Origin of the sequence: Pleomorphomonas diazotrophica (assembly GCF_002844595.1) — a bacterium.
Taxonomy (GTDB): domain Bacteria; phylum Pseudomonadota; class Alphaproteobacteria; order Rhizobiales; family Pleomorphomonadaceae; genus Pleomorphomonas; species Pleomorphomonas diazotrophica.
On the sequence record NZ_PJNW01000024.1, the window covers coordinates 1 to 44,436 of the forward strand.

Genomic DNA, 44,436 nt, shown 5'->3' on the forward strand with positions numbered 1-44,436 from the left:
GTAGATCTCGCCGTCATAGGTCCCGTGGGGATAGACGCCGCTCAGCACCTTCATCAGCGTCGACTTGCCGGCGCCATTTTCACCGCAGAGCGCGTGGATTTCGCCTTCCTCTACCGAAAAGCTGACGTCGCTCAACGCCTTGACGCCTGGAAACGTCTTGGTGATGTTGCGCATCTCGAGGATCACGTTCGTGCTCACGCGAGGCTCCTTTGTCCGCCGATCTCCGATGGGCGACAGGCAGAATGGTCTTGTTGTTGGTATGTTGCCGCCAGGGCGCCTCAGGGCGCACCGATCCGCGCAGCGGGCAGACTTGAAGACCGCGCGGGAGAGACCCCCGCGCGGAGAGTTGGGATATCAGAACCCGATCAGAGGTCCGATTCCTTGTAGTAACCGGAGTCGATGACGATCTCCTTGTAGTTGTCCTTGGTGACCAGGACCGGCTTCAGCAGATAGGACGGAACGACCTTCACGCCGTTGTCATAGGTCTTGGTGTCGTTGACTTCGACTTCCTTGCCCTCGAGAGCCTGCGAGACCATCTTCACGGTCTGCTTGGCGAGCTCGCGGGTGTCCTTGAAGATCGTCGAATACTGCTCGCCGGCGATGATCGCCTTGACGGACGGCAGTTCGGCGTCCTGGCCGGACACATACGGCATCGGCGTGCCTTCGGTGCCGTAGCCGACGCCCTTCAGCGACGAGATGATGCCGATCGAGATGCCGTCATAGGGCGACAGCACGGCGTCGACATGCTTGTCGGTGTAGTTGGCCGACAGGATGTTGTCCATGCGGGCCTGGGCGGTGGCGCCATCCCAACGCATCGTGGCGACCTGGGCGAACTCCGTCTGGCCCGACTGGACGACGAGCTTGCCGCTGTCGATGTAGGGCTTCAGGACGCTCATGGCGCCATTGAAGAAGAAGGTGGCGTTGTTGTCGTCGGGCGAGCCGGCGAACAGTTCGATGTTGAACGGGCCCTTGCCGTCCTTGAGGCCGAGCGGGGTCTCGAGCGACGAGGCCTGGAGCACGCCGACCTGGAAGTTGTCGAAGGTCGAGTAGTAGTCGACGTTCGGCGAGTTGCGGATCAGGCGGTCGTAGGCGAACACCTTGACGCCGGCTTCATGGGCCTTGGCGAGGATGTCCGTCAGCGTCGTGCCGTCGATCGAGGCGACAACGAGGACGTTGACGCCCTTGGTCACCATGTTCTCGATCTGGTTCAACTGGTTCGGGATATCGTCTTCAGCGTACTGAAGGTCGGTCTCGAAGCCGGCAGCCTGGAACTGCTCGACCATGCTGTGACCGTCGGAAATCCAGCGCGACGAGGACTGCGTCGGCATGGCAATGCCAACCTTGCCCTTCTCGGCGGCGTAGGACGCGGTGGCCATGGCGGAGACGCCAATCACGAGCGTGGCAGCCAGAATCTTGGTAAGCTTCATTCTCTCCCCCTTCAATCCCGCAAGGGTTGGCGACCTGCCACGCCTCGTCGGGAATTCCGTGTGAGTTGGTGACCAATTTCGTCAGGCGCTTGTCGCCCCTGACGTCCTCATAAAGCAGGACAGTCCCGCCTTATTCCCTTTTGGGGTCCGGCGACGGGCCGCCACCGGATCCGTTCCTTCCATCCACGCCGGCTGATGTCGGAGCAGGGGAAGGGCCTCCTTGATGCGATGGATGATCGACCGACCACCACCGCGGCGCCGCCCGCGATGGGCGGCGAACTCTGTCGTCCGGAACGCGTCCGGAAATGCGCATGCCAAAACCGCCCGGCGGGCGGCGCATGCATCCTGCACTCCCAGCGGCAGTTTCACCGAAACCGCGCCGCTGTCCAGACCTCGCTCGTACCGACCATCGACTAACGCGATGGCGTGAACTCGAGGTCGGGCGCTGCCGGCTTGGCCGGCGCCGAGGACGGGAACGGTCTCGGGCGGGGAGGAGAATCCTCCCGCACTGACCTTCCTTGGGTCGCTGACGGTGACATCTTTGTCCGTGGACGAAATGCCTTGCCGGGAGAGACCTGAACCCACTTTGTCGGAGCAATGAGCCGCAAACGACCGGGCAGTATCGACCTCAGGCCGCGCACTGCCACAGGCATCACGCTCACAACTCCCTGTCATACCTGATTTTTCCCCCAAATCAGCCGGAATATCCGGTCCTCTTCCCAGGCGCCGGATCGACTTTATGTAATAGTTTAGCCAAGCGCCCTCAGCTTCGCAAGCCCCGCCTTTATCCGTGCAATCCCTTGCATTTTTGCCAGAGGGGAATACGGTGCTCGCCCAACATCTCGTAATTAAAAGAGAAAATTGGACTTTAGGAGAATTTTGAGCGGTTTTCAAAGAAGTTGCAATTATAAATTCGATTATCAAACAAAATTTTTATAGGTAAAGTACAAAAATTCAATTTTAACGGGATTGTGTCAGAATTTTCTCAATCTGAGGCGGTGTGCCATCTAACCGAACTTGGTCGTCAGTGCACTGCTACGTAGTCAGTTCTCCCGGAAGGTTGGCTTGGCTAAGGGCTTCATTCAGATGAAGCATGACAGAATCGTCCATGTTTTGATGAACGTTTCGGTCAGCCAAATGCCCCGAAAACGTTGGCGGACGATGGAAGGAGCTTGGCCTGGGCCACGAAGCGCGTGGATGGCGCTCGAAAACAGCATACGGCGCCTCACCCGCTGTCTCCTCACGGAGGCTGCGTCCAGCTTGGCGATCCTACCGAAAATTGTTTCCCAACCCGGCGATCGACAGCCGCAGCTGACTGAGTTGGGGCGCGATCCGGCATCGCAAATGGGGCAAAAGGGAATGAGTCCGCCCTCAGGGCGGAGTTGGCGACAGCCGTCGCGGTCGCCTCCGGCAGTTCGGGAAGAAAAAGTGGGCGCCGATCAGCCGCCCGACTTGGACGCTGCCTTCCTGGCGGCGAGAGCGGCCTTCTTGGCCGCCCCCATTCCCTCTTTCACCTCCTGGCGGGCACGCCCGAAAGCCATGGCATCACCGGGCACGTCGGCGGTGATCACCGATCCGGCAGCGGTCAGCGCGTTGTCGCCCACCGTTACCGGCGCCACCATGACGGTATTGGAGCCGACGAAGACGTCGGCCCCGATGACCGTCTTATGCTTGAAGAAGCCGTCATAGTTGCAGGTGATGGTTCCCGCGCCGACATTGGTGCGGGCACCGATCGAGGCGTCGCCGATATAGGTGAGGTGATTGACCTTGGCGCCCTGGTCGACGCGGGCGTTCTTGATCTCGACGAAGTTGCCGACATGGACATTCTCCGCAAGATCGGCGCCCGGCCGCAGCCGCGAATAGGGCCCGACGATCGCCCCGCCGCCGACCCTTGCGCCCTCGATGTGGCTGAAGGCGCGGATCGTCGCGCCCGACGCCACCGTGACGCCGGGTGCGAACACCACGTTGGGCTCCACGACCACGTCACGACCGAGCTTGGTGTCAAAGGAGAAGAACACCGTCTCCGGCGCCACAAGCGTCACGCCGGCGGCCATGGCCTCGGCGCGCATCCGCTGCTGGAAGATCGCTTCGGCGGCCGCAAGCTGGGCGCGGTCGTTGATGCCGACGAACTCATCTTCATCCTTGCCGATCACCGCCTCCGCCCTGAGGCCGCGCGCCGTCCCGACGGCAACGGCGTCGGTCAGATAATACTCGCCTTTGGCGTTCTCATTGCCGATCGCATCGAGCAGGTCCGGCAACAGGCCCGGCCGGAAGGCCATGATGCCCGAGTTGCAGAGACGGATCGACTTCGTCGCCGTGTCGGCATCCTTTTCCTCGACGATGGCAAGGAGTCGTCCTTCCTGGATGATCAGCCGGCCGTAGCCGGTCGGCGCATCCGTCGTGAAACCGAGCAGTGCGATGTCGGCACCGGCCGACAGCCGGTCGACGAGGCTGGCGATGGTGGCCGGTCGAACGAGCGGCGTGTCCCCGAACAGCACGAGCACCGGACCGTGATGGGTGGCAAGCGCCTCGCGCGCCGCCAGCGCGGCGTGCGCCGTACCGAGCCGTTCCCGTTGTTCGAAGACCTGCGCATCCGGGGCAACCTTGCCGAGATGGGCGCGCACCCTGTCGGCGCCGGCGCCGATCACCACTGCGACACGGCTCGCCCCACCAGCACGGGCGCTTTCCAGCACAGCGTCGATGAGCGGCCGTCCGCCCACCGCGTGCAGCACCTTCGGCAGGTCGGATTTCATGCGCGTGCCTTCTCCGGCCGCAAGGACGACGGCGAGACAGGACGGATCGATCATGGTGGGCTCCCAAACAACGGTTGCCGCATTTGGCCGAGGCGAGGGGCACCGGTCAAGCGCCGACCGCACCATCCTCACGGAACGGTGCTGAGGGGCCGACTGTTGCCCGCGCGCGACAGCGTCCGACGGCCGTTGGCGCTGGATCGGATCGATCGGCGTCGGACGCTGGCGGGCAGGTGAGCGGACGGCTATCAAGAACCGGATCGTTTGCGGCAGGGGAGATTGCAGAATGGCCGACCAGTTGACCGAAAGCCATTTGCCTCCCGTGGCGGTCAAGGAACGGCGCACCGTTTACGATGGCTGGTTGACCCTCGATGTCGCGGTGCTCGAAACCACGGTGCATGGCGAGCCCCGCCTGGTGCGGCGCGAGGTGCACGACCATGGCGACGGCGCTGCCGTTCTGATCTACGATTCGCTTCGCCGGACCGCCGTGCTGGTTCGGCAGGTTCGTGCCGCCGCGCTGCTGGCCGACGGCCGCGGCATCACGCTCGAGGCCATCGCCGGCATTGTCGACGACGGCGAGGACGGCGAAACCACCGTGCGTCGCGAAGCCTGGGAAGAGGCTGGATGCGTCATCGGCAAGCTGGAGTTTCTGGGCCGCCCCTACGCCTCGCCGGGTTCGCTCACCGAGCGGGTCTGGCTTTATCTTGGTGAGATCGACGCATCGGCGCCACGCGGCAAGGGCGGTGGCCTCGCGGAGGAAAACGAGGAGATCGAGGTGGTCGAGCTGCCGCTGTCCGTGCTGGCGGACCTCGCCGATGGCGGCGAGGCGCTCGACATGAAGACGCACCTGCTCGTCGAGGCGCTTCGCCGGCGTCGGCCGGACCTGTTCGTCTGATCCGCCGCTTGCCTCAAGGACAGTCGGCGATGCGACCGGCCGGCACGTCCCGGCAGAGACGGTCGGCATCGATCCAGCCGGCCGTCAAAGCCAGGTCCAGCGCATCGACGGTAATGGTGAAGGGCTGGAGATGCAGTTCGTAGGTCGTTCCCTGTCCATCGTCGAGCGGTCTTGCCACCCCGAGTTCGCGCGGGGAGTGGCCGTAGGCCAGTAGCAGCGCCACGTCGGCCGTCTTGCGCGCCAGCGCCTCATGGTCCTCCCAGATGGTGGCCGTCTGCTGTCCTCGGGCGATGCGGTTGAGCGTTTCCGGGTCGCCCCCCTGACCGACAACGGCGACCTTCTCGACGAGGCCCCGTTCCTCCAGCACCGAAATGGCCTCCCCAGCGCTGGCGTCGTCAGGGGTCAGCACCGCGTCGACGCTGTTGCGGGTGGCGTCGAGGATATTGCCGAAGGCGCGGCGGGCATTGAGCGACAGGCCCCCCGGCGTATAGGCCTCGCCGGCGATCCGGATCAGCCCGGCACTGATGGAATCCTTGAGGACGGCGATCTGCCCCGCGTAAAGACGCGCGGTCTGTGGGTCGTCGAAGTCTCCTTTCAACAGCACCCAGTCGCCGCGCGGTCGGGCCGCATAGAGAGCCAGCGCCTGCAGCCGCCCGACGTCGGCCTGGTTGAAGCCGATGGAGAACACGCCGTCGAGCCCGATGGGCCGGTCGTAGCCGATCACCGGAATGCCGGCGGCGACCGCCATCTGGATCGACGTTTCGAGGGCGCGCGGATCGACCGCCGCAACGACCAGCACATCGACGTGGGCGTCGATGAGGCTTTTGACGTCGAGGATCTGCTTGGCGGCCGACAGTCGGGCGTCAGTCTCGATCACCGCGCCTGAGGCGGCCGACACGGCGCTGCGGATCGTTTCCGAATCCACCTTCCACTGGCGCGCGGTATCTCCCGGCCAGCTCACGCCGATGACCGGCGAGGCAATCGCCGCTTGGCAGAGCAGCCCGAAGGCGATGGCCGAAAGCACTCCCCGCATGCCGAAGACGTTCCCCCCGAAAGCCGTTCTCATGGGCGCGCGGACAATACGCGTGAGGCCCCGCGTTGTGAAGCGTGACGGCGCGCCTACTCGACCCAATGATTATCTTTGAAGCTCAAAAAAAGCGTGGACCGGGGCAGGGGGTGGTGTCAATATCCGGTGCCGCTCTGAGCCGGCTGCTTTGGGGGGATGCAGGCTGGTACCGGCCAGCTGCGTCTTCGGATCGGCGGCATGGTGAGCGGCGGAGGAGCCTCGACAGGCAAGCTTCGGCTGAAGAGTGTTCCATCCGGCAGACAGGCCGGGGAAGGCTCCCAGTAGCAATTAAGAGGGGCGCCGGAGACAGGGAAGACCTGCCCGGCGGTGGGAGGACAGGCGTTATCATGACCGTGCGTGGAGATGGGTCGCGGCGCGTTTCCGTCGGCAAGGCCGACAGCGATCATGTCAGGCGGCAGAACAGGTCGTTGGTCTTGTCGGCCCTGCGTCGGCGCGAACCGATTGCCCGTGTCGATCTTGGCGCCGAAACGCATCTGTCGCCTGCAACCATCACCGCGATCACCGCCGACCTGATCGCCGAGGGGCTGGTCGAAGCGCGCGACGACGAGGTGGAGAGCGGCGAAGCCCAGGCGGAGCCGGCGCGGCGCGGCCGCCCGCGCGTCATGCTGCGCCTCGATCCGACGGCCGGCTATGTGCTGGCGGCCAAGATCTCACGCGACAGCATCGTTCTGCAGCTTGCCGATTTCGACGGGCGGATCATCGACCGGCAGGAAGCCATCGTGCCGACCTACGAGGAGACGCGCGACGGCTTCCCGGTCAAGCTCGCCGGCCTGCTCGGCCGCATCGTCGCCGACAATGGCATCGATTTCCGTCAGGTGGCGGAGATCGCCATCGGCGCGCAAGGCTTCGTCGACACCAACACGGGATCGGTGATGTGGTCGCCCGCCTTCAGCGTCCGCGACATGCGCCTCGTCGAGCCGCTGAAGGCGTTGACCGGCCGCAACTGCATCCTCTCCAACGACGCCAACATGATCGCCCAGGCGCTGCATGAGGCCAACCCGGATATCTACAGCGGCACCTTCGCGGTGATCTTCGTCGATCAGGGCGTTGGGGCCGGCCTGTTCGTCGGCGATCGCCTGCACCATGGCGCCGCTGGTTCGGCCGCCGAGTTCGGCCACATGAATCACTTGCCAAACGGCGCGCTCTGCCAATGCGGCCGGCGCGGCTGCCTCGAGGCCTATATCGCCGACTACGCCATCCACCGGCAGGCGCTCGGTCTGCCGGAGGACGCGCCGCCGCTCAGCGTCCGGCCGACGCAGGGCGAGCTGATCGCCCATGAGGCCGCCGCCTATGCCGGCGACGAGGCGATGCGGGCCATCTATGATCGGGCGGGCGAAGCTCTGGGCTACGGGCTGGCGCGGCTGATGGCCCTGATCAACCCGAGCCGCATCGTGCTGACCGGCGGTTCGGTTCGCGCCTACCCGCTGTTCGAGGCGGGGTTGAAAGCGGCGATCGAATCGGCGCTGGTCGAGGATCTCCGCCGGTCGACGGTGATCGAGACGTTGCCCTGGCAGACCGACATGATCATGACCGGCCTCGTCTCCTACATGCTGACGCGCCTTGATCGCGAGGTCTTCGCCAATCCCGCCGAGGCCCGGCGGTTCCGGGTCGGCTGATCTCTCTACTCCGCAGCGAGCTTGGGCTTGGTTGGTCCGGCCGGCTCGTCTTCGGTGAGACCGAGCGCTGCGGCGGCGGCGAGTTCGCCGGACAGCAGGCGCTCGACATGGCCGCGCGGCTTGGCGAAACGGGCCAGCATCAGATAGGCGACCGGCGTCAGGAACAGCGTGAACACCGTCGCGAAGCCGAGACCGCCCACCAGCACCCAACCGAGGGCGACGCGCGCCTCCGCGCCGGCGCCGAAGGCGAGAACCAGCGGCACAGCGCCGACGATGGTGGCGATCATGGTCATCACCACGGGCCTCAGGCGAATGCGGGCCGCCGTCTCGATCGCCTCGCGGACGCTGCGCCCTTCGTCGCGCAGTTGGTTGGCGAACTCGACGATCAGGATTCCGTTCTTGGCCATGATGCCGACCACCATGACGAGGCCGATCTGGCTGTAGATGTTGAGCGTGCCGCCAGTGAAGCGGATGGCGAACACGGCGGCGGCGAGGCCGAAAGGCACGGTGGCGATGATGATCAGCGCCGCCACGAAGCTCTCGAACTGGGCGGCGAGCACCAGGAGAACGACGATCAGCGCGAAGCCGAAGGTGGTGGCAAGGCCGGACGACGTCTGGGCAAGCGCCGCCGCTTCGCCGGTCTGCTTGATGCCGTAGCCGGCCGGCAGCACCGAGGATGCCACCTCGTCGGCCACCGCCATCGCCTGCCGCAGCGCCACGCCGGGCGCCGGATCGATGGAGATGGGTACCGCCCGCTGCTGGCCGTCGCGCGACAGGCCGGGCGCCGTCGATCCCTCGACCAGCGTGGCGATGGCGCTCATTGGCACCATCCGGCCGTCGCCGGTGCGCAGGAAGACGTTGCCGAGGTCGGTCGGATCGTCGATCGGCGTCGCCGACGACACCAGCTTGACCGGAATGATCCGGTCGCCCACCGAGACGTCGGCCACTTCGCGGCCGTCGAGCACCGACTGCAAGGCCTGCGCGAGGCCGGTGACGGGAATGCCGAGATCCTGCGCCCGGTCGCGGTCGATGCGAACGGACAGCTGCGGCTGCGTCGGCTGGTAGTCGAGGCTGGCGCTCCGCACCTCCGGCCGCGCCTCCAGCGACCTGATGAAGGCATCGCCCACCTTGGCAAGTCCCTCGAAATCGGGGCCGACCAGGGAGAGGCGCAGTCCCTGGCCGCCGCCGCGGATGCCGAGCGAGTTGGAACTCATCGCCCGCGCCTGGATCGACGGGATGGCGGCAAGCTTGCCGTTGATCTCGGCAGCGATCTCCGCCTGTCCGCGCGATCGCTCTTCCCAGGGGGCGAGCGTCACCATCATGAAGCCGGAGTTGGTGTCGCCGCGCCCGGCGATGGCAAAGCTGGCGGTGGCCTCGCCACTGTCGAGATAGGGCTGGACGACGGCCGCCACCTTGTCCATCTGCCGCCCCATGTTGTCGATGGAGATGCCGGGGGGTGCGGTGACACTCAGCATCACCGAGCCGCGATCCTCGCGCGGCGTCAGCTCGTTCGGCAGAGTCTGGAAGACGCCCCAGGCGACGGCGGCGAAGGCCAGGGATGTTACCACTACCACGATGGGGGCAGCGAGCGCCGCATCGAGCAGCCGGCCGTAGAGCGCGGCAAGCGGCCGGCCGATCGCTCCGAGCAAGCGCGGCATGATCGCCTGCCTCTGCTTTTCCTCAGCCGGCAGGATGGTGGCGGCGAGCATCGGCGCGAAGGTCAGTGCGGTGAAGCCGGAGATGGTCACCGAGATGGCCAGCACGAAGCCGAACTCGCGGAACAGGCTGCCGGCGGTCCCCGGCAGGAAGGAGATCGGCACGAAGACGGCGGCGAGCGTCGCCGTGGTCGCCAGCACGGCGAAGAACACCTCCTCGGTGCCGAGCACCGCCGCGGCACGCGGACGCATGCCCATGTGCCGGCGGCGGACGATGTTCTCCAACACGACGATGGCGTCGTCGACCACGAGGCCAGTGGCCAGCACTAGGGCCAGGAGCGTGACGATGTTGATCGAGAAGCCGATCAGCCACATCGCCGCCAGCGTGCCGATGAGCGACACCGGAATGGTGATGGCCGGAATCAGCGTCGCCCGCCAGTTGGCAAGAAACAGGTAGATGACGGCGACGACGATGACGACGCCGAGGCCGAGCGCCAGGATCACCTCGTGCAGGGCGCCGTTGATGAAGCGCGCCTCGTCGGAGGTGATGGCGAGGTCGACACCGTCCGGCAGCGTCGGCTTCAGGCTGGCGACCACGCGAGCGACGTCGTTGGAAATCTGGATCGAGTTGGACCGGGCGGCGCGGACGATGCCCATGCCGATGCCGGCCTTGCCGTTGATCTTGAGTTGCGATGTGCCGGTGTCGGGGGCGAGCGACACGGTCGCCACGTCGCCGAGGCGCGTGGTGCCGTTTATCATCAGGCGGGCCATGCCGGCGGCGTCGGTGACGCGCGCGTCGGCGCGCACAACCAGGCTGAGGTCACGGTTGGCAAGCGAGCCGGCGGGGCTGTCCATCGACACGGTGGACAGCGTCTGGGTGAGGTCGGCGACGGTAAGACCGCGAGCCGCCAGCGCCGTCTGGTCTATGTCGACGCGGAACACCGGCTCCTGGTCGCCGAACACCTGCACGTCGGCGACGCCGTCGACAGCAGCGAGCGCGTCGGCAATCCTGTCGTTGACGAGGCTGGTCAGCTCTTCCAGCGACACCCGATCCGAGGTGACGGCGATGCGGATGATGGCATCGCCGTCGGCATCGGCCTTGACGATCTGCGGCTCGTCGATGCCGTCCGGCAACTGGTTGCGGATGCGACTCACCACGTCGCGGGTATCGTTGGCGGCGACGTTGAGGTCGGTGTTCTCGGAAAACTCGATGGTGACGCGCGACCGGCCGAAGCTCGACCGTCCGGAAATCGACGTGACGCCGGCAACCCGCGACACCGCCGATTCGACACGGGCGGTGACGTCGGTATCGATGGTCTCCGGCGCGGCGCCGTCATAGCCGACGGTCACCGTCACCACGGGGCGGTCGACGTCCGGCAGCTCGCGCACCTCGACGTCGCGATAGGCGGCAAGACCCGCGACGACCACCAGCGCGTTGACCACCAGCGCCAGCACCGGCCGGCGGACGAACAGCGCGGTGAGGGCGTGGCTGCGGCCGCTCATGGTTTGGTCCCTTCGACCCTGTTGGCCAGTTTCTCGGGGTCGCCGGCAGTCCGCACGGGAGCGTCGGCCCGCACCGACTGGATGCCTTCCACCACCACCGGGTCGCCGGGCTTGAGATCGCCGCTCACCAGCACCGTGTCGGCGTTTCGTTCGATGATGGCAACGCCGCTTCGCTTCGCCTTGCCGTCATCGATCGTCCAGACATAGGAGCCGTCCCGGTCCCACTGCACGGAGGGCGCCGGCACGGCGGTCTTCTCAACGCCGGGGAAGCGAAGGGTCACCGCGAAGGACATGCCGGGGCGAAGGCGGTCGTCGGGATTGTCCACCGTCGCCTGGGTTACCAGGGTGCGGCTGTCGGCTTCGATGCGGCTGCCGACGGCGGTGACCTTGCCCTCGAACAGCGCGCCGGGCTGCGACGGCGTCGCCACCTCGATCGGCTGACCGATGGCGACGCGGGCGGCGAAGGCCTCGGGAACGCGGAACTCGACCTTGATGGCGGAGCGGTCGTCGAGCGTGACGATCTCGGTGGAGGTCGACACCATGTCGCCCACCTCGACCGAGGTCAGGCCGACGATGCCGGCGAAGGGTGCGGCGATGACGCGGCGGCTGAGGTTGAGCTCGGCCTCCTGCAGGGCGAGCCGCGCCTTGGAGAGCTCGAAGCGCGCTGTGTCCAGCTCGGCGGCGGAAATCGCCCGCGTTTCCGCAAGCCTCTCGTTTCGGGATGCTCGGGCATCGGCGTCTTGCAGGGCGGCCTTCGCCTGCTCCAGGGCGATCTTCTCGCTGTCGTCATCGAGGCGGACAAGCGCGGCGCCGGCCTCGACCTTTGCGCCGGGCGTGAAGCCAATCTCAGTCACCATGCCGGTGGCCCTCGGGAAGACGGCGACGGTGCGAGCCGCCTCGGCGGTGCCGATGGCGCTGACGCGATCGGCCGTTTCGCTCATGACGACGGGAGCGGTGACCACCAGCGCCACCCTGGCGCCGCCGGCGCCTCCGCCTGTTCCCCGGTTGCCGCCGGTTTCGCCGCGGCGAGCACCCTCCGCCTTCGGCGTCGCTGCGGCGGCGCTATCGGCGGGAGCGAGGAAGGCCCATTGTGGCAGCAGCACTTCCGGTACGCCGGCGGCCATTAGCCGGGGACGCGCGGCCGGGTCGAGGGCTCCCCAGCCGATAATCCCCGCCAGCCCCAGGATCAGGGCGAGCGCCAGTTGTTTCCAGAAGGCCATGGTCCGGCTCCATTTCGGCGATGCAGCCAAGGGATAATCCGGAAAACTTGAGATACGAAAGCGGCGAAAATGTACGCAAGTGTAACACTTGGGGCCGGCTTGGCTCCATCATGCCATCCAAAGGCGTGAAAATGGCGGTCAGGGCGCGCGGCGGCGGAGCCATGGCCGGGTGCCGGCCGGCGGCTCCGGCAAGGCGCCCGGCTGGTAGTGGAGGTTGGGCGAAGGGTCGCGTCCCTCGGAAAGATAGCGGCGGGTGGTGTCGTTCTTGACCTCGAAGGCCGAGATGCCGACACGCCGCATGAGAGGGATCTCGTCGATCAGAACGTCACCGACTGCGCGGATCTCGCCGCCAAAGCCGGCACGGATGAGTCGGGCGGCATGGCTGAAGCCGCGGCCGTCGGCATACTTCGGAAAATCGACGGCAATGACGGCGAGCTGGCCGAGAAGAGGCAACACCTCCTCGAAGCGATCGGCCGGCGAGAAGAGAAGGCCCAGCCGGCGATTGCTCACGCTGTTGCCCTCCAGCACCGCCCGCAGCCCGGCGAGCGGCAGGATCAGGCCGTCGCTGCCATTGTCCTCGCTGGCGATGGCGAAGTCGTTGGGCTCGAAGCGGCCGGCGCGATAGACGTCCGGCGTCGAACTGCTGGTGGCGGCGCCCTGCGGCACGATGGCGGTGGCAACCATGGTTCAGATCCCCGGAATGACCGCGCCCGAAGGCTGGCCGAGATGAATGCCGCATTCGGTCTTGGCCTTGCCGCGCCAGCGGCCGGCCCGTTCGTCCTCGCCCGGCCGCACCTTGTCGGTGCAGGGCAGGCAGCCGATCGACGGATAGCCCTCGGCGACCAGCGGATGCGGCGGCAGGCGGCGCGCCTCTCGATAAGCCTCAATGCGCGCCCGATCCCAGCCAAGCAGCGGGTTGACCTTGATCCGCCCATTCGACGCCTCGAACAGCGGCAGGTTCGCCCGCGTGTCCGCCTGATAGCGCTTGCGGCCGGAAATCCAGGCCGAATAGGGCGCGAGCGCAGCGGCAAGCGGCTTCACCTTGCGGATGTCGCAGCAGGCGTCGGTGTCGGCCATCCATAGCGCGCCGGCCGGATCGATCGTGGCGAGGTCGGCTGCCTCCGGTTGGCGGATGACGAGGCCGGTGAGGCCGAGCGCTTCAACCAGCCCGTCGCGATAGGCTATGGTTGCCGGGAAGAGCTTGCCGGTGTCGAGGAAGATCACGGGCAGCGAGCGGTCGATGTCGGCGACCATGGCGAGCAGCACGGCGCTGTCGGCGCCGAAGCTCGACACCAGCGCGATCTTGCCGGCGTAAAGATCGAGCGCGGCGGCGACGATCGCTTCCGCGTCTTCGCCTTCGTGACGGGCGGAGAGCAGGCGCGCCTCAGCGGCAAGCCCCTGGTCCGGATCGACGGCAAGGCCGAGTGCGTCAAGCACCATAGAGGGCCTCCTTGAACGGTGCCTCGCCGAGCCGGCGATAGGCGGCGAGGAAGGTTTCCTCCGGCGCGACGCGGAGCTTGATATAGGTGTCGACGATCGTTTCGACGGCGTCGACGATGCCATCGGCATAAAAGCCCGGCCCGATGATTTCGCCGATCGACGCGCTCTCGTCGGGATTGCCGCCGAGGCTGATCTGGTAGAATTCCTCACCCTTGCGGTCGACGCCGAGAATGCCGATGTGGCCGACGTGATGATGGCCGCAGGCGTTGATGCAGCCGGAAATCTTGATCGACAGCGGGCCGATCTCGTCCTGCCGCTCCGGCGCGCCGAAGCGCTCGGAGAGCTCCGAGGCGATGGGGATCGACCGGGCATTGGCGAGCGCGCAATAGTCGAGGCCCGGGCAGGCGATGATGTCGGTGATGGCGCCGGCGTTGGCCGTGGCGAGCCCGGCGGCGGCAAGCGCGGCATAGACCTCCGGCACGTCATCGAGCGCCAGATGCGGCAGGATGAGGTTCTGCTCGTGGCTGACGCGGATTTCCGAGAAAGCCCACTTTTCGGCGATGTCGGCAACGGCGTCCATCTGGTCGGCCGACGCGTCGCCGGGGATGCCGCCGATCGGCTTCAGCGAAATGGTGAGCGAGGTATAGCCCGGCGCCTTGTGCCGATGGAGGTTCTGGCGAACAAAGCGGTCGAGCGCCGGGTTGGCGGCGCGGGCGGCATCGAGCTTTGCAGAGACCGCAGGTCGCTCCTCAAAGGCCGGCGGCGCGAAATAGGCACGGATGCGCGCCACTTCTTCGGCCGGCAGACCGAGAACGCCGCCTCGGATCTCGGCGAACTCCTCCTCCACCATGCGCCTGATCTCGTCGATGCCGGTCTCATGAACCAGGATCTTGATGCGCGCCTTGAACTTGTTGTCGCGCCGACCGAACAGGTTGTAGACGCGCAGGATCGCGTCGACATAAGCCAGAATGTCGGCTTCCGGCACGAAGGGGTTGATCTCGCGCGCCAGCATCGGCGTACGGCCCTGGCCGCCGCCGACATAGACGGCAAAGCCGATGCCGCCGTCTTCATCGCGCTTCACCTCAAGGCCGATGTCGTGCAGGCGGATGGCTGCGCGATCGTGGGCAGCGCCGGTCACCGCGATCTTGAACTTGCGCGGAAGGAACGAGAACTCCGGATGCAGCGACGACCATTGCCTGAGGATCTCCGCATAGGGGCGGGGGTCGTCGGCCTCGTCGAAGGCGGCTCCGGCGAAATGGTCGGCGGTGACATTGCGGATGCAGTTGCCCGAGGTCTGGATGGCGTGCATCTCCACCTCAGCCAACTCCGACAGGATGGCCGGCACGTCCTTGAGCGCCGGCCAGTTGAACTGGATGTTCTGCCGGGTGGTGAAGTGGCCGTAGCCCTTGTCATAGACGCGGGCAATATGGGCGAGGCGGCGCATCTGGGTCGACGACAGCGTGCCGTAGGGAACGGCGATGCGCAGCATGTAGGCGTGGAGCTGCAGATAGACGCCGTTCATCAGCCGCAGCGGCTTGAACTCGTCTTCGGTGATCTCGCCCTTCAGCCGCCGCTCCACCTGATCGGCGAACTGGGCGACGCGCTGCTGCACGAAGGTGGCATCGAACTCGTCATAGCGATACATGGCGGCCTCCTTCCTCAGACGGCACCGGGGCGGTGGTCGGACTTGACGGTGGGGCCGAAGGCGCGGATGCGCTCGCGAAGCCGCTTCGGCACGATGCGACCATCCGTTACGTCCACCGGCACCGTGACGACGTCGAGCACCTTCGACGCCTTGACGTCGGCCTGCGCGGCGGCTTCGGCTGCGACGAGCTGCTCGGCGCCGTCGATCAGCTCGGCGGCACCGATGTCGGCGACCCAGTCACCGGTGGCGGTGCGATAGACGACGTCGCCGTCGAAAAGTCGGTTGGCGGTCAGAATCTCGGGCATTGGCATTCCGGTGTCCGCAAGGCTAGCAATCCTGACTGACACATAGTCGATCGTCCTGCCAAGGGCCTGCGTCATCATTTCAAAAAGCGTGGCGACTGCGGAAAAAACATCCCGCTGCCGCCCGATTATTGAAAGACTACAAAGGCTGTAGGGTATTTGTCGCGAAAAACCGGGTTCATTTGCCTCTAGATGTTGTCCAGCAGCTTGAACCAGGTCATCGCGGCCACCAATGTCGGCCAGCGCAACAGCGGCCCGCCGGGGAAGGGCGTCACCGGCACCTTGGCGAAGGTGTCGAAGCGGCCCATGGCGCCGCCTACCGTCTCGGCGATGACATGGCCGACGAAGGGCGCCAGCATCACGCCCTGTCCCGAATAGCCGGCGGCAATGAACACATTGGGCCTTGGCCGGCGGATGAACGGCATGCGGTTGAAGGTGATGCCGAGCGTGCCGCCCCAGGCGTGGCTGATCGGCACGTTGGCAAGCTTGGGATAGACGCGGGCGAGGTGAGGCCGCACGAAGGCTGCGATGTCCTCGGGGAAGGCGTGGCTATAGGTTTCGCCGCCGCCGAACACCAGCCGCCGGTCGGGCGTCTGGTGCCAGTAGTAGACGACGAAGCGGCTGTCGCTCACCGCCTCTTCGCCGGGGATCAACAGGTCGTCGAGCGGTTCGGTGGCGACCACGAAATTGTTGATCGGCAGCACGCGGGCATCGGTTTCGGCGTCGAGGCCGCCGAGATAGCCGTTGCCGGCCATGATCACCGTTTCGACCATCGCCTCGCCGTCGGCGGTGACGACGATCGGCCGCGCACCGTGCAGGATTCTCGTGACGCGGCTGTCCTCGTACAGCGTCGCGCCGGCGGCGACGGCCGCCCGGGCAAGGCCGAGGGCGAACTTCAGCGGGTGCAGCTTGCCGCCCTGCGGGTCGAAGCTGCCGGCGTGGTAGATGTCGGTGCTGATCCGCCGCGCCGTCTCGTCTCGGTCGAGAAACTCACGCTCGATGCCCCACTTTTTCCTGAGGTGATCGATATGGCGCTTCTCCGCCTCCACCCAGCCCGGCTTGTGAACGCTGTGGATGAGGCCGGGCCGGAAGTCGCAGTCGATGCCGTTCTCGGCGATCAGCCGGTCTAGGTGAGCGCGCGCCTCGTCGGCAAGCCGCAGAAGGTCGCGCGTCGGCCCTTCACCGATCCGGGCCGCCAGCCAGTCGGGATCCTGCCGCTGACCGGGATGGATCTGGCCGCCGTTGCGGCCCGAAGCCCCCCAGCCCATCTTGTTGGCCTCGAGCAGGACGACCTTGTACCCGGCCTTGGAGAGCGACAGCGCCGCCGACAGGCCGGTGTAGCCACCGCCGATGATGGCGACGTCGGCCCGGCAGTGACCCTTCAGGGACGGATAGGTCGGGATATCGCCGGCGGAGGCGGCATACCAGGAAGCAACGTGCGGGGCTCGCCCTTCGGCGGGCATGAAGGTGGGCGCGGAAAGCATGCGGGTCGGTCCAAACGTGATGTCGTCCGAAAGCCTTGGGCAGCTTCGGATGGTGTGGGATCGGCCAACCTGCGCCACAGGGCCGTCCTCCCGGTCGCCTCAGCGTCGTCCGCGTCGAACGCACCCTATCCGAAACCGTAGCCACTGCGGAATCCGAAAGTTGGGCAGGGGCGGCGGCTGCCGCCCAAGCCATTGGCAGATCACCCCATGAGGCCGTCGCGCTTCAGGTCGGCATGCGTCATGTCGAGCGTCAGGGTGGCGAGGCGGATCAGTTCGTCGGCTTCCTCGTGGCTGAGCACGAAGGGCGGCGCGATGACCATGGTGTCGTGGACATGGCGCATCACGAGGCCGTTTCGGAACGAATGCTCGCGGCAGCGCAGGCCGATGCTGCCGTCGCCGGCAAAACGCCGGTGCGAGGGCTTGGCGGGAACGAGTTCCAGCGCGCCCATCAAGCCGGTCATGCGCGCTTCGCCGACCAGCGGATGATCGGCGAGCTTCATCCAGCGTTCGCGCAGATAGGGCCCGATGTCGTCGCGGACGCGTTCCACCAGCTTCTCCTCGCGCAGGACCTTGAGGTTGGCGATCGCCGCCGCCGCGCAGACCGGGTGGGCCGAGTAGGTGAAGCCGTGGTTGAACTCGCCGGTGTCCTCGATCACCCCGGCCACCTTGTCCGATACCAGCACGCCGCCGATCGGCAGGTAACCCGAGGAGAGGCCCTTGGCGACGGGCATCAGGTCGGGCTTCATGCCGAAGTGCTCGGCGCCGAACCAGCTCCCCAACCGGCCGAAGCCGCAGATCACCTCGTCGGAGACGAACAGGATGTCGCGCTCGCGGCAGATGCGGGCGACCTCCGGCCAGTAGGTGTCCGGCGGGATGATGACGCCGCCTGCGCCCTGGATGGGCTCGGCGATGAAGGCGGCCACCTTGTCCTCGCCGATCTCGTCGATCGCCGCCTCGAGTTCGCGTGCCGCCTTCAGGCCGAACTCGGCCGGCGACAGGTCGCCGCCATGGTCGAACCAGTAGGGCTGGCCGATATGGCGGATGCCGGGAATGGGCAATCCGCCCTGCGCATGCATCGGCGCCATGCCGCCCAGAGAAGCGCCGGCCACCGTCGAGCCGTGATAGGCGTTGCGGCGAGCGATGATCACCTGCTTGCTGGGCTTGCCGAGCGTCGCCCAATAGGTGCGCGCCATCCTCAGTATGGTGTCGTTGGCTTCCGATCCCGAGCCGCAGAAGAACACCCGGTTGAAGCCTTCCGGCGTCACTTCGGCGATCAGCGCGGCGAGTTCGACGGCCGGCGGATGGGTCGTCTTGAAGAAGGTGTTGTAATAGGAAATCTCGGCCATCTGCTGCTGCACGGCCTCGGCGATTTCCCGCCGTCCATGGCCGATGTTGACGCACCAAAGGCCCGACATGCCGTCGAGGATGCGGTTGCCGTCGCTGTCCGTCAGCCAGACGCCTTCGCCCTTGACGATGACCCGGACGCCGCCGGCGTTGAGCGAGCGAGTGTCGGAGAAGGGGTGCAGATGATGGGCCGCGTCGAGCGCACGGTAATGTTCGGTGGGATACTTGTTATGAGTAAGCATGAAAGCCTCGGAATGAAGGCAGCCCCTCAGGCGGGCGGCAGGTCGGTAAAGGCGAGTCCGGCGTCCTTGTGCAGGATGCCGGTTCCGGCGCGTCGGGCGGCCGCGTAATGAAAACAGTCGCCGAGGTTGAGCGCCTTGTTCCGCTCGCTCTCCGGCAGGCGGTGGCGGCCGTAGCGATCGAAGGCGTCGAGCGCCGGCGAGAGATGGTCGAGCGTCAGCGGGATCACCTCGATCGATGCAGTTGCAAGAAAGCTGCGGATCTTGAGCTCAATGGCAGGTAGCGGCAGCTTGCTGAGGCGGTGAAGGCCGGCCACGGCTTCCCATACGGCAATAACCGACGTGATCCGCTCAGCCGGAGGAGCGGTCTGGAGCTGGCCCGCCAGCATCTCGCCGTCGGGCTCTTCCGCAATCATGGCAATCATCGCCGATGCGTCGACGAACATTTAGTAGTCACCATTGATTTCGTCGAAGAATGCCTTATCGGCCGGCAGTCCGGTCTTGGGCGCGGCGGCGACCGAAGCGCGGATCGGGGCTATCTTTTCCCACAGGGATTTCTCCTCTCCCTTGCGGGCAAGCTCGTTGGCGAGCGCCAGGCGCACCGCTTCGGTCTTGGTGATCTTTCGCTTCTCGGCAAGTTCGGTCGCGAGGCGGTTGACCTCCTCGCTGCGAATGTTCAGTCCCATCGCGCCCTCCTCGTGTGTAGACAGAAATATAGGCCTGTCTACACACGCCGGCAATGCTCACACCGCCAAGAGGAGGTGCTGTCGCTCCCAACTGGAGATGACGTTCATGAAGGTCTCGTATTCCTGCTGCTTGATCGCCCGGTAGGTGGCCATGAAGCGCGGTCCGAACACCTCGGCGAGGTCGCTGCTGTCCTCGAACAGCGCCAACGCCTCCAGGAGGCCGCGCGGCAGGCCGAAGGGCAGGTCGCGGGCCGAGCCGGCGATCGGTTCCTCCGGGACGAGCCGCTGCTGCATGCCGAGGAGACCGCAGGCGAGCGAGGCGGCAATGGCGAGATAGGGGTTGGCGTCCGACGACGGCACCCGGTTCTCGACGCGGCGCGACCCTGGCCCGGAGTTCGGCACCCGGATGCCGACGGTCCGGTTGTCATAGCCCCAGTGGACGTTGATAGGCGCTGCCGTGCCACGCGTCAGCCGCCGGAAGGAGTTGACGTAGGGGGCGAGGATGCACATCACCGCCGGCAGGTATTTCTGCAGGCCGGCGATGAACGAGAAGAAGGCGGCGGTGGGGTTGCCCTCGTCGTCGGAGAAGATGTTGCGGCCGGTCTCTATGTTCACCACCGACTGATGGATGTGCATGGCCGAACCCGGCTCGCGGCTCATCGGTTTGGCCATGAAGGTGGCATACATCTTGTGCCGGAGCGCCGCCTCGCGGATGGTCCGCTTGAAGCTGAACACCTGATCGCTCAGGGCGAGCGGGTCGCCATGGCGGAGGTTGATCTCCATCTGCGCGGCGCCTTCCTCATGGATCAGCGTGTCGATCTCGAGGCCCTGCTTCTCGGAGAACTCGTAGATGTCGTCGAACAGGTCGTCGAACTCGTTGACGTGCTGGATCGAGTAGGACTGACGGCTTGCCTCGGCGCGGCCGGAACGGCCGATCGGCGGCTCCAGCGGGTAGTCCGGGTCGAGGTTCTGCTTGACGAGATAAAACTCGATTTCCGGCGCCACGACGGCCCGCAAACCTTCGCGCTCGTAAAGGCCGATGATCCGCCTCAGAATCTGGCGTGGCCCGAGATCGAACGGCCGGCCGTCGCGATGGAAGGCATCGTGGATGATCTGTGCCGTCGGCTCCGACGCCCAGGGCACGGCGGTCAGCGTTGCAAAGTCCGGTTTCAGGAACACGTCGCCGTCGGACGGATCGTGCTGGAAGGCATCATCTTCCTCAGGATACTCACCCGTGACGGTGGTGGTGAACACCGAGGACGGCATCGACATGACGGTCGAGGAGAAGAACTTGTCGGCCGGCATCAGCTTGCCGCGGGCAACGCCGGCCAGATCCGGCGTGATGCATTCGATGTCCTCGATGCCCCGCTCCTTGAGCCAGGACTTGGCCTCGGCGAGCGTCTCGACGCCTCGCTCCGGATTGCGTTCGCCGACCCTCGGCGCGTCCTTGGGCTCGGTCGAAATCAGACTCATGATCGCTTTCTTTCGTTGCTGGCGCACGAAGGCGGGAGCCTCTTCCATCCCGCCCGTCCGAACGCGCGCCTTTGTGTTTCGGAAAATGCAGACCCTTTATTTGTGATGACATTTCTCGCCCGGCGCAATCGCATTTTCGCCGCAATGGGCGCCGGCAGTGGTGACAAAATGCCACGCGCCAGAAAATAGGCAGCGACCAGTTGTCGTCCCCACGTTGCTGTGCATAAATGCGCCGAACGCAGTGTGCGTAGAACGCCGGATTCCTCCGTCGTTCTATGCTGAAAGCGCCGAAGCGACCCAACCGTCTCTGCGATTGCCGGGCGGGCGGCCGCGACAGGGGAACAGGGAGCATGACGAAAATGGTGAGACAGCGTCTTCTGGGTGCCGCCGCGCTGACGGTCGCGCTCGCGACGGGGGCTGCGGCCCAGGAAAAGGTCGTCAACGTCTACAACTGGTCCGACTATATCGACGAGTCCACGCTGGAGGACTTCACCAAGGAGACCGGCATCAAGGTGGTCTACGACGTGTTCGACAATCAGGACATCGTCGAGACCAAGATGCTGGCCGGCGGCTCGGGCTACGACGTGGTGGTGATCACCGGTTCGTTCCTGTCCCGCCAGATCGCCGCCGGCGTCTACCAGCCGCTCGACAAGTCCAAGCTGCCCAATCTCTCGAACATGTGGCCGGAAGTGATGAGCCGCGTCGCCGAATACGATCCGGGCAACCAATACGGCATCGACTACATGTGGGGCACCACCGGCATCGGTTACAACGTCGAGAAGATCAAGGCGATCATGCCCGACGCTCCGGTCAACAGCTGGGACATGGTGTTCAAGCCGGAGGTCGTCTCGAAGTTCAAGGACTGCGGCGTGCAGTTCCTCGACGCGTCCGAGGAGCTGATCCCGGCCGCGCTCAAGTATCTCGGCAAGAACCCTGATTCCAAGGACGCCGCCGACATCGAGGAAGCCGGCAAGCTGCTCGCCTCGGTCAAGCCCTACGTCCAGAAGTTCCATTCATCGGAATACATCAACGCGCTCGCCAACGGCGACATCTGCGTTGCCGTCGGCTACTCGGGCGACATCCTGCAGGCGCGCAACCGGGCCGCCGAGGCCAAGAATGGCGTGACCATCAACTACGTCATCCCCAAGGAAGGCGCCAACATGTGGTTCGACATCATGGCGATCCCCAAGGATGCGCCGAACCCCGACGCCGCCCACGCCTTCATGAACTTCATCATGAAGCCCGAGGTCATCGCCAAGTCGACCAACTACGTCGCCTACGCCAACGGCAACCTCGCCTCGCAGAAGTTCGTCGACCCGGCCATCCTGTCGGACGCCTCGATCTATCCCGACAAGGAGACGCTGGCCAACCTGTTCTCGATCACGCCCTATGACGCCAAGGCGCAACGCGTGCTGACCCGCGTCTGGACCTCGGTCAAGACGGGTATGTAGAGGCGTCGTTACAAGGAACTGTCGAAAAGCGCCCGGCCATCTGGCCGGGTGCTTGCATGTGAAGGGTAGCGGTGGCACGTCAGGCGTGGTGGAAACGAGGGTTCCGATGATGATCGAGGCGGTTGGGCCGATCAAACGCAAGTTTGCTCCCTGGGACGATCCGACGCTCAAGCCGTTCATCCGCTTTGAGAACGTCACCAAGCGCTTCGGCGATTTCACTGCCGTCGACAACCTGACGCTCGATATCTACGAGCGCGAGTTCTTCGCCCTCCTCGGTCCGTCGGGCTGCGGCAAGACGACGCTCATGCGCATGCTGGCCGGCTTCGAGCAGCCGACCGAGGGGCGCATTCTCCTTGACGGCAAGGATCTCTCAGGCATCCCGCCTTACAAGCGGCCAGTCAACATGATGTTCCAGTCCTATGCGCTGTTCCCGCACATGACGGTGGAGGGCAACATCGCCTTCGGCCTCAAGCAGGAAGGCATGGACACCTCCAACATCAACACCCGCGTTGCCGAAATGCTGGAGCTGGTCAAGCTCGAGAAGTTCGCCAAGCGAAAGCCGCATCAACTGTCCGGCGGCCAGCGGCAGCGCGTGGCGCTCGCCCGCTCACTCGCCAAGCGGCCGAAGGTGCTGCTGCTCGACGAGCCGCTCGGCGCGCTCGACAAGAAACTGCGCGAGGAAACCCAGTTCGAGCTCATGGACATCCAGATGGAGCTCGGCATGACCTTCCTGATCGTCACTCACGACCAGGAAGAGGCGATGACGGTGTCCGACCGCATCGCCGTCATGAACCACGGCGTCATCGCCCAGATCGGCACCGCCTCGCAGATCTACGAGCAGCCGGCGTCGCGTTACGTCGCCGATTTCGTCGGCGACATCAATCTGATCGACGGCACGGTGTCGGCGGTGGAAGGCGGGGTCGCCACGCTCCACTGCGCCGGGGTCGACGCCACCATCGTCGCCGAGGCCGGGCCGGGCGAGGTTGCGGTCGGCGCCGAAGCCGGCTTCGCCATCCGTCCGGAAAAGGTGCAGATCTCACTCGAGGCGCCGCCGGCCGGCACGCCCAACGTGCTCTCCGGCGAAGTCTGGGACATCGGCTATCTCGGCGACATTTCGGTCTACCGCGTCCGTCTCGCCGGCGGCTCCATCGTCAAGGCGACCGTCGCCAACCTGACCCGCATCGTCGAGCGGCCGATCACCTGGGAAGACAAGGTGTACCTGACCTGGCCGGCCGACGCCGGCGTCATCCTGCTGAAGTGAGGGAGCGGGCCATGGCGGAGCGCGGGACGCAAGAGGTTAGGCCCTTCCTCGCCAAGTGGGCGCTGGTGGCGGTTCCCTATCTGTGGAGCCTGCTGTTCTTTCTCGCGCCCTTCCTGATCATCTTCAAGATCTCGCTGTCGCAGACGGCGATCGCCATGCCGCCTTATCTGCCGGTGATCGGCAGCCTCGGCGATCTCTGGACGAAACTGTCCGACTTCACCTTCGACAACTACATCTTCCTCACCGAGGACCCGCTCTACTACTCGGCCTATCTTTCCAGCCTGCGGATCGCCTTCGTGTCGACGGTGCTGCTGCTGATCGTCGGCTATCCGATCGCCTATGGCATGGCCCGCGCGCCGAAGAGCCTGCGCAACGCGCTGGTCATGGCAGTGATCCTGCCCTTCTGGACGAGCTTCCTGATCCGCGTCTACGCCTGGATCGGCATCCTGAAGCCGGAAGGCCTCATCACCATTGCTCTGCAAGCTCTGGGAATCCTTGGGCCGGGCGAGCAGATCCACGTCTACAACACCGAGACCGCCGTCTTCATCGGCATTGTCTACTCCTATCTGCCCTTCATGGTGCTGCCGCTCTACGCCGCCCTCGAAAAGCTGGACGCGACGTTGCTCGAGGCGGCGGCCGACCTCGGTTGTCCGCCGACGAAGTCCTTCTGGGTGATCACCTTCCCGCTGTCGCTGCCCGGTGTGGTCGCCGGCTGCTTCCTGTGCTTCATCCCGATCGTCGGCGAGTTCGTCATCCCCGACCTGCTCGGCGGCTCCGAGACGTTGATGATCGGCAAGACGCTGTGGGCCGAGTTCTTCAACAATCGCGACTGGCCGGTGTCGTCGGCCGTGGCCGTCGTGCTGCTGATCATCCTCGTCGTGCCGATCGTCATCTTCCAGAACCAGCAGAAGAAGGCTTGAGGAGCGCGCCATGAACAAGACGACGAGCTGGTTCAACGTCACCTCGCTGGTGTTCGGCTTTGCCTTCCTCTACGTGCCGATCCTGATTCTGGTGGTCTATTCCTTCAACGCCTCCAAGCTGGTGACCGTCTGGGGTGGCTTCTCGACGCGCTGGTATGCCGAGTTGTTGCACGATCAGGCGATCATCGATGCCGCCTGGGTGACCATGGGCGTCGGCATTCTCTCGGCGTCCTTTGCCACCGTGCTCGGAACCATGGCTGCGTTGGTTCTGGACCGCTACAGCAAGTTCCATGGGCGCGCCCTGTTCTCGGGCATGGTCTACGCGCCGCTGGTCATGCCCGAGGTGATCACCGGCCTGTCGCTGTTGCTGCTGTTCGTTGCCGTCGGCTTTGACCGCGGATTCTGGTCGGTGGTGATCGCCCACACGACGCTCACCATGTGCTTCGTCGCCGTCGTCGTGCAGTCGCGCCTCGTCACGCTCGACCGCAGCCTGGAGGAGGCGGCCCTCGACCTCGGCTGCCCGCCGGTGAAGACCTTCTTCCTGATCACCCTGCCGCTCATCCTTCCCGGCGTGGTCGCCGGCTGGATGCTCGCCTTCACGCTGTCGCTCGACGATCTCGTCATCGCCTCCTTCACCACCGGTCCCGGCGCCACTACACTGCCGATCAAGATCTACTCCATGGTCCGCCTGGGTGTGACGCCGGAGATCAATGCCATCTCCACCATCCTGATCTCGGTGATCGCCGTCGGCGTCATCGTGGCGTCGGTGCTTTCGCACCGCTCTCAGGTGGAAAAGGAAAAGGCCGAGCGCGCCGTGTTTCTGGCAGGATGACCAGACTGGCGGCTGGACGGTTGTCGGATCGCGGCAACGTCCTGTTCTCGAGGCGAATCTCCTCGGATGCCGCGCAGCCCCCTATCTACCTCGGGTCAATTGCAGGCCCAGGCCTTTCACTCATAAGGTGTCCATCGGGTGCGCCGACGGGGGTGAACCCACGCGAAGACGGCTTGCAATTCTTCCGACTTGCCGTAAGTTAGAAGAATTCTAACCAAGGAGGTTTTCATGCGTGGAAATGAGAAGGTCATTGAGCGGCTGAATGAGGCTTTGTTCCTCGAACTCGGCGCCGTCAACCAGTATTGGCTCCACTACCGCCTCCTCGACGACATGGGCGTCACCAAGTTTGCCAAGAAGGAGCGCGAGGAATCGATCGAGGAGATGCAGCACGCCGACAAGCTGATTTCCCGCATCATCTTCCTTGAAGGCCATCCCAACCTTCAGACCATCCCGCCGCTCCGCATCGGCCAGACGGTGCGTGAAATCCTCGAAGCCGACCTTGCCGGCGAGATCGACGCGCGCAACTCCTATCGCGCTTCACGCCTTCTCTGCGCCGAGGAAGGTGACTACGTGTCGATGGAGCTGTTCACCGATCTTCTGAAGGACGAGGAAGGTCACATCGACTTCCTGGAGTCGCAGATATCCCTCTACGACAAGATCGGCGAGGTAGCCTATATCCAGCTCAACTCCGACAGCACCGACAAGGTCGACTGACCCGGGCGCCCCGGTTGGCCCGATGCCATGCCGTCAGGCGGGGGCCGCGATGCGGCGACGCGTCGGCATGTTCTCGCGATAGGCGCGCTGCTGTTCGACGATCTGCTGCCGGCGTTCGGCCAGGTCGTCGGCGGCAAGCCGCTTCTCGATATGGGCGTTGATGATGTCGATGGCGAGCGGGAAGCAGCCGCAGCAGCGGCCGCGTGTGCCGAGCCGCCGGTAGACGAGGCCCGGCGTGATGACGCGAAGCGGCATCTCGGTCAACAGTTCGTCGACGGCTCCCTGGATGTCTTCGACGGTCAGAACATTGCAATGACAGACGATCATCGATGAACTCCGGGGGCGTGCCTGGCGCCCTTGGCTCTCCGTGGCTCGCTCAGGCGGGAGTTTTGGGCTCCTTGCCGTCGCGCCATTGTTGATAATCATTCTCAACTTCATTTTCAAGCACGTGGAAACCCGCGGGCGGCGGCGCAGATCTGCCGGGCGATGGGCGCAGGGCTGCGCAAACTTGTCAGGCGTCTGAAAGCAAAACACCCGGCGGGACCAGCCGCCGGGTGTTCGCATGTCATTCGCTCTGGCTCGCTGTTACTCGGCGAGAACACGCGTCGACGGGAAGGTGATCTGGATCATCGTGCCCTGGCCGGGCGTCGAGTCGATCTGGAAGGCGGCGCGGTTGGCTTCGACCAGCGCCTTGGTGAGCGGCAGGCCGAGACCGGTGCCGCCGCCGGTCCGTGACGTTGAGAGCTGACGGAACGGTTCCATCGCCTTGACGATGTCGCCCTCGCTCATCCCCTGTCCGGTATCGCGGACCCGGAGCACCACCTCGCCGGATTCCTCGTAGAGCGTCGAGACGATCACCTGACCACCGGCCGAGTTGAACTTCACGGCATTGGACAGGAGATTCAGGATGATCTGCCGAAGGCTGCGATTGTCGGCCACCACGGGAGGTAGGCTCGACGACAGCGAGGTGCGGATGATGATCCGCTCGCGGTTGGCCTGCGGCTGCATCAACGCCGCGCATTCCCGCACCACGTCGTTGAGCCCCACGGCCTCGAAGGTCAGTTCGAGCTTGCCCGCCTCGATCTTCGAGAGGTCGAGAAGGTCGTTGACCAAGCTCATGATATGGGTGCCCGACACGTGGATGTCGCGCAGGTATTCCTTATAGCGCTCGTTGCCGACCGGGCCGAAGCGCTCCTCCATCATCACCTCGGAGAAGCCGATGATGGCGTTGAGCGGCGTCCGGATTTCGTGGCTCATCTTGGCCAGGAAATCCGATTTCTGCGACGAGGCGTTCTCCGCTGCCTTCTTGGCGGAGGTTAGCTCCTCCTCGGCCCGCTTCCATTGGGTGATGTCGCGGAGCACGGCGCAGAACTTGGTCGGCGATACCCGGCCGACCGTCATGAACAGCGGCACCAGACCGCCGCCGGCGACGCGGCCGATCACCTCGCGCCCGTCGTTGAGCACGCTGGACAGCGCGTTGCGGCCGAGGCCGTCGAGATAGTCGAGCGCCGAGCGGTGGCTTTCGGGGGCCAGGAGGTCGACGAAGGCCATGCCGATCATGTGCGACCGCTCGTTGCCGAACAGCGCTTCGGCCGACTTGTTGGCGCCGATCACCAGCCCTTTCTGGTCGAGCACCAGCACGCCGTCGGTGGCGGTGTCGAGAATGGCCTCCATGTCTTCCGCCCGCTGCTCGGCGGTGGCAAGACGGTCGCGGCTGGTGGCGGCGGCGGTTTCCTGGACCACCAGAAGCGAGGCGATGCCGCCGTCCATCGGCATGGAATGCAGCCGGGCCGACACGGGGATCTCGACGCCGTCGCGCCGGCGAATGGCGGGAATGGCCGCGTCGCGGCTGAGGGCCGCGCCCTCGAACACCTGGGCGAAACCGCCGTCGCCATCGATCGTCGCGACGTCCGGATAGCCGCAGAGGTCGAGGAAGGCGCGGTTGGCGTGGATGATGTCGCCGCCCCTCAGAATGGCGAGCGCCACCGGCAGCTTGTCGAGCAGCGCGACGTCGACGGACGGCCCGATTTCAGGCTGGGTCTCGGCCTGGCGACTGACGACGGGAATCGGGTGAACAGGCTGGCGATCCGCCGGATCGGCCATGATGCGCGGCCCGAAGGCGTCGGCCAGCGCCTCGGCGATCTTGTCGAAGGCGTCGCGCTCCGGTTTGGAAAGGGCTTTCGCCTTGTCGCCGGTCAGGCTGGCAAAGGTGGCGCGATGGGTAGCCGCCGGTGCGGAGGTCACCTCGCTGACCGATGGCGCGGCCGGCTCGGGGTCGATCGGCTCCGCTGCCACCTCGTCTGCAGATACAGAAAGCGGCGGAAGCTCGGGATCGGCCAGGTCTGACGCAACGTCTTCAGGGGGCGTCACGAGCGGCAGCGGCTCGACCAGTTCGTCCGCTTCGGTCGGCTCCTCATCGGCGAGCAGCGTCTCGTCCGGAAGATCCTGTTCGGTGGCGGCGGTGATATCGGAAAGATCGGCCTCGCTGGCAACGTCAACAGGTTCATCAGCGATCTCGACGTCAGCTTCCGTCGAAGATCCATCTGCCGTTTCGGCTTCAGGTTCCTCCGGCGCCACCTCATCGGCCGTGCCGACCTCAGCTTCCATCAGGGCCGTCTCATCGGCGGTCTCGAAGGAGGGGAATGTCTCGGGTTCCGAGGCGTCCGGCGTCTCGGCCGCCAACGCGTCGGAGATGGTCTCTTCCGTCGTCTGCGGCAGCTCGGGAGTATCGGACTCGGGTGCCGCTTCCGCTGCGGCATCCTCGACGGCTCGTGCCTCCTGCACTGCTTCCGCTGAGGAGACGTCGTCGACGACCAGGGGAGCGTCGGCGCCGTCGTCCACCGGTTGCTCGGCACTCTCCGCGCCGACAATCGCAACCGAAGAGACCTCCTCCTCAGTGACACCGTCCGTTGCATCGCTCTCCGTCGGCGGCAGTGGGGCTGCCTCGTCGGGTTCGGATGCGGCGATCGGCTCGGCAGGGATCGGCGCCTCGAAAGCGGCACCGGTCTTCAGCACGCCGAAGCCGCGATACCCGCGGAACGCACGTTCGCGGCCGAACACCGGCATGCCCGCCAGATCGGCCGGCACGCGCAGGTTCTCTCCTTCCACTGGCCAGTCGACGGTAAGCCCGGTGAAGGTGTCGCGGTGACCGAGCGCCTCGGCGATGCGTCCCGCCGGATCGAACTCGAGGCGGCCGGCGACCTCGGACCAGGTGCGTCCGAGGATGTCAGCCATGCCGGGGCCGACCGTCGCGGCAAGGTCGGCCGAAACGAAGGTGAAAGCCAGCAGCGGGTCGAGCTCGAAGACGAAGCGAACGGGCCGGCCGTGGGTCGGGAAGACGAAGGCCGGCGCGGCAGCCTCGGGCGTCGCGTCAACCGTCTCGGGCGGAACGTCCTCGGCATTCGTCTCGGAAACAGCCGGTTCCGGCGCAGCTTCCGCGAGGGAGGGTTCGGCGGTCTCGGGCGCCGTATCCTCCGGCGCTTCGACGCGGCCATCCGGCTCCGAGGACGCTTCCTGCAACACTGTTTCGACATCCGCAGACGGTTCGGCTTGGTCCTTCTCGACGTCGGCGTCGCACGGCTCGGCCTCAACTTCCTCGGCGGTCGCCTCGCCTTCGGCGACGGCGTCCGGCTCGGCCGCCAGATCCTCTTCGGCGCTTTCGGAGGAGGCCTCTTCGGAGACCGTCTCGAAAGTCTCGGCGACCTCCGGCAAAGGAGCATCGATGACGGCTTCGGTATTGTCCGCCACGAGGTCGAGAACCGCCTCTTCGGCCGTGATCTCATCGGCGGTATCGATCGGCTCGGGCATGTCCGGCGCGGCCGCGTCGACAACGGTCTCGATCGGCTCGGCTGCATCCGTCGCAACCACGTCGCTGACGATCCCGATCGGTTCCGCTGCGGTGTTCTCGGTCTTTGCCACGGTTTCCGCAGCCGGGGGCAGGGCGGTCGCCGTGAGGGCAGCGAAGGCCGAGACCGGATCGCCGGTAAATGACCCCGTGCCGTCGACGATGGTGAGCAGGATCGCCTTGACGCCGTCCGCCGTCACACGACTGGCCTTGCAGACCGTCGGGCGGGGCAGCAGACCGCGTTGCAGGGGCAACCGCTCGATCCGGTCCTGGCTGCTGACCAGCATGTCGTCGAGAGTGGCAATGCGGCGCGCGAAAGGTGAGTTGGAAGCGAAGCGCAGCGCCGTCAGCTTGTCGATTGTCGTGACGCCGAAGAAGGCAGCTCCGGCGGCGTTGGCCCAGAGCAGTCGGCTACCGGTCCGGTCGACGACAAGGGACGGTCGGGTATCGGCCACGAGCGGACCGACGTTCTCCGTCTGGCTCAGGACTCTGAACAGATCTGCTCCGCCGGACATGCCGCGTCTCCACCTTTTTCGACACCGGGGCGTCTCGACCGGTGGCGCCGGCAGTAAAAATCCGCCGTCTCCGACCGATTGGGCAGGCCGGACAGCAAACATCCGGCCCGTATAGCGTCTTCAGTCAACCATACGTTAATAATATGGCGTCAGTGCGAGCGCCACAGCGGAATTCAAAGCTATGGCGGCAACTTTTCAATAACCTTAACTTCAAGATCTGGGCGAAATCGTCATTGAACCGATTGTCGTCGGGCAATCTGCACCGACTGGTGGAACATCGTTTTGTGTCAACGAGATGGGATGTCGATGACGCGCCGAGGCGCGGCATGGACACCCGAAAGGCAGAATTCTCCGGAAAATAACGCTCTTGCGACGGACGGTCGGCCGTCGGTGGGGGCACGGGCAGGATTTGGTCGCCGAAATACTCGCTTTCGTTGAACAATAACCGCCTTTGGCTACCTATTCAGTATTTCGGCAAGGATTTTGGTCAAGGATGCCGTTCGTGCGGCTGCCGTGAAGAGCAGCGTCAGCGACGTAACAGGACGGGCGACAGCCATGACGGATGAGCCGATCGCAGATGAGAACCCGGTACGTTTCACGGCCCGGCAGCCTGGCCCGGCATCGCTGGCCTCGGCGACACCCGGCAACGTTCCTTTCCAAAGCCGCTCCGCCCCAATTATCGACATGATGGCTCGCTTTGCCGCCTGGCCCCTGATGACGGCCCTCCGGCGCGCCCTGCTTCTGTCACTGCCGCTCGTGCTGGTTGGCGCCTTCGCGTTGTTCGTCAGCGCCCTTACCACTCTTCCCTTTGCCGGAGGGTTTCCCGTCGGGGCCGTCGAGGCTGTGCGTGCCGTTTGCGCCACGCTCGTCGACGGCACCTTCGGCCTGGTCGCCCTGGTGTTGGTGGCTGGCTTTTCTCATTCGTTGGCCACGCTGACCGGTACCCGCGCCGACAGTAACCCGGTCAACCCGTCGAGCGTCTCCGTGGTAGCGCTAGCGTGCTTCTTTATCACTGTGGCGCCCGACACGACGGAGCGCTGGAAGGAGGCGCTGTCGTCGTCGCGCGGACTGCCGGCGGCGCTGGTCGTCGCCATCAGCGCCAGCTACCTGTTCTTGTTCCTGGCGCGGCGTCCGCAGTTCCGGCTTCGGCTGCGCGGCCTCGGCGCGGACCCGCTGGTCGGCGACCTGTTTTCCATTCTGCCGGCCGGCATGATCACGCTCACGGTCTTCGCCATGATCCGGCAGGCGCAGGTGGCCTTCGGCGGGCCAGACCTGACGACGGCGCTGTCGGCTGCCATATCCGCGCCTTTCACCGGCGCCGAACCTTCGGCATTGCTGGTTGCCGCCCATGCGCTGATCAGCCAGTTCCTGTGGTTCCTCGGCGGGCACGGCGCCAACATGATGCTGCCCGTCGTGGAGCAGATGGTCGCGGCGGCCGGCGCCGACGGCCCGGCCAGCGTCGTCACCTGGAGTTTTTTCTCCGTCTATGGGGGACTCGGCGGCTCAGGCGCGACCCTCTGCCTGATCGTCGCGCTCCTCTATGCCGACCGCGATCCATCGACCCGCCGGCTCGCCTGGCTGTCGCTGCTGCCCGCCTTGGTCAACGTCAACGAACCTCTGGTATTCGGCCTGCCGCTGATCCTAAACCCAGTCTATGCCATTCCGTTCGTCCTGACCCCCGTCCTGCTGTCGCTCATCGCCTATGCGGCGACGGCCGTCGGCCTCGTGCCGGTCGCCGATCAGGCTGTTTCCTGGACGATGCCAGCGCTCGTCAGCGGCTATCTCGCCACCGGCTCACCGGCTGGAGCCGTTTTGCAGCTCGTGGAACTCGCCGTAGGGACGTTGCTCTATCTCCCCTTTGTCCGGATTGCCGCCCGCCTGCGGCTCGCCAGCAATGCCGAAGCGATGAGTCGGCTGCTTGCCGCTTCGGTCTCCGACGAGGTGGTGCATGGGCACCGGCTGATTGATCTTCCGGGCACCGCGGGACGCCTCGCCAATGCGCTGAGCCGCGACCTCGTCGATGCGCTCGCCTCGTCGGATCGCCTCTATCTTCAGTACCAGCCGCAGGTCAGCATCGAGGAACGCAGGGTGTTCGGCGTCGAGGCGCTTCTCCGCTGGGAACATGAGGTCTACGGTCTCATCCCGCCGTCGGTGACGGTCGCGCTGGCAGAGGACCTGCAAATCGTCGACCGTTTGGGCGAGCATGTGCTCCGTCTTGCCTGCCGGCAGCGCGCCGCCTGGGGGAAGTCGGTGGCCGACGATCTCATCGTCTCCGTCAACATCTCGCCGCGCCAGTTGCAGGATGCCGACTTCGACCTGAAGGTTCTGCGCATTCTCGCCGAGACGGGGTTGGAGCCTTCTCTGGTCGAACTTGAAATCACCGAGTCGACATCGCTTGCACCTGCCACCCAGGCAATCGGAGCTTTGCTGCGCCTGCGCAACGCCGGCGTCCGCATTGCGCTCGATGACTTTGGCATGGGGCACACTTCCTTGCATTATCTGCGCGAACTGCCCCTCGACACGGTGAAGATCGATCGATCCCTTACCTTCACCAGCCAGGGCGACCTCAACGAGCATGTGATCCGGTCGATTGTCGCGCTCAGCCGCACCCTTGGCCTCCGCGCCGTGGTGGAGGGCATCGAGCAGCCCGAACAGCTTCCTCGGTTCATCGATCTCGGCTGCGCTCGCTTCCAGGGCTATCTGTTCTCAAGACCGCTCGAAAGCGGGCCTTGCCTCGACTACATCAGGGCCAACGCCGGCGCTGCCTGAACGGCAGTACAGCCGTCTGGGACGGCGGGCGAAAGCGTGGTACCAAACGCAGAAACGACCGCGCGACCTTCGTGAGGGTCGAGGAAGGACGGGTCGGTCCTCCATCGCGGCCGAGAAGGAACGTGCGATGGGAGGCACCATGTCCGTCACCTCGTTAGCGGCGCTCGCCGCGATCATAGATCACACAATCCTGCGCCCAGATGCCACCGAGGCTGACGTCGAGAACTTCTGCGCCGAAGCCTTGCAGTGGAACTTCGCCTCCGTCTGCGTCAATCCGCTCCATGTCCCACGCGTCGCCGTACTCTTGCGCGGCTCGGCGGTCAGAACCGGTTCGGTGGTCGGCTTCCCGCTGGGGGCCACGCCAACCGAACTCAAGCGTCGCGAGTTGGAGTGGGTGCTGGCAGAAGGCGCCGCCGAGGTGGACATGGTGATCTCCATCGGCACCTTGAAAAGCGTCGGCGCAGGTCCGATCGGCGACGAGGTCGCCACACTCAAGACCGCTTGCGGCAGCGTGCCGCTCAAGGTGATTTTGGAAACGTCGCTTTTGACCGACGACGAGATCGTCGCTGCTTCGCTTGCCGCCAAGAGAGCCGGCGCCGATTTCGTGAAGACATCGACCGCCTTCACCCAGAAGGGCGCGACCGTCGAGACGGTGGCCCTGATGCGCCGCACCGTGGGGCCAGAGATGGGCGTGAAGGCGTCCGGCGGCATCCGCTCCTTCGCCGAGGCCATGGCGATGATCGAGGCGGGGGCGAACCGCATCGGCACCAGCCGAGGCGTGGCCCTGATGCGGGAGGCGCACTTCTAGAGGGGGCGCCGATTAAGCCGGGGAAAGACGCCGCGGCCGTCTCATGGAGCAGCCGCGACGTATTGTTCGGGTGGGTGTCAGGCGCTCGCCCTGTCCAGCAGTTCGACTTCGGCCGGTGTCAGATGCAGCGTCGCGGCGTGCGCGAAGCTCTCGACATGCGCCACCTTGGTGGCACTGGCGATCGGCGCTGTGACGCCCGGCCGCGCCATCAGCCAGGCAAGGGCCACCTCGGCCGGCTTGGCGTGACGAGCTTCCGCCACCTGGTCGAGCGCCGCGAGGATGCGAAAGCCGCGTTCGTTCATGTGTTTTTCGACGCCGCCCGCCCGGCTGCTGCCCTTGAGGTCGTCGGCGGAGCGGTATTTGCCGGAGAGGAAGCCGGAGGCGAGGCTGTAGTAGGAGACGACGCCGATGTCCTCATGCATGCAGAGATCGCGCAGTGCGCCATCGAACTGCTTGCGCTCGGCGAGGCTGTAATTGGGCTGGAGAACCTGGTAGGCCGGCAGCTGCTTTTGCCGCGACACGGCAAGCGCCGCGCCGAGCTGGTCGGCGTTGAGGTTGGAGGCGCCGATGGTCCGGACCTTGCCGGCGGCGATCAGCTTGTCATAGGCGCCGAGCGTTTCCTCATAGGGCGTTTCGTCCGGCCAATGAGAAAAGTAGAGGTCGATGCGGTCGATGCCCAGCCGGGCGAGCGATCGGTCGGCCGCCTCCAGAATCCATGTCTCGCCAAGGCCCTTCTCGCCGGGGCGGCCGAGGTCGGAGCCCACCTTGGTGAAGATCTTCACCTTGTCCCGGACGCCGGGGCGGGCCTTCAGCCAGCGGCCGATGATCGTCTCGGATTCGCCACCCTGATTGCCGGGCTTCCAGCGGGAGTAGACGTCGGCGGTGTCGATGGCGTCGAATCCATGGTCGACGAAGGCGTCCAGCACGTCGAAGCTGGCCTTCTCGTCAATGGTCCAGCCGAAGACGTTACCGCCGAACACCAGCGGTGCGATGTCGAAGCCGGTTTTCCCGAGCGGGCGCTTTTTCATGTTCCTCTCCGATTGTGGGCGGCGGTCCGCTTCGGACAGCCGCGTCCTCGGAGAGATTATAGGAGGGCGCAGAACGCCCGTCAGTTCGCGCTTCGGCCAATCGGCGACGCTGTATGGCGCTCAGAACAGCACGTCGTCGAACAGGTCTTCGGTCTCCTTGGCCGGAGCGGCGGAAGCCGGTGCACCGCTCCATCCAAGAATTGCCCGATGGATGTCCCGTTCGGCGGCCATGGTGTAGACCGCGAAAAGACGCTCGGAAAAGCCAGCGTAGTCCTTCGCGTTCTCTGCCGGAGCAGTTGTGTCGCTGCTGCCGAACATGCGGTGGCAGGTATGGAGGTGTTCGCCGAGGTCCTTGCTGAAGTCGATGTGACGGGCAATGTGCCCGATGCGCTCGGCAACGGCGTTTCCGCTCTCCTCCGCTTCCTTGAGGTGAAGGCTGGTGCGGATGTTGGCCTCGCGCAGGGTCGTCACAGCCCCGTCGATCTCCCCGACGATATCGACGCGGGCTTCCCCGGCGTTGTTGTCGATGCCTTCGGCGGTTTCGCGCATGGTCGACAGACGTTGCAGGATGTCCTCAGCCGCAACGCCGAGCCTTGCGGCATAGGTGTTCATCTCTGCCGCCACCACGCCGACGGCGCGCCCTTTGGCGCCCAGTCGGTTGCTGCGGAGATAGGCGTTGATGGCGAGGCAGCGGATGTCGTCGCGCACACTGCGGATGTTGCCGATGTTGCCCATGTTGCTGAGCAACTCCGTGGCAACCCGCTTGGTGCTGGCATAGGCGGCGGCCGCGAGGGCGCCCGACTTCTCGATGTCGCCGACCACGCCGCGTGCGAAGCCGACGCCGTCCTCGATGGCCTGCATCTCGCCGCCGCCGTTGCAGCCGGCCTTGCCGGTCAGCGACAGCACCCGCGAGGCCTCGCCCGCCAGGCCCTCGATGGTGGCGACGACCACCCGCGTCTGTTCGCTGAAGTCCTTGATCAATGCCGATGTCTGGGCGGCCAGCAGGCGGATGCCGGCCTCCGAGAGCGCTTCGGCCTGCGTTTCCGAGCCGCATCGGGCGACTTCGTCGAGAAGAATGGCGATGCCGGCCTGCACGTGTTCGATGCGCTGCCGGGCCACGTCACCGGCCTGCAAGGCCGACAGGACCTTGCCGACCTTCTCCTGAACCGACTTCGCCACATCGGCCGTGCCGCTGGCAAGCCGCCTCAGGCCGGCGCGGCGGCCCCGGACCGCATCGAGAGCGTCGGTCAGGGTGGAGGAAACGGTCGAGACCTGGGCCGCGATGCCCGCGCCTTTGTCGTCGGCGCAGGCGACTGCGACCTGGGCACTCAACTGGCCGACCTTGTCGGCAAAGATCTCGATCTGTTCGATCGCCGAGCCGACATACTTGTCGACGTCGTCGGCGAACTGGGCGAACTCGGTCACGCCGGCCCCGGCGATCCGGGTCTCCATGGCACAGGTGTTGAGATAGCGCAGCGAGCGCTGCATGTCGCGAATGCGCGGCGTGATCGCCTCGCTGTCGACAAGGACAGACGCCAGACGCTGTCCGGTGGTGGCTTCGGCTTCGACGAGGTTGGCGAGGCCTTTCAGTGTGGCGGTCAGCCGGGCCGCCGCTTCGTCACAAGCGTGATCATCGAGGGCGCCGGTTACGCCTTCGATCGCAGTGAGAAGACGGGCGACGATGTCATAGGCGGCCATCAGGGCCTTGCCGCCTTCGACGAAACGTTCCTCGATCTGCGAACGGGCGGCCTCGAGCTCATCGGAGACCGCGCGGAGATCGGGTCGGCGGGACGTGCCTTCTGAAATCACTCTGCTACTCCTGTCCTGAGCGGATAGTTCCAGAAAAGAGTGAAATAACGGTTCCCACTACCAGTCGTTTTGGTCGGGTGGTTTCAACGCTTTCCGATGCAGGATGCGACGGTGCTTTTCACCGTGCTGCCAATCATGCGATAAGCCCTTGCATCCCTTCCGGAACGGACCCTGCCGACCATGACCGAAAAGCCGCCTCGCGAGGGCAAGCGCCCGACGATTGCCGACGTGGCGCGCGCGGCCGGGGTGGCGCCGGCCATCGTTTCGCGTGCCCTTTCGCCAAGTCGACGCCCGGTATCGCTGGAAAAGAAGGAGCGCGTCCTGAAGGCGGCAGCGGAACTCGGCTATCACCAGAACCCGCTGGCACGCGGCCTCGCCACCAAGTCGATCGATCTCGTCGCCGTCATCATCAACTATCTCAGCGATCTCTCAGACCTCGACCTGTTTGACCCGCTGCTCGACGGCATCCAGTCGCTCGGCAAGCAGGCGATCCTGATCCGCGTCGGCCGCACCAAGCGCATCGACGATTTCCTGCGCAACTCGCTGACCTATCATGTGCATGCTGCGCTGGTGTTTTCCGATTTCGCCGACGCGGGCGAGGTGCGCGCCCTGTTCCATAGCGACAACGTGTTGATGCTGAATGGCCGCTTCGATACCGAAAGCGCCCGCATTCACATCGATGAGGAGAACGGTATCGGCGAGTTGGTGCGGCACGCTCGCGCCAGGGGCGTCGAAAGCGCCGTGCTGGTGACCGGCCGCGCCAGTTCGTTGGTCGAGGAGGCACGGATCGCGGCCTACCGGTCGGCCTGCGCCGCCGCCGGCGTCCGCCTGCTCTCCGAGGTGGGCGGCGACTATTCCTACGCCTCGGGCATCAGGGCGGCGGTCGGCATCGGTGAGGCGACGCCGGACGCCGTGTTCTGCACGTCCGATTCCATGGCGATGGGCGTCATGGACGGGCTCGTCCGGGAGGGCAGGCGGCCGCCCGCCGACTACCTGCTTTATGGCTTCGACGCTGTCGAGAAGGGCAACTTCGGCGCCTATGACATCTCCAGCGTCGGCTTCGATCGCTCGGAGCTGGTGGCCGGCATTCTGGGCTTTTTGAGGACACCCGAAGAGTTCCCGGCGGCGGGGCTCGACATTTCCACCCGCTTCATCGCCCGCAGCACGGGTTGAGGCGACAAAAATAACTCGGCGCCGGTTTGCACCGACGCCGAGGCGGGTTTGCGGTCCTTGGTCGGCGGTCTGTCGCCGCCTTCTTACCAGAGCGGGGTCAGCGTCGGCGGATTGGCCTTCTCGCCCCACCACTTCTTGTAATTGGCTTCATAGGCGCCCGACTGGATGTAGTCGGAGACGAACATGTCGACCCAGCGCTGCAGGTCCGGATCGCCCTGGGCGATGGCGATGCCGATCGGGTCGTTTGAATACAGGCCGGGCAGGGTAACGAGCGACGGCTCCTTGGTGGCGAGATAGTCGAGCATCGACGAATCCTCGATGCCGGCGTCGACGCGCTTCTGCTTCAAGAGCAGTACGCCATCCGGCGAGAAGTTGTCGGTGTAGACCAGCTCGGCCGTCGGCACGGCGCGCTTCAGGAAGGTTTCGCCCGTCGTGCCTCGACCGACCACCACCTTCTTGCCGGCGAGGCCTTCCAGCGTCGTGATGCCGGCGTCGGCCTGCACGATGATGCGGAGACCGGCGCGGTTGTAGGGAATGGAGAAGCTGACAGCCTTGGCGCGGGCCAGCGTCGCCGAGGTGTTGGCGACCACGAGGTCGAGCTGGTTGGAGACCAGCATGGAGACGCGGGCGTCGCCCGAGACGTCGGTGAACTCGGGCTTCACGCCGAGCTTCTCGGCCAGCATGGTGGCGACGTCGACGTCATAGCCGACCGGGTTGTTCTGGTCGTCGCGGAAGCCGATCGGCTCGCCGCCCAGCGACACGCCGATGCGGATGACGCCGGCGTCGAGGATTTCCTGCAGCTTGGAGCCGGCGCTGGCCGTGCTCGCCAGCGCGAGGCAGACGGCCGCGGCGGCAAGGGTTGTCTTCAGAAGCCGATGCATGATGTCTCTCCTGTGATCAAAGCTGTTCCGATTGCCGCCGCTCCGGTGCGGGCATGCCGGGTTCCCAGAACCAGTAGGATACCGGTTTGTTGCCCCTGAGCGTGACGACGCGATGCTTGTTTTTGTTGTCGAGCGCATGAATGACCACCTCGCCGATGAAGCCACCCTTGAGGGCGAGGAGGTCCTCGGCGGCGCGCTCCACCGCCGCATCGAGGGAAAGGCCGAATTTCAAACCCTGCACCACGGCATGCGAGGTCGCGCAGCGCATGGTCATCTCGCCGGTGTGGGTGCAGGCGGCGACGCCGTAGCGACTGTCGGCGTAGAAGCCGGCGCCGGGAATCGGGCTGTCGCCTAGGCGGCCGGGATATTTCCAGGCCCAGCCGGACGTCGAGGTGGCGACGGCGGCGTTGCCGCCGGCGTCGATGCCGAGGAAAACAGTGGTGTCGCGCACCCGCTCGGGATCGGTGATGGCATTGGACAGCGGCACGAGCGGCACGTTCGGAAAGGCGGCGCGCGCCTTGTCGTCGAGAAGATCGTCGAGTTTCTCCCGCCAAACCCGCTTGCTGTCGGGATAGAGCACGTCATCTTCGCTGAAACCGATTTCACTTGCAAAACGACGAGCGCCTTCGCCAGTCAGCATGACATGCGGAAGGCGGCGCATGACTTCACGTGCCAATGCAGCGACATGCAGCGTGCGTGGCACGGCGCCCACGGATCCGACGGATAGCGTCGTACCGTCCATCACGGCGCCGTCGCATTCCATGTCGCCGACCATGTTGGGCCAGCCGCCGTAGCCGACCGAGCGAACGCTCGGCGCCGCCTCGACATAGCCGATGCCTTCGACCAGCGCGTCAAGGGCAATGCCCCCAGCGAGCAAGGTATCGACAGCATGGGAAAAACCGGGTTCGGCCTCGGTGTTGGCAAGCAGGATCAAGGCTCAGTCCTTTTTCATCTTGGACAGAAACTGGCGGATGCGCCGCACGGCAAGGCCGCCGTCCTCGGCGAAGAACTGCGCCGTCGGCAGGTCGACGATCAGCTCGCCCTGTTCGAGGAAGACGATGCGGCTCGAGATGTGACGGGCAAACTCGATCTCGTGGGTGACGAACACCATGGTCGTGCCGTCGGCGGCGAGCTCGGCGAGAATGCGCAGCACGTCGCCGGTCATCTCCGGGTCGAGGGCGGAGGTCACCTCGTCGAGCAGCAGGTAGCGCGGCTGCATGGCGAGCGCTCGACAGATGCCGACACGCTGGCGCTGGCCGCCGGAGAGCTGCTGCGGATAGGCGTCGGCATGGGCGCCCAGTCCAACCTTGTCCAGCAGGGCGCGGGCGCGCGCCTCGGCTTCCGCCTTGGGCAACTTCAGTACCTCGATCGGCGCGAGGGTGATGTTTCGGAGCGCCGTCATGTGCGGATAGAGGTTGAACAGCTGGAAGACGGTGGCCGATGCCCGGCGGGCGGCGACGAGGCCGGCCTTGGTGGAAACGTCGTGGCCGTCGACGGTAATCTTGCCGCCCGACAGCGTTTCCAGGCCGTTGATGCAGCGGATCAGCGTCGACTTGCCCGAGCCGGAGGCACCGAGAATGGTGACAACCTCGCCCGGCTCGACCCGGAGGTTGACGCGCTTCAATACGAGGGCGTCCCCGAAGCGCTTTTCGACGTTTTCGGCGACGATCATCAGATGCCTCCCCATTTCACGGACTTGCGCAGCGCCGCCTCGATGCGGCCGCCGGCATGGGCGAGCGTCTTCGCCGCGAGATAGTAGATGAGTCCGATCACCGCCCAGACGATGAAGGGCTGCAGCGTCCTGAGGTTCAGGATGTTGCCGATCTTGGTGAGGTCGAACACGCCGATCACCGAGATCAGCGAGGTCACCTGCAACTGGTTGACCAGGATGCCGATGAGCGGCCCCACCGAGAAGGCGGCAGCCTGTGGCGCGATGACGAGGCGCAGGATCTGCGAACGGGTAAGCCCGAACACCTGGGCTGCCTCGATCTGGTCGCGGTCGATGGATTCGATGCCGGAACGGAAGACCACGAAGGCGAAGGCGGCCGTGTTGAGACTGAGGGTCAGCGTGGCCGCCTCGACCGGCGTCATGCGGATATGCAGGAAAGCCGGAATGCCGAAGAACACCAGGAACAGCTGCACCAAGACAGGCGAGTTCTTCAGCGCCTCGGTGACCAGCACGATCACCGGCCGGCAGCCCGGCACCCGGTAATGATGGACGACGGCGAGCAGCAGGCCGATGGCGAGGCCGATCAGCGTCGTGCCGACGAACAGGGCGAGCGTGACGCCGAGGCCCTGCAGCAGCAGCACGATATCGTAGGGAGTGAAGTCGGCGTAGCGCATCAGCCCCCCGTCATGAAGCGGTTGAGGCGGCGGTGAACCGCCGAGATGGCGAAGGATAAGAGGGTGGTCAGAGAGGCGTAGAGCACCAGCAACACCGCATAGACCTCGAAGGGCTTGAAGGTGGTGGCAGCGACGATCTTGGCGGCGCCGGTCAGCTCGTTGACGGTGATGGTCGAGAGGATCGACGAGGTCAGCACCAGGTTGATCAGCACCGAGCCCATCGGCCGCACCGAGACGCGCAGGGCGATCGGCAGCACGATGCGGGTGAAGATCTTGACGCGGCTGAGGCCCGAGACCTTGGCGGCGTCGATCACCCCGGTGTCGACGGTCATGATGCCCGAGAGTATGACGTCAGAGACGAAGGCGCCGCCGGCGATCGACATGGCGATTACGCCGGTCTCAAAGGCACCGATGTAGATGCCGAGCTCCGGCAGGCCGTAGAAAAAGAAGAACAGCTGGACGAGGAAGGGAACGTTGCGAAAGACGTCGCCATAGGCGTTGGCGGCACCCCGTACCCACCTGTTGCCGGACGACCGCATCGAGGCGGTCAGCGCGCCCAGCAGCACGGCGCCGGCGATGGCGATGAGGCACGCAGCGACCGTCAGGGCAAAGCCCTGCAACAGAAAGCCGATATGGGGCTCGATCACCCTCCAGAAACGCACCCGTGTTCCCCCGCCATTATTGTTGTGAAAGCGGTTTCACTTTTTGTAGGGACGATTCCCAATGCTGTCAAGCAAGGGGGAGGAGCCTCCGTCCGCTTTCGGAAGGACATAGAATTTTACATGCGGAAAACTTCAACTTGACGCAAGAAATGTAGACTGCGAAATTCTGAAGACAGGAGGCGCACTTGGCCTTGCCCGCCTCTGGCGGCAATCTCATGATTGGCGCCCCGCCGTGGAAGCATCTACAATACCTGTGGTGCTCCGGTTGCGGATGGAACGGGGATGGCAGAGTGACCACGACAATCCGAACGATGGAAGAGTTCTCCGACTATGTCGGTCTGTCTCGTCCAACCGTTTCCCGCTATTTCAACGACCCCAACTCCGTCCGGCGTCAGACACGCGAAGTCATCGAGAAGGCGATCAAGGAGTCCGGCTTCCGGCCCAACCTGTTCGCGGTGAACCTCAATCGCCGGCGCACCAACATTCTCGGCATCATCATCCCCAACTCGACCGACGTGTTCTACATGGCGCTGACCCGGCGCATCGAGGTTCTGGCCGAAGAAGCCGGCTATCTCGCTTTCGTGTTGTCGTCTGACGGCAAGCCGAAGCTTGAGGAACGGGCGATCGAGACCTTCAAGGCGATGAACGTCGCCGGTGCCGTCATCGCGCCGCTCGGCGTGCAATCCCACCATGACAAGCTGGCCCGGCTGGGTGCCAGCATTCCGCTCATTTATGTCGACTCGCAGCTTGACGCCGTCTCTGCCTTCGTCGGCACAGACAACCGTCAGAGCTTTCATCTCATCGTCGACTATCTGTCGCGCTCGGGCGACGCGCCCTGCTATTTCGGCATGCCCTCGGTCAACCGCAATGCCGGAGAGCGTCGGGAAGCCTATCGTCTGGCCATGGAGGCCTTGAAGCTGGAACCGCGCTATGTGGCAACGCTGCCCGACACTTCCTGGGACTTCGAGCGTTTCGGCTTTGCCGAGGCGTCCCGCATTCTGGGGGAGGGCGGGTTTCCCACTCGAACGGTACTCTGCGCCAACGACCGCATCGCCTTCGGCGTTCTGGCGGCCGCCTATCAGGCCGGTCTCAAGGTCGGCCGGGGCGACGATTGCGACCTCCGTGTCGCCGGGCACGACGACCATCCGCTGTCGCGCTATACCTGCCCGCCCCTGACCACGGTGGCGCAGAACTATAATGAAATCGGCCGTATCGCCGTTGAACTGCTGCTGCACAAGATCAACGCCCGCTTCGACGAGGACGTCGAACCTCGGCCCAACGAACGCGTGCTGCTCAACGCCGAGATCATGCTGCGCACCTCGGCCTGATTTCTATCCTCACCGAGCAAGAAGAAACCCTCCCCACGCGTCGGCGTGAAGAGGGTGCGCGCGGCTAGCGGTCTTGTTGTCAGGCTTTTGTCTGGCGGCGCAGGATGGGTTCGTTGTGCACGGTCACGCCGACGCCTGCCTTGAGCTTGCCGATGCGGGCCGTGCAAGTGGCAACGGCGGCCTTGTCGGTGAGGAGAGCGAAGCGCATCCGGAACCGGGCTTCAGCTCCTGGCTCAAGGGTCTTGAGCCGGCCGGCGGCCCGCTCGACGGGCAGCGGATAGGGATAATTGGAGCCCGGCTCCAATCCGGTTACGTATCCCTGCTTGTCGGTGTCGGTGTTCTTCCAGAGCGTGAAGGCCGGCATCTCCTCGACGTGGTAGGTGACGGAGAAGCCTAGTGTTTCCGATGCGTTGACGAGTGCCACTTCAGTACGGCCGTCGGCACCGGCAGCGAGTTCGCACGCGTAGAGCATCTCGTCGAAATCGCGCGTCGGGCCGCGGTAACGGTCCCAAGTCGCGAGATCCGGCTTGGCGGCATCGTTGAACGGGGCGACATGGGTGAATGGCCCGATGACGCGGGCGCCTTCCTCCAGCACCGGACGCCCGACGTTGGTGTGATAGATCACCTCGTAGGGGTGGGCGTAATCGGCGCGGTTGACCAGCCGGTCGTCGAGCGAGAAGCCGGTATCGCCGGGCACGACGATCAGCTCCGTGAAGGTCTCGAACTCCACGTTCTTGAACGCCTTTTCCTTGATGAGCCCGCATAGCGTGATGCGATGCGGCGCCTCACGTGAAATGCGCACCTCCACCTTGGAAGCGGGCGTGTTGCCGGCTCGACCGTGCAGCGTATAGACCTTGTCGCCATCGACCATCGGATGGCCGGTCCACTCGTAGCCACAGCGGACCATCAGCTCGTTGAAGCCTTCGAGCCAGCCGAGGCCGTTGCGTTCGCCGAGGCGGATGAAGGCGGGATGCACGACCTCGTCGACCGGCGATGCCCAGCCGAAGTTGGTGTCGTCGAGGCTCGCCTTCAGGATGCCCATGCCGCGCGTCGGAATGACGGTCACCGCAAGACGTCCGGCCCGAATGGTGACGAGCGTGCTGCCCTCCTGCCGGCCGCCATGCAGCGTCCTTTTCACGATCTCGAAGGGGGTGCCGCCCTTGAGGCCGAGTTCGTCGGAGGTGATCTCCCAATCGGCGAGCTCGAGCCCGCCGGCCGTGTCGGTCAGCGTGAAGATGATGTCATCCATTTGCCTTTGTCCTGTTTGCCCGTCGTCAGAGGCAGGCTTTGAAATAGTCGTCGAGGACGAGATCGACCATGGCCAGGGACAGG

Annotated in this window: 36 protein-coding genes; 11 read left to right on the forward strand and 25 right to left on the reverse strand. The window is 65.2% G+C overall.

The genetic code is table 11. The annotated features are described in order from the left end of the window. The 3 genes from CXZ10_RS20980 to glmU form a co-directional block, all read right to left on the reverse strand. The coding region (locus CXZ10_RS20980; RefSeq protein ID WP_143741588.1) for an ATP-binding cassette domain-containing protein at window positions 1-174 on the reverse strand (174 nt) is incomplete at its 3' end. Between the two features lie 191 nt (window positions 175-365). Then, window positions 366-1,427, reverse strand: coding sequence for a multiple monosaccharide ABC transporter substrate-binding protein (gene chvE / locus CXZ10_RS20985; protein WP_101291326.1), 1,062 nt, complete (start codon window positions 1,425-1,427; stop codon window positions 366-368). A 1,439-nt stretch (window positions 1,428-2,866) separates the two neighbouring features. Further along, window positions 2,867-4,234 carry a bifunctional UDP-N-acetylglucosamine diphosphorylase/glucosamine-1-phosphate N-acetyltransferase GlmU gene (glmU, locus tag CXZ10_RS20990; protein ID WP_101291327.1) on the reverse strand — a complete coding sequence of 456 codons (1,368 nt, stop codon included), beginning with the start codon at window positions 4,232-4,234 and terminating at the stop codon, window positions 2,867-2,869. A 229-nt stretch (window positions 4,235-4,463) separates the two neighbouring features. Here glmU and CXZ10_RS20995 point away from each other — a divergent pair, with 229 nt between their 5' ends. After that, window positions 4,464-5,072, forward strand: a complete 609-nt coding sequence (locus tag CXZ10_RS20995; protein ID WP_101291328.1) for an NUDIX domain-containing protein — start codon at window positions 4,464-4,466, stop codon at window positions 5,070-5,072. 13 nt (window positions 5,073-5,085) lie between these two features. Here the strand turns inward: CXZ10_RS20995 and CXZ10_RS21000 are convergent, their stop codons facing one another. Further along, the gene (locus CXZ10_RS21000) at window positions 5,086-6,105 is read right to left on the reverse strand and encodes a substrate-binding domain-containing protein (RefSeq protein ID WP_180336119.1); all 1,020 of its coding nucleotides are present in this window, start codon (window positions 6,103-6,105) and stop codon (window positions 5,086-5,088) included. A gap of 380 nt (window positions 6,106-6,485) precedes the next feature. Between CXZ10_RS21000 and CXZ10_RS21005 the strand changes: the two genes are divergently transcribed. Then, a complete protein-coding gene (locus CXZ10_RS21005) occupies window positions 6,486-7,775 on the forward strand; it encodes an ROK family transcriptional regulator (protein ID WP_101291330.1) in 1,290 nt (429 codons plus the stop codon). Window positions 7,776-7,780: 5 nt separating this feature from the next. On the opposite strand, the gene CXZ10_RS21010 is transcribed toward CXZ10_RS21005, so the two are convergent. From CXZ10_RS21010 to CXZ10_RS21060, 11 genes are all read right to left on the reverse strand, one after another. Continuing rightward, on the reverse strand, window positions 7,781-10,933 hold the full coding sequence (locus tag CXZ10_RS21010) for an efflux RND transporter permease subunit (protein ID WP_101291331.1): 3,153 nt from the start codon (window positions 10,931-10,933) through the stop codon (window positions 7,781-7,783). Beyond that, window positions 10,930-12,153 carry an efflux RND transporter periplasmic adaptor subunit gene (locus CXZ10_RS21015; RefSeq protein WP_101291332.1) on the reverse strand — a complete coding sequence of 408 codons (1,224 nt, stop codon included), beginning with the start codon at window positions 12,151-12,153 and terminating at the stop codon, window positions 10,930-10,932. Before CXZ10_RS21015 ends, CXZ10_RS21010 begins: the two co-directional genes overlap by 4 nt. Before the next feature lie 138 nt (window positions 12,154-12,291). Then, window positions 12,292-12,837: a DUF934 domain-containing protein gene (locus CXZ10_RS21020; RefSeq protein ID WP_101291333.1), complete on the reverse strand. Its 546-nt coding sequence runs from the start codon at window positions 12,835-12,837 to the stop codon at window positions 12,292-12,294. 3 nt (window positions 12,838-12,840) lie between these two features. Further along, window positions 12,841-13,593 carry a phosphoadenylyl-sulfate reductase gene (locus tag CXZ10_RS21025; protein WP_101291334.1) on the reverse strand — a complete coding sequence of 251 codons (753 nt, stop codon included), beginning with the start codon at window positions 13,591-13,593 and terminating at the stop codon, window positions 12,841-12,843. Beyond that, window positions 13,583-15,238, reverse strand: a complete 1,656-nt coding sequence (locus CXZ10_RS21030) for a nitrite/sulfite reductase (protein WP_101291335.1) — start codon at window positions 15,236-15,238, stop codon at window positions 13,583-13,585. Before CXZ10_RS21030 ends, CXZ10_RS21025 begins: the two co-directional genes overlap by 11 nt. Window positions 15,239-15,252: 14 nt before the next feature. Then, a complete protein-coding gene (locus CXZ10_RS21035; protein ID WP_180336120.1) occupies window positions 15,253-15,543 on the reverse strand; it encodes a DUF2849 domain-containing protein in 291 nt (96 codons plus the stop codon). A gap of 185 nt (window positions 15,544-15,728) precedes the next feature. Continuing rightward, window positions 15,729-17,024, reverse strand: coding sequence for an NAD(P)/FAD-dependent oxidoreductase (locus CXZ10_RS21040; RefSeq protein WP_244617296.1), 1,296 nt, complete (start codon window positions 17,022-17,024; stop codon window positions 15,729-15,731). A 200-nt stretch (window positions 17,025-17,224) separates the two neighbouring features. Further along, entirely contained in the window at window positions 17,225-18,610 is a 1,386-nt protein-coding gene (locus tag CXZ10_RS21045; RefSeq protein ID WP_101291337.1) for an aspartate aminotransferase family protein, read from the reverse strand. Window positions 18,611-18,636: 26 nt separating this feature from the next. Then, entirely contained in the window at window positions 18,637-19,053 is a 417-nt protein-coding gene (locus CXZ10_RS21050; protein WP_101291338.1) for a type II toxin-antitoxin system VapC family toxin, read from the reverse strand. Next, the gene (locus tag CXZ10_RS21055; protein WP_101291339.1) at window positions 19,054-19,293 is read right to left on the reverse strand and encodes a type II toxin-antitoxin system VapB family antitoxin; all 240 of its coding nucleotides are present in this window, start codon (window positions 19,291-19,293) and stop codon (window positions 19,054-19,056) included. A gap of 57 nt (window positions 19,294-19,350) precedes the next feature. Further along, entirely contained in the window at window positions 19,351-20,766 is a 1,416-nt protein-coding gene (locus tag CXZ10_RS21060; protein ID WP_101291357.1) for a glutamine synthetase family protein, read from the reverse strand. A 359-nt stretch (window positions 20,767-21,125) separates the two neighbouring features. On the opposite strand from CXZ10_RS21060, the gene CXZ10_RS21065 reads away from it, so the two are divergent. The 5 genes from CXZ10_RS21065 (at window position 21,126) to bfr (ending at window position 25,944) form a co-directional block, all read left to right on the forward strand. After that, the gene (locus CXZ10_RS21065) at window positions 21,126-22,217 is read left to right on the forward strand and encodes a polyamine ABC transporter substrate-binding protein (protein ID WP_101291358.1); all 1,092 of its coding nucleotides are present in this window, start codon (window positions 21,126-21,128) and stop codon (window positions 22,215-22,217) included. A gap of 109 nt (window positions 22,218-22,326) precedes the next feature. After that, window positions 22,327-23,478: an ABC transporter ATP-binding protein gene (locus tag CXZ10_RS21070; RefSeq protein ID WP_101291359.1), complete on the forward strand. Its 1,152-nt coding sequence runs from the start codon at window positions 22,327-22,329 to the stop codon at window positions 23,476-23,478. 11 nt (window positions 23,479-23,489) lie between these two features. Continuing rightward, on the forward strand, window positions 23,490-24,398 hold the full coding sequence (locus CXZ10_RS21075) for an ABC transporter permease subunit (RefSeq protein ID WP_101291340.1): 909 nt from the start codon (window positions 23,490-23,492) through the stop codon (window positions 24,396-24,398). Window positions 24,399-24,408: 10 nt separating this feature from the next. Beyond that, window positions 24,409-25,230, forward strand: a complete 822-nt coding sequence (locus CXZ10_RS21080; protein ID WP_101291341.1) for an ABC transporter permease — start codon at window positions 24,409-24,411, stop codon at window positions 25,228-25,230. Window positions 25,231-25,458: 228 nt separating this feature from the next. After that, window positions 25,459-25,944: a bacterioferritin gene (gene bfr, locus CXZ10_RS21085; RefSeq protein ID WP_101291342.1), complete on the forward strand. Its 486-nt coding sequence runs from the start codon at window positions 25,459-25,461 to the stop codon at window positions 25,942-25,944. 33 nt (window positions 25,945-25,977) lie between these two features. Here the strand turns inward: bfr and CXZ10_RS21090 are convergent, their stop codons facing one another. Both CXZ10_RS21090 and CXZ10_RS21095 read right to left on the reverse strand, forming a co-directional pair. Then, window positions 25,978-26,271: a (2Fe-2S)-binding protein gene (locus CXZ10_RS21090; protein ID WP_101291343.1), complete on the reverse strand. Its 294-nt coding sequence runs from the start codon at window positions 26,269-26,271 to the stop codon at window positions 25,978-25,980. A gap of 258 nt (window positions 26,272-26,529) precedes the next feature. After that, window positions 26,530-30,303 (reverse strand): PAS domain-containing sensor histidine kinase, encoded by a 3,774-nt coding sequence (locus CXZ10_RS21095; RefSeq protein ID WP_180336121.1) that lies wholly within the window; start codon window positions 30,301-30,303, stop codon window positions 26,530-26,532. 555 nt (window positions 30,304-30,858) lie between these two features. On the opposite strand from CXZ10_RS21095, the gene CXZ10_RS21100 reads away from it, so the two are divergent. Continuing rightward, window positions 30,859-33,072, forward strand: coding sequence for a PTS sugar transporter subunit IIC/EAL domain-containing protein (locus CXZ10_RS21100; protein WP_101291345.1), 2,214 nt, complete (start codon window positions 30,859-30,861; stop codon window positions 33,070-33,072). 139 nt (window positions 33,073-33,211) lie between these two features. Beyond that, window positions 33,212-33,880: a deoxyribose-phosphate aldolase gene (deoC, locus tag CXZ10_RS21105; RefSeq protein ID WP_101291360.1), complete on the forward strand. Its 669-nt coding sequence runs from the start codon at window positions 33,212-33,214 to the stop codon at window positions 33,878-33,880. 77 nt (window positions 33,881-33,957) lie between these two features. Here deoC and CXZ10_RS21110 read toward each other — a convergent pair whose 3' ends face one another. Continuing rightward, window positions 33,958-34,908: an aldo/keto reductase gene (locus tag CXZ10_RS21110; protein WP_101291346.1), complete on the reverse strand. Its 951-nt coding sequence runs from the start codon at window positions 34,906-34,908 to the stop codon at window positions 33,958-33,960. Between the two features lie 120 nt (window positions 34,909-35,028). Beyond that, window positions 35,029-36,717, reverse strand: coding sequence for a methyl-accepting chemotaxis protein (locus CXZ10_RS21115; RefSeq protein ID WP_101291347.1), 1,689 nt, complete (start codon window positions 36,715-36,717; stop codon window positions 35,029-35,031). 180 nt (window positions 36,718-36,897) lie between these two features. Between CXZ10_RS21115 and CXZ10_RS21120 the strand changes: the two genes are divergently transcribed. Continuing rightward, on the forward strand, window positions 36,898-37,890 hold the full coding sequence (locus CXZ10_RS21120; protein WP_101291348.1) for a LacI family DNA-binding transcriptional regulator: 993 nt from the start codon (window positions 36,898-36,900) through the stop codon (window positions 37,888-37,890). An 83-nt stretch (window positions 37,891-37,973) separates the two neighbouring features. On the opposite strand, the gene CXZ10_RS21125 is transcribed toward CXZ10_RS21120, so the two are convergent. Genes CXZ10_RS21125 through CXZ10_RS21145 form a run of 5 tightly spaced genes read right to left on the reverse strand, consistent with a single transcriptional unit; the run spans window position 37,974 to window position 41,776 of the window. Next, window positions 37,974-38,771 carry a transporter substrate-binding domain-containing protein gene (locus CXZ10_RS21125; RefSeq protein ID WP_101291349.1) on the reverse strand — a complete coding sequence of 266 codons (798 nt, stop codon included), beginning with the start codon at window positions 38,769-38,771 and terminating at the stop codon, window positions 37,974-37,976. A gap of 16 nt (window positions 38,772-38,787) precedes the next feature. Continuing rightward, the gene (locus CXZ10_RS21130) at window positions 38,788-39,705 is read right to left on the reverse strand and encodes an isoaspartyl peptidase/L-asparaginase (protein ID WP_101291350.1); all 918 of its coding nucleotides are present in this window, start codon (window positions 39,703-39,705) and stop codon (window positions 38,788-38,790) included. A gap of 3 nt (window positions 39,706-39,708) precedes the next feature. Then, window positions 39,709-40,443: an amino acid ABC transporter ATP-binding protein gene (locus tag CXZ10_RS21135; protein WP_101291351.1), complete on the reverse strand. Its 735-nt coding sequence runs from the start codon at window positions 40,441-40,443 to the stop codon at window positions 39,709-39,711. Beyond that, on the reverse strand, window positions 40,443-41,114 hold the full coding sequence (locus CXZ10_RS21140; RefSeq protein ID WP_101291352.1) for an amino acid ABC transporter permease: 672 nt from the start codon (window positions 41,112-41,114) through the stop codon (window positions 40,443-40,445). Before CXZ10_RS21140 ends, CXZ10_RS21135 begins: the two co-directional genes overlap by 1 nt. Further along, window positions 41,114-41,776: an amino acid ABC transporter permease gene (locus CXZ10_RS21145; RefSeq protein ID WP_101291353.1), complete on the reverse strand. Its 663-nt coding sequence runs from the start codon at window positions 41,774-41,776 to the stop codon at window positions 41,114-41,116. The genes CXZ10_RS21140 and CXZ10_RS21145 overlap by 1 nt, the downstream gene beginning before the upstream one ends. Window positions 41,777-42,087: 311 nt before the next feature. Between CXZ10_RS21145 and CXZ10_RS21150 the strand changes: the two genes are divergently transcribed. Then, entirely contained in the window at window positions 42,088-43,104 is a 1,017-nt protein-coding gene (locus tag CXZ10_RS21150; RefSeq protein WP_101291354.1) for a LacI family DNA-binding transcriptional regulator, read from the forward strand. Window positions 43,105-43,183: 79 nt separating this feature from the next. On the opposite strand, the gene CXZ10_RS21155 is transcribed toward CXZ10_RS21150, so the two are convergent. Further along, window positions 43,184-44,353 (reverse strand): aldose 1-epimerase family protein, encoded by a 1,170-nt coding sequence (locus CXZ10_RS21155; protein WP_101291355.1) that lies wholly within the window; start codon window positions 44,351-44,353, stop codon window positions 43,184-43,186. Window positions 44,354-44,436 lie beyond the last annotated feature (83 nt).

Bases quoted from the DNA above. Each gene is read 5' to 3' on its own strand.
- CXZ10_RS21070 (WP_101291359.1), top strand. From the start codon at position 22,327: ATGATCGAGGCGGTTGGGCCGATCAAACGCAAGTTTGCTCCCTGGGAC.
- CXZ10_RS21035 (WP_180336120.1), bottom strand. From the start codon at position 15,543: ATGCCCGAGATTCTGACCGCCAACCGACTTTTCGACGGCGACGTCGTC.
- CXZ10_RS21140 (WP_101291352.1), bottom strand. From the start codon at position 41,114: ATGCGCTACGCCGACTTCACTCCCTACGATATCGTGCTGCTGCTGCAG.
- CXZ10_RS21155 (WP_101291355.1), bottom strand. From the start codon at position 44,353: ATGGATGACATCATCTTCACGCTGACCGACACGGCCGGCGGGCTCGAG.
- chvE (WP_101291326.1), bottom strand. From the start codon at position 1,427: ATGAAGCTTACCAAGATTCTGGCTGCCACGCTCGTGATTGGCGTCTCC.
- glmU (WP_101291327.1), bottom strand. From the start codon at position 4,234: ATGATCGATCCGTCCTGTCTCGCCGTCGTCCTTGCGGCCGGAGAAGGC.
- CXZ10_RS21055 (WP_101291339.1), bottom strand. From the start codon at position 19,293: ATGGGACTGAACATTCGCAGCGAGGAGGTCAACCGCCTCGCGACCGAA.
- CXZ10_RS21025 (WP_101291334.1), bottom strand. From the start codon at position 13,593: ATGGTGCTTGACGCACTCGGCCTTGCCGTCGATCCGGACCAGGGGCTT.
- CXZ10_RS21060 (WP_101291357.1), bottom strand. From the start codon at position 20,766: ATGAGTCTGATTTCGACCGAGCCCAAGGACGCGCCGAGGGTCGGCGAA.
- CXZ10_RS21050 (WP_101291338.1), bottom strand. From the start codon at position 19,053: ATGTTCGTCGACGCATCGGCGATGATTGCCATGATTGCGGAAGAGCCC.
- bfr (WP_101291342.1), top strand. From the start codon at position 25,459: ATGCGTGGAAATGAGAAGGTCATTGAGCGGCTGAATGAGGCTTTGTTC.
- CXZ10_RS21000 (WP_180336119.1), bottom strand. From the start codon at position 6,105: ATGCGGGGAGTGCTTTCGGCCATCGCCTTCGGGCTGCTCTGCCAAGCG.
- CXZ10_RS21090 (WP_101291343.1), bottom strand. From the start codon at position 26,271: ATGATCGTCTGTCATTGCAATGTTCTGACCGTCGAAGACATCCAGGGA.
- CXZ10_RS21120 (WP_101291348.1), top strand. From the start codon at position 36,898: ATGACCGAAAAGCCGCCTCGCGAGGGCAAGCGCCCGACGATTGCCGAC.
- CXZ10_RS21020 (WP_101291333.1), bottom strand. From the start codon at position 12,837: ATGGTTGCCACCGCCATCGTGCCGCAGGGCGCCGCCACCAGCAGTTCG.
- deoC (WP_101291360.1), top strand. From the start codon at position 33,212: ATGTCCGTCACCTCGTTAGCGGCGCTCGCCGCGATCATAGATCACACA.
- CXZ10_RS20995 (WP_101291328.1), top strand. From the start codon at position 4,464: ATGGCCGACCAGTTGACCGAAAGCCATTTGCCTCCCGTGGCGGTCAAG.
- CXZ10_RS21125 (WP_101291349.1), bottom strand. From the start codon at position 38,771: ATGCATCGGCTTCTGAAGACAACCCTTGCCGCCGCGGCCGTCTGCCTC.
- CXZ10_RS21015 (WP_101291332.1), bottom strand. From the start codon at position 12,153: ATGGCCTTCTGGAAACAACTGGCGCTCGCCCTGATCCTGGGGCTGGCG.
- CXZ10_RS21010 (WP_101291331.1), bottom strand. From the start codon at position 10,933: ATGAGCGGCCGCAGCCACGCCCTCACCGCGCTGTTCGTCCGCCGGCCG.
- CXZ10_RS21005 (WP_101291330.1), top strand. From the start codon at position 6,486: ATGACCGTGCGTGGAGATGGGTCGCGGCGCGTTTCCGTCGGCAAGGCC.
- CXZ10_RS21030 (WP_101291335.1), bottom strand. From the start codon at position 15,238: ATGTATCGCTATGACGAGTTCGATGCCACCTTCGTGCAGCAGCGCGTC.
- CXZ10_RS21095 (WP_180336121.1), bottom strand. From the start codon at position 30,303: ATGTCCGGCGGAGCAGATCTGTTCAGAGTCCTGAGCCAGACGGAGAAC.
- CXZ10_RS21080 (WP_101291341.1), top strand. From the start codon at position 24,409: ATGAACAAGACGACGAGCTGGTTCAACGTCACCTCGCTGGTGTTCGGC.
- CXZ10_RS21045 (WP_101291337.1), bottom strand. From the start codon at position 18,610: ATGCTTACTCATAACAAGTATCCCACCGAACATTACCGTGCGCTCGAC.
- CXZ10_RS21075 (WP_101291340.1), top strand. From the start codon at position 23,490: ATGGCGGAGCGCGGGACGCAAGAGGTTAGGCCCTTCCTCGCCAAGTGG.
- CXZ10_RS21150 (WP_101291354.1), top strand. From the start codon at position 42,088: ATGGAAGAGTTCTCCGACTATGTCGGTCTGTCTCGTCCAACCGTTTCC.
- CXZ10_RS21065 (WP_101291358.1), top strand. From the start codon at position 21,126: ATGGTGAGACAGCGTCTTCTGGGTGCCGCCGCGCTGACGGTCGCGCTC.
- CXZ10_RS21110 (WP_101291346.1), bottom strand. From the start codon at position 34,908: ATGAAAAAGCGCCCGCTCGGGAAAACCGGCTTCGACATCGCACCGCTG.
- CXZ10_RS21100 (WP_101291345.1), top strand. From the start codon at position 30,859: ATGACGGATGAGCCGATCGCAGATGAGAACCCGGTACGTTTCACGGCC.
- CXZ10_RS21040 (WP_244617296.1), bottom strand. From the start codon at position 17,024: ATGCTTTCCGCGCCCACCTTCATGCCCGCCGAAGGGCGAGCCCCGCAC.
- CXZ10_RS21135 (WP_101291351.1), bottom strand. From the start codon at position 40,443: ATGATCGTCGCCGAAAACGTCGAAAAGCGCTTCGGGGACGCCCTCGTA.